We start from the raw sequence: 57,671 nt of genomic DNA, 5'->3' as shown, positions 1-57,671 counted from the left end.
CATTTCGTACTTCAACTAAATCGACTTCAGAAATAATATCAAAAGATGGCATTTGCTCAATCCTAATCCGTAATTGTCATATTCACCGGCGAGTATATCAAAATTTAGTCATCAGTGACGGATTCGCCGATATATCCGGTCACTGCACTTGTTAATTTATAGCTTAGTTGCGCGCTTTGATGGCGTCTGCCAGCATATCAAGCATGGCGACAGTATCCGTCCAGTTTATGCATGGGTCTGTAATTGATTGACCGTATGTCAGTTTATCAAGCTGCTTGATATCGACTGCCTGCGTACCTTCTTCGATAAAACTTTCTGCCATGATGCCGGCGATGAAGTTGCTTCCAGACTTTATTTGTTCACAAATATCAGCAGCAACATCAAGCTGGCGCTTGTGCTGTTTCTGGCAGTTGCCGTGGCTGAAATCAACAACAAGCCGAGTCGGCAGGTCAAAGGAGGCTAGTGTTTCACACGAGGCACTAATATCTTCCTGATGGTAGTTTGGCATTTTACCGCCCCGAAGGATGACGTGGCCGTATGGGTTACCAGAAGTACGATAGATAGTCATCTCGCCATTCTTGGCCGGTGAGCAGAAAACGTGAGGCTCACGGGTGGCACGGATAGCATCAACTGCAATTTTGATATTACCGTCGGTACCATTCTTAAAGCCGACCGGACAAGAAAGGGCAGAGGCCATTTCTCGGTGAATCTGAGACTCGGTAGTACGGGCTCCAATTGCCCCCCACGAAATTAGATCTGCCAGGTATTGTCCTGTGATCATATCCAGAAACTCAGTGGCTGTTGGCATGCCTAGCTTGTTGATATCGACCAACAGTTTACGGGCAGTATGCAAACCTGTTACCAGATCCAGACTACCATCCAGATGCGGATCGGAAACCAGCCCTTTCCATCCAACCACAGTGCGCGGCTTTTCAAAGTAGGTGCGCATTACGATACACAGTTCGTCTTTGTATTTGTCTTGAATACGCATTAGACGCTGTGCATAGTCGAGAGCTGCTTCAGGATCATGTACCGAGCAAGGACCAACGATTACCAGCAGCCTAGAATCTTGTCCCGTTAAAATCGCTTCAACCTGGCGGCGAGAGTTCGCGACATGCTCTGCAATTTCATCTGTAATCGGGTAAGCGGCTTCAACCTCTGCAGGAGTTGGCATTAGCCCTAGGCTAACCGTGCGGAGTTCATCTGTTTTCATTGGCATAATACGTTTGCCTATCTCGGTAACTCAAAAAATAACGACGCGTAAAGATAGCCCAAAAGACAGCAGGAATAAACCAAACTTGTGATATGACTTAAGTTTTTATCTCATTTGACCGCGCTTTTGTAAGCATAGAGGGTGTCATGCTGTGTGATCGTTACTAAGCTGAGATGAATTGGTCGAAAAAATGTGTCTAACCCCTTGAACCGGGATGTAACAGGAGTGAGAAACGCCTTGGTATAACTTATGCAGCTTAAGTAAATATATTTTCACTTTTGTATGTTTCTACTTGCCATGCGGAGAATGAAAAAGTAATGTCGAACATGACACAAGGAAGATTGTTAACAGGCACTTAGTGGTGATTATATTGATTGGTCAGTATTACCTCGCATAATTTGGCAGGGCTGGCTTTTTAGTTATTCATTCACTGTAGGCAACTTTGTTTTAGCCTGCGCGTATTTGATACAACTTCCTGACTTTGGCGTAAATTTGTAGTAGTGGTGCCGTATGACAAACAACAATCAGTCTGGATTTTCTTTCACCGAAATATTATTAGATCCTGCTCAGCTGGAGCAGTCGACTGCTACCATTGGCTTAGTGTCGATGGATGGCCTTATTAATAGCGCGATTGGTATTCACCCCTATGCTGTTGCAGAAACAACCAAGCTTACTGAACAACAGCAGCAAGTCGTGTTAGAAGCGGCAGGCGATTATGAATCACCGACTGAATGGTATGTGACAACACTGACGAATATATTGGTCGAAGCGGCAAAGAACGCAGATAACAAACCACTGCGAGTTAGGTTGTCAGGTGCGGATTCACATTATCGACGAACACTGCCTGGCAGCGAGCTGGAAGCAATAGAAGTGAATCCTTTGATTGGGCTGCGTGGCGTTTCCCGGTTTGCTGATCTGTCGCACCGAAAGAGTTTTAATCTGGAATGCGAAGTGATTAAGCGAGCAAGAAACTCGGAAGGGATGGCCAATATCGAGCTGGTGGTGCCTTTTGTTCGAACGTGCAGTGAGGCTGCAACTGCGATTGACTTGCTGGCAGAGCAGGGGTTGTGCCGAGGAGCAAATGGGCTGAAGGTTCACCTGATGTGTGAGCTGCCAGCCAATGCCTTGATGAGCGAAAAGTTCCTGCCGTATTTTGATGGCCTTGTGATCGATATTGATCAGCTGGGTCAGTTTGCGCTCGGACTCGATCAAGAGCATAAATCTCTTAACTATTTACATGACGATCAGAATGAAGCTGTATTGCAGCTAGTCAAACATGCCCTCAAAACGGCAGAAAGTGCCGGTAAAGTGTGTGAGGTTGTGAGCCATTACATTCATAAGGCACCGAAGTTGCAAAAATGGTTGTTGGAGCATGAAGTGCAATCGGTGATCAGCCAGTAGGGGCATGTCATTGTCGATAGTAAGTCGATATTAATACGTAACATCAAGCCGGCATTTTCTCTGCCGGCTTTTTCGTATGGCTATGCCGTTTTGAGGTTGGTTATGAAGAGCAGCTCACTTCAAGCTCTTTTCCCCACTGTGGTGGCAGTGCTGCGTAGTTCTCATACTCAGGATGTTCAGAATAAGGGCTCCCCAACACCAACAAGAGTTGGTCAACCATACTGAAGTCACCTTTGTCTGCAAGCTCAATGGCTTGCTGGGCAAGGTAGTTTCTCAAGATATATTTAGGGTTCGCTGCTTGCATCTGCTTGAGCCTGGTCTGATCGTCTGCTGACTCAAGTTCCAGGCGCTCTGCATAATGCTGCAACCATTGTGATAAGGCTGCTGTACAAGTAAATAGCTCTTCAAACTGCGGGGTGCTGTCGGTCAATGCATCTTTTGGGATCGTTGAAAGCGTTCTGAAAAACAAGGTGTAATCGACCGCCTGACTGGCCAACAGGCTAAACATTTCACTGTACAATGCAGAGTCCTGCTCTAGCTTTTCTGCCAACCCGAGCTTGCTACGCATTTTTTGACTGTAGTATTGCTGGAGCTGTGGTTGATAGGTATTCAGAGCTTCATCAATCAGAGCCTTGTCGATGAGCGGAGAGAAGGCATAACCTAACGCCGAAAGGTTCCATAGTGCAATGGAGGGCTGCTGGTTGAAGGCGTATCTGCCAGAATAATCAGAGTGGTTACAAATAAAGCCTGGGTTATAGTCGTCGAGAAATCCGTATGGACCGTAATCAAAGGTCAGCCCCAGCACCGACATATTATCGGTATTCATTACTCCGTGAGCAAACCCAACGGACTGCCAGTCAGCAATCATTTCGGCGGTCAGGCTGATAATTCGGTGGAACAGCGCCGCATAGCGGTTTGGTACGTTTTCTTCTTGTTTCAGCAAATCTGGAAAGTGGTGCTTGATCAGATAATCCGCCAGAAGTTTCAGTTCGGCATGTTGGCTGGTATAAAACAGGTATTCAAAGTGACCAAACCTCAGATGGCTCTCGGCTATTCGGATAAGGGTCGAGCCTCGTTCGACTTGTTCTCGATAGACAGGTGTTGCGCTGCTGAGTATGGCAAGGGCATGAGTCGTTCTTATGCCAAGTCCATGCATTGCGGCACTGGCTAGGTACTCGCGTATACTTGAACGCAATACGGCCCGTCCGTCACCTTGGCGAGAGTAGGGGGTAGTACCCGATCCCTTAAGGTGGACATCCCACTTGTTGCCCTGGCTAGTCAGCACTTCCCCCATGAGCAGCCCCCGTCCGTCACCAAGATCCGGGTTGTATTGACCAAACTGGTGGCCGGTATACTTCATGGCGATGGGACAGAAGCCGGGTAGCTCATCGTTACCGGTAAACAGGTCGACGAAGAAATCAGTACTTGCCTCGCTGACATCAAGTTCGAGCAAGTCGCAAATTCCCGGGTTGATACTGACGAGAAACGGATCAGCCAGTGGTTGCGGGTTGATCTGGGTGCCGAAAACTGAAGGCAGTTCACTGTAGGTATTGTTGAACTTAAGTTCGGTAAGAGTTCGCATCGAGCCAGCCTAGATTTGTGATTTATTACTGACAGACTAGCAACTTGCCCGTCGGTAACAAGAGACAAAAAGTAGGGCTATTCGAAATGATGCAGGTAACAACCAAGGCCGTTGTATCAGCTGACCAATGTTAATCGTGCTCTCATCGACTAGCCCTGTATCAGTTTAAGAATAGTCCGGCGAGATATAAGTGGACAGTTAGGTGATTGGTTCAATATCAACCACTTTTGAGCGGTTCATGATGATCTTCCAGCGCTGGATCCTTACGGTTTTATCTTCATCCGTTTCTCGTGTGATCAGGTTGATCAGGTGGCGTTTTTCCACGGATTCTTTCGATACCTGGCCGTCTTTTAGCTGATAGATTTTTTGTGAGCCTCGCTCCATCAGTTTGGTTACCACTCTGAGGTCAAGAATAATCGACTCTCGGCTTTGTTCGTAACCTGTCATAAACTTGGTGGTCGACATACGGGTAGTACTTTTGTAATGCAGGATGGTTTCTTCTCGTTGCGATACCTTGTGTTTTCTGACTTTCTTTATTTCGTCATCAATCTTGCTGTAATTAATATATTCCAGCCACTCGAGCTGGCGTCCAATTAACCGGTTTGAGTTAGCGTCAAAAAACTGCTTACGCCATTTGGGCTTTCCTTTTCGCACCCAGCGCCAGAGCATGACCTTGAGATCGTCCTTAAATACCTCGCGGGCAGCGTAGATAAAGGCCAGTACAAGAATGAACGAAGCTGTAATGTCTCCCAGTACACCACGAGCCTGGATCAACATCAGGGTGACAAATATCATCACAAAGCCTGCTGCAAACCCTGTCACAACCTTTTTGGTGTTTTTACCCAGCTCAATGGTTTTCTCTTTCATCGTTACCGGATATTCAATCAGGCGTCTTAACAAGCGCATCTTATTGGACATTCGGGTTTGGTCTTTGGTTGCTTTGCTGGAATTGTAATTATTGTCGATGCGGTGTTGGGTTTCCTTCTCGCAAATTGCAATCAGCATTGCTTTGATCTCCGAGTAGTCGCTAGTGCGAGGCAGGTGGGAGATCAACGACAGGCAGCGTTGTTCGGTAAACCACGACAGGTAGTTATCAATGTTCTCGTAGTATTTCAGCAGCTTTTTATCGCTAGGTACGTTACGACGTAACCTTTTCAGGATGCGCACTGCAAGCTCGGCAACCTCTTCGACTTCGCCGAGTGTTCGTTCCTGTTTATCTTCCAGTAGCTGGTGGGCAGTTTGCTCAAGAGCCAAAGCATACTGGTAAGCATATAAACTTAGACTAAGGCGGTATTGTTCCGTCGAGAGCTTGCCGCGGCTGGCAAGCCGGCTATGCACCAAAGGGAGGTGGTTCACATCACTGTAATAGGTACGTTTGCCGAGAATGGCATTATGGTAGAACTCATCTTCCGAAATAATATTGGAGTTCAGGCCTAATTCGCCAGGCACAAAAATGTAGAGATCTAGCTGTCGATTGGTTGTTTCTTGAATAACATGGGAAATTTTAACTTTATGCCCGTCTTTCTTTTCAACAGTGATCACTATGTTTTAATACCTCGAGGAGAAAATGATTTTGTGGTTTGAGTCAACTGATCGCTGAGCTTAACTCATGTTTGACAATAATATCAGCGATGAGACTAATTTTAGATGAATTAACAATTTATTAGCAGAGCTAATAACGAATTACCGCGTTGAAAGGATGAAAAGTAGTCAATTTAGTGAAGATAGGTCAGGCGTGATGAACCAACATCACGTATAATGCGCGGCCTAAAGAATATGAAGATAGCGATTACCGTGTATTGGCAACATGTGGGCCAGAGATGCGGATTTGATAATCGAGTTTTATTTACCCAGAGAGTGTCGAAGAAATGATTAAAGTAGGACAATACAACACGTTAGAGGTCGTCAAGCGAGTAGATTTTGGCGTTTTCCTTGATGGTGGTGAAGACTTTGGCAATATCTTGTTGCCGAAATCCTCTGTTCCGGCAGGCACTGAATTGGGAGATAAACTAGAAGTCTTCATTTACTTTGATTCGGAAGATGACATTATCGCGACGACTGAACAGCCATTGGCACAGGTGGGTGATTTTGCATTGTTGCGTGTTGTTGGCATCTGTGGCGTTGGTGCATTTGTTGACTGGGGTCTGAACAAAGATTTGCTGGTACCGTTTAGCGAACAGCGTCGCCGCCTTGAAGTTGGTCAGGACATCATGGTCCGTATTTATACCGACAAGGCATCTGGCCGCATTGTGGGTTCGACAAAGTTCAACCGCTTCCTAGATAAAACGCCGGCAAACTACAAGGTTGGTCAGGAAGTGCAGGTGATGATTGCTGAAGTGACCGATCTTGGCTATAAGGCCGTGATTGAGGAAGCGCACTGGGGCCTGATCTTCAAAACTGAAGCATTCGGAAAACTGTTCCCGGGCAAGAAACTGAAGGCTTACATCAAAGAAATCCGTCCGGATGGCAAAATTAACCTTTCCCTGCAGAAAGCAGGTAAAGGCAAGGTTGATGATTTGGCGGATAAGATCCTGACGACGCTAGAGCGGAAAGGCGGTTTTGTTCCGCTAAGTGACAAGTCTTCACCGGACGCTATTTTCAAAGAATTCCGTACCAGTAAAGCGACTTTCAAGAAAACGATCGGAGGCTTGTACAAGCAAGGTCTGATCGTTATCGAGAAAGAAGGTATCCGATTGAACGACAACTAAAGTTATTTCTAAGCCGGTGATATTCACCGGCTTTTTTGTGACTACTGGCGTATTATACTGCCAATTATGCATGTATGTTTGTAGCAACTAATAGAAGCCTACAAACGAGGGCATAATATGCAAGGAAGTAGATTGTCAAAGCTCGCAGCTTTGATCGCGTTATCGGTTGCAGCGCCGGCGATGGCGGCAGATGTTCCTGCTGGTGTGACCTTAGCAAAAGTACAAGAAATTGTCCGTGGTAACGGTGACGAGGTGCCGACACTCGATCCTGCATACTCTTCAGATAACGCCAGTTCCCGAGTCATTCAGGACATGTTTGAAGGCTTGGTGACACAGGATCTCAATGGCGACATTGTTCCTGCACTGGCAACTCGTTGGCAGGCATCAGACGATCGTAAAGTCTTCACGTTTGAGTTGCGTGACGATGTTAAGTGGTCAAACGGCGAGCCGATTACGGCTCATGACTTTGAGTACAGCTTTAAGCGAGTTATCGATCCGAAAACAGCTGCACCTTATGCCTGGTATTATTCAACCGCGCATATCGCCAATGCGGACGCTATTAGTCGTGGCGAGAAGGCTGTAGACAGCCTAGGTGTCAAAGCTATTGATGACAGAAAGTTACAAATTACCCTCGATAAGCCGGTGCCGCATTTCACGAAAATGCTGGTTCATGAGTCGATGTTTCCGGTAAACCGTAAGGCACTTGAGACTTATGGAGACCGGTGGACCAAGCCAGAGAATATCGTCACCAGCAGCGCCTACAAGCTCTCGAATTGGGTGGTTAACGAAAAGCTTGTTCTGGAGCGAAGCCCGTCATACTGGAATGATACTAAAACGGTCATTAATAAAGTCACTTACCTGCCAATCCAGGATCTCAAATCAGAATACAACCGTTACCTCACTGGTGAAATTGATATTACCTCTTCCTTCCCGTTGGAATTGTACAATACCATCAAGAAACAGCGCCCGGATGAGTTGCTGACGGTACCTTCCTTAGGTACCTATTATTACTTATTCAATATCGGTCAAGCGCCGTTTGATGATGCGCGAGTTCGTAAAGCGCTTGCCTACGCCCTTGATCGTGATGTGATTACGCAAGTTATTCTCGGCCAGGGTCAGCCACCAGCCTATGGTGTGACGCCTGGATCGGTCGCCGGTTTTGATGCTCCTGAATTAGCATGGAGTGAGATGAACCAGAAAGAGCGAATTATTAAAGCTCAGCAGTTAATGGCAGAAGCCGGCTATGACAAGACGAACCCGCTTAAGTTTGAGTTAGCTTATAACACTAACGAGTCACATAAGAAACTGGCAATCGTAATGGCTTCGATGTGGAAGAAGACTTTGGGGGTAGAGGTAGAACTGGCCAATCAGGAGTGGAAGACATTCTTGCAGAAGCTTAGGCAGAAAGACTTTACCGTCGCACGTTATGCCTGGATGGGGGATTACAACGAAGCCTCGACATTCCTGTCTTACTTTGAAACAAGCGGCATGAATTACTCGAAGTGGAGTAATGAGGCCTTTGACAAAGCGATGCAACAGGCATCGACAGCATCAACAGACAATGAGCGTATCAGCTATTATCAGCAGGCCGAAAAAGTCTTCGCTCAGGAGATGCCGGCAATTCCTGTCTATCACTACACACGGACAGTACTTAAGAAGCCTGAGGTTGGTGGTTATTCGTTGAAGAATGCCTCGGAAAGTCGATACACCCGTGATTTGTATATCACGAAGTAACGCTTTTTCTGTTTAACAAGCGATGAAAAGCTGGGCATCATTGCTCAGTTTTTTCTTTGTGCCTGTCTTTCTGTTTTGCTTATAAAAATGTCAGCAGTTGCTTAGTTGGGTACATTATCTATTCTGCTGAAACCTTTGCGATATTAGCGACATATGTTGTGAAGTGTCTCCATGATAACTGTTTCTGAGCACGAAGGATCTTTGCGATTTGATAGAGTTGCCAGTGAATAAGTTGGATAGGGTTAGGTTCATGCATAAAGCGAAAATTGCCATTTTGTTTTTGATGTCGGCACTGCTGGTTGGCTGTGCGTCGAGTGGACAAAATGAAGTATCCCAAAGGAAAGTTGATGCCTTTTTGAATGAGACTCAAGAGCAGCTTGAGCACTTTATTACGGCCGAAGAAGGTATAGTAAATAGAGAAGAACAACAAGTGATTGTAATTCTCAGCGGTGATAAGAGTTTTCGTCATGGAAGTTCAGAGGTAAGGACTAACGGATTGGCCGTACTGGAAAAGATCTCGAACTATTTGTCGGAGAACCAAAAGTCTACCATCTTTGTTGTCGGCCATACCGACAGTACTGGGTCGGCTGAGTTTAACCAACAGTTGTCAGAGGATAGGGCACTTGCAGTGACTGAATTTTTTATTGCGCAGGGAATTGATTCAAAGAGGGTTAACAGTTTTGGCGTAGGTGAGTGGAGTCCAATCGCAAGCAACGAGCAGGCATCGGGACGGCAGGAGAACCGTCGTATCGAAGTGCGAATCACCCCAAAATTTGACTTGTTCAAGTAGTCAAAACACTAACCATATAAAAGAAAAGGAAGCCATCGGCTTCCTTTTCATTATGCGACTATTCACTACATACAGAGCAGTGAGGTTGTCTGCTGAGCTTCATTTCCCGCCAGCTCATACTCATTGCGTCGAGCATCAAAATTTTCCCGCTGAGCGGCTGACCCATGTTCGCGACGACCTTTATTGCTTCCATCGCCTGAACAGCACCGACAATGCCGACAACAGGCGACATGATACCGGCTTCCACACAGCTCAAAGCCTGCTCGCCGAAGAGGGCGCTCAAGCACTGGTAGCAAGGCTCGTCAGTGTGATAGGTGTAGACACTGATCTGGCCTTCCATACGAATCGCTGCACCAGAGACAAGAGGTGTTTTGCTCTGAAAGCACAGACGATTGAGCTGGTTGCGGGTGGAGACGTTGTCGCTGCAGTCGAGAACAATAGAATGTTGCTCAATCAGCGCTAGTAGCTCCTCATCATCGAGACGTTTGGCGATAGTATCAATCTGAGTATTAGGATTGATAGTTGCCAGAGCCTGCTTGGCAGATTCGACCTTTAAGCAACCCACGGTACTGTCGTTATGCAGTACCTGGCGCTGAAGGTTAGATACTTCGACCTTGTCGTCATCGATCAAAGTCAGCTTCCCGACACCGGCGGCGGCCAGGTATTGGGTAGAGGCACAGCCGAGGCCGCCAGCACCAAGGATCAACATCGAGGAAGCTTTTAAAGCTTCCTGACCGTCAAAATCAAACTGCTTGAGAATGATTTGACGGTTGTAACGCAGCATTTCTGCATCGGTTAGTTCTACCACCGTGTTTTCCTGTCCGGTAAAGGTTAATACATAGTGTGGTTGAATAGCTCGATTGTTACCTCTTCGCCAGGCATAACGCGACCGCGTTCCTGCTCGAGAACAACAAAACAGTTAGCCTGATGCATCGAGCTGAAAGCCCCCGAACCTTGGTTACCCGTTGTGGCTACTTCAATCTGGCCCTCAGGGCTGATTTGGTAAATACCACGTTGGAAGTCAGTTCGGCCTGGGCGTTTTTTGAATACTGTTGTCGTTTTGGCTTTAAGGCGTTGAGGTGGCTGATACTGGCTGTGGCCAGCAAGCTTGGCTATCATTGGCTGAACTAGCTGATAGAGCGTCAGCATAGCTGATACAGGGTTACCCGGCAGGCCGCAGAACCAAGTGTCTTTGATGGTACCGAAGGCGAAAGGCTTACCCGGCTTCATGGCAATTTTCCAGAAACCAATTTCACCTTGCTCGTCGAGGATATCTTTGGTGTAGTCAGCTTCACCCACACTTACGCCACCAGAAGTAACCAGTACATCGGCTTTGGTTGCTTTATCAAAGGCTTCGCGCAGTTTTTCCGGGTTATCCGGGATGATGCCAAGATCAATCACATCACAGCCAAACTTTTCTAGTAGTGCACGGATACCATAGCGGTTGCTGTCATAGATCTGACCGGCTTCAAGCGGCTCACCGACAGAACGCAATTCGTCACCGGTTGAAAAGAACGCAACGCTAGGGCGACGGTAAACACTGACAGTGGCAATGCCCAGTGAAGCCAGCAATGGCATTTCGCGAGCAGTTACGCGATTACCCTTGGACACAACCACATCACCTAAACGGACGTCATCACCGATAGGGCGGACGTTATCGTTAGCTGGTGGCTTAATCAGAAATCGAATGGAGTCGCCGTCAACTTCGGTTTCTTCCTGCATGATAACCGTGTCGGCACCTTTAGGCATTTGGGCACCCGTCATGATGCGGATACATTGCCCTTCGCCGCAAACACCCTCAAACGGGATACCGGCAAAAGATTTACCCGCCATCGTCAAAGTGTCAGACTTTTCGAGGCCAGCACTGCGTAGCGCATAGCCGTCCATTGCCGAGTTGGCAAAAGGCGGTACGTTGATTGGAGAGAGAATATCTTCGGCGATCACCTGTCCCATCGCTTCAGACAACGAAACAGTTTGTACTGTTTCCAGTGGCTTAACTTCTGCCAAAATTTTGGTCAGAGCGGTTTCAATAGGCATCAAGCCTGGCGCGTCACAACATCCCATAAGTGGTATCCGTTATAAGTCATTAGCTTATTATGATTTGCATAAGGAATTATTATGACAAAAAAAACGGTTCATCACTAATACCTTAGTAAATTCGTAGTGTATTTTGTGTCATTTACAGGTATCCTGCGGGCTGAATTATCGCTGGCAGTTGATTTCGGGCATTTAAACAGCATTACGCCCAGGCCGGTTGGAGGGAAAGAATGACAGCATTAAGTGAATCTGCATTGAAGGTGCGTCAGGCACTGGTAGAGCGCGGACTTGAAACACCTATGACTGACAAGGTGGTAAGCCGCGAGGAGAAGAAAGAGCGAATTGAGTATCACATGCGTGAGATCCTGGAGCTGCTTTCGTTAGACTTATCAGATGACAGCCTGATGGAAACGCCGCAGCGCATCGCCAAGATGTATGTGGATGAAGTGTTCTCTGGTCTGGATTATGCCAATTTCCCTAAAATCACCGTTATCGAAAACAAGATGAACTGTGATGAGATGGTTCGAGTTAAAGATATTACGCTGACCAGTACCTGCGAGCACCATCTGGTAACTATCGACGGCAAGGCGACAGTGGCCTATATTCCTCGAGGCAAAATTATTGGTCTGTCGAAGATCAATCGTATTGTCCGTTTCTTTGCTCAGCGTCCGCAGGTACAGGAGCGCATGACCCAGCAGATTTTGGTTGCTCTTCAGACATTGCTGGAAAGCGATGATGTGGCGATTACCATGGACGCGACGCACTACTGCGTGAAAGCACGCGGCGTCATGGACGCAACCAGTTCGACCACTACGACTGCGCTGGGTGGTATTTTCAAGCGCAACCCAGCGACCCGAGCAGAATTTCTGAACGGCCTTCGTTAGAGTTAGACATGATCGTCTAGCATGAATTTACTAAATGCCAGTTGGGTTACCAGCTGGCTTTTTTGTCTCCGAGCCTTGTTTATCTATGGATTTGATTAAGCTTTCCCGAATCAGTATGAAACACCTGGTCACGCTGCATGTGATGCTGGATACGCTGAGCGTAACAGCCAGTGCAGAGCGCTTGTGCCTGAGTCCTTCCTCCGTAAGCAAAACCTTGGCACAGCTCCGGGAAAGTCTCAATGACGAGCTCTTTTATCGCCATGGCAATCAGCTTGTGGCCACGCCGCTGGCGCGTCGGTTAGGGCCAACAGTTCATCAGATGATCAACGAGATGAATCAGATGCTGACTCAGGAAGCGTTTGATCCGTCCCGTTACGAAGGGCGCTTTTCTCTTGCGATGCGGGAAAGTACCTTTGAGCTGCTTGCTGCCAAGCTGAGTGCCAGAGTGCTGGCACAGGCACCGGATCTGCGGTTGGAAATCTGGTCGAAGGACAGTATGGGCTTTGAGGGGCTGACAAAAGGGCAGCTTGATTTCATTATGCTGCCGCATGATCGTAGTCAGCCGCCAAGCTCCCAGAATAACTTGGTGTGGGAAACGCTGATCGATGATGAGATGGTGTGCCTGATGAATCCGGCACACCCGTTGGTCGAGAAGTCATTAAGCATTGATGACTACCTCAGCTATGGTCATGTCAGCATCATGGATCAGGACTTGAGTGTCCCTTTTTTTGAAATGCAGTTGGCGCAGCAACACCGTAAGCGTCGGGTTGCAATAAACGTTGCTGATTTTGGCAGTGCGGCATTAATGTGCCATCACAGCGATTTGTTGTTTACCTGCTCAAAGCGGTGGGCGAGTACAGCGATGCAGGCAAAAGGCCTGATCACCAAACCTCTTCCGTTCAATTATGGCGAGGTGTCATACAGTTTGGTGTGGCACCAGCCCAGTATGAATGATCCCGCACATCGTTGGTTATACGAGCAGATTCTGGAGTGCTGCCGGGAGGCAGAGGCAACAGAGGAAATAGAGAATTAGTGATTTTCATTATCTGCCTGGCTTTCTAGGATAACTGCTGGCAAAACCACATTTCTCACGCTTAACTGGGTAAGTTGCTCGGCAAATGCTGTTATCTCTTCTTTGCTACATGTAGGCCAACTCAGTGCTTCGCCCGAAACGCCATGATGCTGGAAGGCATTGAGGCGGATGCGGGTGTTCTCATCAGGCAACATGACGAGATAGTCGGCCAGTGCTGCAATTTCTGTCTCGAAGTCGGTAATAGTCGGAATAACTAATAGACGAAGCTCGTGCAGTTTGTTGTGATGACTGAGTAAGTGGATTGACTCAAATACCCTGTGATTATCACGGCCGGTTATCCAGCGGTGAGTGTCTTCCTGCCAGGCCTTCAAGTCGATCATCGCACCATCAATATATGGGATAACTTTTTTCCAGCCGGTTTCGCTCAGGCTGCCGTTACTGTCAATCATGCAGCTTAGATGCTGAAGATCCGAATTCGATTTTATTGCCTGGAAAAGCTCAATGATGAAATTAAGTTGCAAGGTCGCTTCGCCGCCTGTAACCGTAATGCCGCTAATGAACAGGCAATTCTTGCGAATGACTGCCAGCATGTCATCAACGGTATACTGCCGTGTTTTCGGGCTCGACTGGCGAGGGCAGACAGCAAGGCAGGTATCACAATGGGTGCAAGCATCGTTGTTCCAGCGTATTTGGTCTTTTCCTTTTGCGTCTGTAACCATGCTAAGCGCATTAGATGGGCAATGCTCGATACAGTCACCGCAATGATCACATAGCCCGATGGTATGTGGGTTATGACAGTTCTTGCAATCGAAGTTACAGCCCTGCAGGAAAATGACGAGCCTGTTGCCAGGCCCGTCAACGCAAGAGAAGGGCAGTATTTTACTGACCGTTGCAGTAGCAAGGCGATTGCTCATGCGAAGCGACTCTTGGTTTGCGGTTTAAGATGCCGGTATTGCTGGCTGCTTCTGCGCCAAGACCGGTGGTGTTGGTGCGCGAGCCGTTTTCTTTGAACTTGGCAATATCCGAAAGCTTGATCATATAGCCTGTTACTCGGATCAAATCATTCGAATCAACGTTGGCGGTAAACTCACGCATACCCAGGCTTAGTGCACCTTTACAAAGCTGGTACATCGCCTCGGGGTTGGACTTCACCGTTTCATCGATAGTGATAATATCGCTGATACCAGATGTGTAATATTGGTGGTGTTCGGCAAGAGCCTGAATATGGCTGACAGGATCCGGCTCTGTGCCGTAAGGTATGCGGACTCCCGGTGTGACATCTAGATCGAGGCTGATCCCACCTTGAGCGTGTAGCAGCGCGCGATCATTGTAGCCGTATGTCACTGGCGTTGTTTTGACGATCTTGTTCAGTGCTGATGAAATCTGATAACCAAGCTTGTTGGCTACTTCGTCATGGCCGTAGCTTGCTTGGACCTGGTCTTTTTCGAGTAGAATATTAACGGCCTCGGCCATACCGTATATTCCGAACATAGGGGCGAATCGGGATTCATCGATTAGCTGCTCGTCGACCAGGAAGCTATCAAAGAAGTGAGAGTCTTGGTGCAAGAAGGCCGAACGGGCTTCAATCAGTTCGTACATAAGTGAGGCGTAGTGTGGCAGCGCTTTCGAGAAAAAGTCTTCCTGGCTCTGCGCTTTGAGGGCGACTTCTTTCAAGTTCATTCTAACGAGAGTGTTGGCTCCACCAGCCAGCGGGAGCGAATTGTAGCAACTTACAATACCAAACCCTTTTTCGTCATAGGTATTGGCATGTACCGGATAGTTGGCGATATGTGGCTTGCTGCATTCGCAGATATTCTTTGTTGCGATCCGAAGTAGCTCATCCGGCGTGACTGTCGGGTCGTACATAAAGGTTAAATTTGGCGCTACCTGCTTCAGTTCTGCATCAATGCGAAGGATGGTACGGCAGACAATGTTGTCTGTTGGTCCAATATTAACATGCATGAAGGCATCGGGCAGGGTGCGATCGAGCATGATCCAAAATAGCTTTAGTTTTCGATAAAGGGTGTCTTCATCGACCCCTTCGGCAAAGGGCATCAGTAAGTCGTCGAGTGGTCCGAGGTATACCGGAATGTTGGTGACCGATGGAACATGGTGGTAGATAATCGTCAGGGCGTTAATTGCTTCATCGAGATCTTTAGGTGCCGATAGCTCTAAATATCGAGAACCTTGTTGAAGGTACTTGGCATAGTCAGGCAAAACATAACGAGGTTTGAACGGCGCGTTGCCTTCGAACATATCACAGATGATGCCTTCATCCATTGCGGCCTTAACTGCGTAAGTAACTGGAACATTGGGAAGACTGGCATCGGCCTCCAAAGCCAGATAGGAAGATTTCTGCTTTGGTGTCAGTGTAGGATCGGTGACGATTTGGTGGAGTTTTGCCTGAATGGTCATAACTAATACCCATTTGAAACTTATGGTTACCACACTACCGTTTTTGATTGATTTCCTGAAGTGAAAGTCTGAAAAGCTTGCTTTTGCAAAATGGAAATCCGCATTCAAGGGTCACAAATTCACTTATACCCAAGTTACCTCGTACTGGTTGTTATTTTTCGAAATGAATAGTGTATAAACCTTCATTTAATACTAATGAGTATTTTTGTAATAGAAACGAAAGGGATAAATTAATCAAAAATTACTATTGCCCATGTTATTAATAATAAAAAAGTACTAATTATCGAATTAAGTTAATAATTTTATTGTGTGTTTTAACTTGTTGATATTAAAGTGGAATATTATTATCTGTGAAGGTGGTGGAACTATAAACTTGTCACAATGTGATTTTCTTGACTAAATTTTCACATACAGACTAATTATATAGGATGTCGTAATTAGACTGGTAATTATATGATTAAAGCAATCATGGACTGAGAGCATTAAGCGCATTCTTCCTTAAACTAAGGACTGTATATAATGTTCAAAATGATTCAGACAACTCGACTTGGGTTTAGTTTGTTTTCCCTTATGATGGTAGCCAGCCCGGTAGTGATGGCCGTCCAAAGCCAATCAAGTCAAAGTCAAGCCAGTCAAACTCAGGCAGCTCGCAGTCAGTTAGGTTGGCAGTTGCTTAATCAGCACGAATTAACCAGTCAAAATCAGTTATGCCGGGATTCCATCCAATCTAATCATTATGCTTACAACGTCTGCTTCCCTGCCGCTGTTGCAACAATCTATGCGGAGAATGACTACTTTCCAATTTGGACAGACGACGCATCACGTCAAGAACTTTTGGTTCAGTTGAAGTCATTGGTTTATGCCGAACTGGTTCCGGGATTGGCTAAGCGCCTTTTTGAACTTGAGAGCCTTGCTCAATTCCATGATCTACGAAGCTTTGATCTTCTTGCCACGGATTCTCTGTTGGTCTACCAGGCAATCATTGCCCAGATACAAGCTACCCCTAGTTTGTTGTTTAAGCACCATTATTTAACGGTTCCTTCGGGTATATCTATCGAGCGACATCATTCACTATCTGCTGCATCGATAAGGGATGAGCTCAATCGTCTTCGTCCCCAAACCAAGCGCTTCGAACGCTCGGTTGCACTTGCCGAGCGGCTTCACAGCCAGACTCCTCACCAATTGATTTTCACCGGGAACAAGCGTTTGATCAAAGAGGATCAACCCATCGTTCAAGGTCATTTGCTGCTTGATGTGCTCTATAGCTATGGCGACATTAGCCAAATTGATTATGAGGTACTGAGTGATCATGAGGAGATCAGGAATACAGGCGAGGTCACCTATGCCATTAAAGCGTTCCAGCGCCGGAACGGGCTCGAAGATGACGGTGTTATCGGTCCGGCGACAGCGAGACAGCTTGCCTTGCCTTATTCAGAGGTTGCCCGGGTAATTGCCCTGAATTTGCAGCGAAGTCGTTTCGGAACCAAAGCGGCAGACAGGCCGTTAATTCAAGTTAATATTCCGGACTATATGCTAAGGATGACTCAGCAAGACCAGGTGCTTTTTGAATCGAAGGTGATCGTTGGCAGAACAAGCCGGCCAACATATTTGTTTTCATCTTCGCTCAATACCATGGTCGTTAACCCTTACTGGAATGTGCCCACGACCATTAAGCAGGAAGATGTCATACCGAAGGTGAAAGAATCAGTCAATTACTTGGTTGAGAAGAACTTAAAGATCGTCAAAAGCTGGCGAGATCGCAGCGTTATCTTGCCAGAGCAGATCGAGTGGAGCACGGTGGATCCTGAGACCTTCCCCTACGAGTTTCAGCAAGGGCCAGGACCGGCCAATGCATTGGGAAAGGTGAAATTTCTGATGCCTAATGACTACTCCGTGTTTTTGCATGATACGCCCGCACGAAGCCTGTTTAACAAGAAAAGGCGCAATTTTAGTTCCGGTTGCGTAAGAGTAGAGAAAGCCGATGAACTGGCAGAGTTAATCTTGCAGCATCAACGTCGTGACGGAATTGCGCCTTACCATAAGATGGTCAGCGATGAGCAACAAGACACGGTGAGTCTGGCACGAAGGGTAAATGTTGACTTCATGTATCTGACAGCCTGGGTTGATGAAAATGAGCAGCTCCAGTTGCGTGAGGATATTTATGGCTATGATCGTCCCGGAGAGAAGAGTGTCGAGCCGCAATATATCACCTTGAAAGACTTCAGGTATTAGTTAGCCTGATTTCACCAGGGAAAAGCAAGGAAAAAGCCTGATCCCTTATAGAGTTCAGGCTTTAGTGTATACCCTAGCTAGCTTTTTATTACGAAGCCGTTGCGGTTCGTGTTTTCCATAGCGAGCCAATTATCGCTGTCGATATTGTCAGAATGATGACAAACAACGAAATAGGTGTCGGGATAGCCCAGTTGGTTTCCATCAACAGCATTTTGATACCAATAAAGCTGAGGATGAACGCAAGCGCCGGACGCAGGTAACAAAACCGTGTCAGCATACCTTCTAGAACAAAGTACAATGAACGCAGTCCGAGCAGGGCAAACACGTTTGCAGTTAATACCAGAAATGGTTCCTTGGTTACCGCAAAGATCGCCGGGATCGAATCCAGAGCAAACATCACATCTGTCAGTGCAATAACGGCGATAACAATCATTAGCGGTGTCGCTATCCAGCCTTTGTTATCCCTGATAAGGATTTTCGTACCCTGATAGTTATCACTTACCCGGAAGCATTTCTTAACCAGCCTAACTGGTGCCGAATCCGAGAAGTCTTCTTGCTCGTCGTCATCTTCGCGCCATAATTTATAGCCCGTATATAGCAGGAATGCAGCAAACACATAGAGTACCCAGTGGAACTGGGTCAATAGCTCGGCACCGACTGCAATCATGATCCCGCGAAGGATTAGTGCGCCGACCACGCCAAGCATCAGTACCCGGGGACGAATCGCTTCAGGGACGGCAAACTGACCGAAGATCAGGGCAAATACGAACAGGTTGTCGACACTGAGCGATTTTTCCAATAGATAGCCTGTCAGAAAAGCCGTTGCAGCCTCACTGTTGCTATAACTACTGTTTGGGGCCATTTGCTGCCAATACAGATAGAGCACAACATTAAAGGCCAAAGCGAGTGCAACCCAGAATAGGCTCCAGATAGCGGCCTTTTTGATAGTGACCTTACCGCCACGGGTTTGGTACAAGTCCAGCGCCAGCATGATGACAGTTAGAACAGCGAACCCTTCATAGCTAAAAAGGCTCATGGTTTTCTCCTTCCGAATGCGCGCGGAAGGGACGGGTGACGTAAGAAAAGCCTGACCTTCCGCGCATTACAACACAGCACAAGTGTGCATAAATAATGGCGTTGGTCTCGTCAGAATGGTGCTAAATGTCATGAAATAACAAGCAAATCCATTCTCGACTGCCGGAAGCATGATGCTTCGGGATGACGACAGGCGAACAATTGGTGACTACTCCCCAAACAGGGGGATTTTATGAGAACTTCGGGATGAGCGCTATCATTATTTCTCCTCTCTCTCACGTTTTTTAGCGGCAGAGAGCACAAACCGAATGTACATAGGAAAGCATTCCAATGCATCAGGAAAAGCCGAAAAATAACTGTGATATTATTGTTCGTGATGTCGATCATAATTTCAATAAATAAGCACACATTCTTATTATAATAGCTAACTGGTATTTATGGATTTACTGTTAGTATTCTTTGTAATTGTTAGGGAATTAATAATTACATCTTTTTCAACCTTTTCCTTAACAATTGTGCGCGGCATGCTCCTTAGGTGTTTTTCGGCTATTTTTTGAAGGTGAAGGCTTAGAAATGGCAAGTTTATCTCTTGTTAAGAAAATAATAACGGGTGTTTCGTTATTGGTCTTACTCATTGCATCAATTGGTACCTGGATGGCGGTGAATAAAATTTCAGACTTGACGCAAACCAATATTCGTAATGGATTAGCGACGCAAGTGAGCGAAAAAGCTCAGTTTGCAAAAGGTTATATCCTTAAGTATCAGGCAGTTGTAGATACATTTCTTAATGGTCCTGATTTGCAGGACTTTATCGAGGAAAGAAATAATCACGAAGAGTCATTAGATTCAAAGGAATACAATTCAATATTGAAATACATAAACAGGATGAATGAAATAGACTCTAATTTATTCAGCTTGTTTTTCTCTTTGGATAAAACGGGAGAGTATTTTGATTCCTCTGGGCGATATTTTGATCCAAGTGTTGATTTAAAGAAGCGTCCATGGTGGAAAACAACGCTAAATAATAAAGGTTCCTGGTTGACAACGGCGATCGATGTGCGAAACGGTAATCTAAATGGTGCTATTTATATGCCTATTTATGATAGCTCAGGTGCATTAAAATTCATCGGTGGAGCCGACATAAAAATTACCGCTTTGCAAAAAGCCCTGTTGGATGAAACGCGTTATTTAGGTCAAGGAACGCCTTTTTTATTCAACGGTAATGGCGATGTGATGCTGTTTTCAGGCATGGATACTGAGCAAGTTAAAGAGCTTACACTAGAAAAGCTTGATCGAGAAAATGCAGGGTTCTCACAGTTGCGGCTGGCTGAACACAATACGGCCACCTGGTTCTCGGAAGTCGAGTGGCAGGGACACAAGCAGCTGGTGGCCATTCAGGATATTGCTCTTGACTACCCGAAAATGGACTGGAAACTTGCTCTGATGGTGCCTATGTCTATGGTCGAAGAGCCGGTCAGTGCCGCCAGAACGCAAGCCATTATATTCGCAGTATTAGGTGTAGTGGTGCTGGCGGGTGCGTTGGGCTTGTTCTGCATGAAATCTTTGGCTCCGCTGAATCAAGCGGCGATGGCTATGCGGGATATCGCTCATGGTGACGGTGATTTAACCCAGCGTCTGAGCATGGAGCGTGAAGATGAAATTGGCCGCGTTGCTGTGGCATTTAATGATTTTGCCTGCAAGATCCAAGGTTTGATTAAACATAGCCGTGAATTGGCCGGTCATGTAGAGCAGAACAGTCGCGGGATGGAACAGACTATCAAGGCAACCAATGATGCTGTTCAGGTGCAAAAAGATGAGCTGGACCAGATTGCTACCGCCGCTACTGAAATGGGGCACGCCGTTCGTGAGATTTCCGCAAACGCCGAGCAAACGCGTACCATGACCCAAGATGCTGAAGGGCTGGTCTCTACAAGCCATAGCACAGTGCTGTCGGCTATCAGGAATGTAGAACTGTTGTCGGAAGAGATCTTCAATGCCGAAGAACTCGTACTGAATCTTCGTCATGACGCTGATCAGATTGGTCAGGTTCTCGGTGTTATCAGTGACATTGCTGATCAGACGAACTTGCTGGCTTTGAACGCGGCGATTGAAGCAGCCCGTGCGGGTGAATATGGCCGAGGCTTTGCCGTTGTTGCCGATGAGGTACGCAGCCTTGCCAGCAAGACGCAGCAGTCGACTGTTGATATTCGGAAAATCATCGAGCAATTGCAGTCTAATACTCAAAACGTGGCTTCTGTGATGGGGCGTAATCGAACTCAGGCTGAGCAGACAACCACGGAGTCACGAAACGTCGGTGAGGTACTGGATCAAATTATGAGCGCCATTTCAAACATCCAGGCACAGACAGAGCAGATTGCCTGCGCGACCTCCGAGCAGACTGAAGTGGTTCAGGAGATCGGCCGCAATGTTAATCGTGTTAATGATATGGCTGATGAAACCAGCGCCCAGATGGAGGTGGCGGTGAGTGAAACTCAGCAGCTCAATCATAATAACGGGGAGCTACAAAAGGCGATAAACCAGTTCAAGGTGTAGTTAACTTGTTCCTCTGAGTATTGAAAACCTATAACGGTAAGCCCGTGACTGTCATCGTTGCGGGCTTTTATCTTTCTGGGAAAGCTGTTTTAAACTGGCAAAACTTCAAATTGATACAATACTTAACCGATACTGAATGCTAGTTTTTTAATCAGTGCAAAAAAAGATTCTTGAATAGATAGCCGCGTTTTGATCCATTCAAATTGATATTGTCATAATGAGCCTAATTTCATAGGGAATAGATTATGGAAAGAAAAATGCTGATTCGGAATATTTCTTATATGGAGCGCGAGTTATCTCAAATGAAAAAGGAGCTGGCGTCGCTGGATGCAAGGTGGGAGCAGCAGGAGAAAGGTGACTACCGGCATATTGAAGATGATGTAATGTCGGACGACCGACGATAGAGCTCAGCACAGGTTGAATTAACGTAAAGGGGATGGTCAAAGCCATCCCCTTTGCTTGTGAGGAAAAAGTCAGCAGCCTGGTGAGCGTTGAACGTCCATAAGCCGTATCAACAGTAAAGCGCTTACATACGATTAATGTCTTAGACATACTTCAACATGCTAAATAAATATTCGCCCTCTAAGGCCAAGAACAAAGGCATTGCTTTCGCCTGAAAGCAGCGGGTTATTGATCCACTGTAGATCCGGAGTGAGCTGAAAGTAGTCGCCAAACTGCATGTTGTAGAAGACCTCTACGACGGATTGGCTATCATTCGTTCCCCAAGCCTCTTTGTTTGCCTGACTCCAGTTAATGGCAAGGCCAAGATTATTATTTTGTGCACCTAGTGAAAAGTAGCCAAATCCAGCCGATATCGAGGTTTCATACAGTGCAGCATCGCCCTCAAGTGAGAAACCACCGCGCAAGAACGGCATGATATGCGGCGTGACAAAGTAGCTGAATGAGTAGTTCAATCCTTGGCTTGTAAGGGCACTATGCCTGGCACTTCCGTCATCATTAAATGTCGGGTCAATATGCCAGTAGGTTAGGTGGATGTTATCGGTGTATATCTGTTCTTGTGAGGCGGTCCAGCCAAGTTCTACAGAGGTAAAAAAGTCGTTGTCGTTAAAGAAAGTATCAAAACCTTCAAACACATCTTCAATATCCGAACGCCCATTAGCATCCGCCATCCCCGCAACGACATAGATATTGTTGGTAATCATATGGCCTGCAGAGAGGGACAATAGGCCATCATCTGGTAGGCCGATTGTTCCAGCACCTGTCTGGAAGGCTAAATTAGAGAATGCAGTCCATGGGCTAGCCAGAGCGTAGGTATCAACATAGTCGGTTACATCCTGAAAGCCCACAATGAATGAGGTTTTACCGTTGTTTAGACGTTGCTTCCAATAAAGGTTCGTAAGGCGACCACCTTGGTCATTAAATGCTGGCTGAATAAGGCCTATGTAGCCTAAGCTTTCTTTACCACTGAAGCTAGAAAGGAAGGCATAATCTTTAGGAGGGATATCAGAGTAGGCATGACGGTGCTCAATTTTCCATACTAAGGAACCTATATTTTGAGTATCACGCCCCACGATGTCCCACTGTCCATAGAAACGAGCCACGCCACCACTGGTATTCACACTATTCCCTTCGCTACCATTAGCAGAATTAAAGCCAACCGCATTATAATCGATTCCGAGAGTAACGCCTTCTTTTGCGAGTTCTTCACGCCATGAGCGTTTTTGGGCAGTCTGTTCCTGAATAGTATTGTCTACGGAATCAGGGCCACCAAAATTTGCGGCCGAGACAGCGCTTGGGAGCAACGACGCAAACAGTACCACGCTGACGTTGATCTTAGTGTGTAGCATAATCTACCTTTAACTATCTATAATCAGACACTTTTGAAGCATTCAGACTATAGCCCATAGTGATGTGACTAGCGCCGTCAAGAATATAGACTTCTTCAGACATGATCTTTGAGATGATGGTTCCTTCGACCCATACTGGGTGTTGAACCGTTCTCATTTTATATCCTTCAGGGAAAGAGATGCGGATAATCTGGTTTGGCGGAGGTGGCGGCATATGTATACACGCACCAGCAAACGGTACGAGTAGAAAGTCAGTTGTTACCATAGCGTCAGAAAATTCAATTGGGACAAGAAAGCCAGGGATCCGAACTTTTTTACCATCGAACGCCCTAGTGGTTGTTTCCGCCGCCTTTTTCTGGGTTTGTATGTATACTTCTCGCAACTCAAGCAGTTCATCGGCATCGATACCTTCCGATTTTAATTGCACTTTCATTGATTTCAAACGCTCCAGGTCATGCTGGGAGCTAGAGTTCATCAAGGTGAATATTTGTTGGATTTTCAGCCTGTTTTCGTAACTGAGATCAGGAAGAGTCACCATATTTTGAGCCGTTTCAGGTCTGAGCTTTTGCCAGTCAAGAGTGATCATCTCATTGGCAAAAATACTAAAAGATGCCAATGTAAGTAGAAATGGAATAAGTCTCGTCAACACTATGCTTCCTTACTTCTAATTTCTAAAGCAACAGAGCGAAAGGTAGGTGAAGCTAGAGAGTATTTTTATAGATAACACCATCTTTCATGATTAGCCGAATCGTCTCGGGACTTTCCGGGCGTTTTTCTGCGCCAAACCATTTGTCGCCAGTACCGACCACAGAAAAGTTTTCTAACGGGTTGCCATCTAGCAATAGGATGTCGGCATAAGCACCAGCTTCAATTACCCCCAATTTAGCGCTAGGGTAAGGGTTGGTGAAGTCACCTGTCAGTTTAGAAATCTCCCCGCCGATTGACGTCATCGTTTTTAATGATTCATAAGAGCCGAAGAACTCGTTATTTAAGTGCTTTTCGTAAGCGATTTGAATGTTACATGCATCGACAGAGCCTACACAGTCAGTTTGGAACCCTCGTTTAACCGGGCATTTCTTCATGTTTGGTATGTAGTTTTTAAATGTTTCGGTTGCTGATTTCGCTTTCGCCAGGCTAGAAGGGACATTTTTTACTGCTGGAATATCTAACAGGCCAGGGTCAAATGCTGTCAGGTTCGTGGTTATATATGCGCCTTTTTCATTCATTTTTTCAGCTATTTCACAGTCAAAAGCGAAGCCATGCTCGATAGAAAGGACCCCGGCATCGAGCGCATTCAGGATTGCCTCTTTACGATAAGAGTGAGCCATGACATAGCTGCCATAACTCTCAGCAACAGCTACTGCGGCTTCAATCTCTTCAGGGGAACCAGCCAGAAGCTGCCAGGGATCAAATGCAGATACCACCCCGCCAGATTGCATGTACTTTAGCTGTGTTGCGCCCATACGAAAGTTGTTACGGGCGTACTTTTTAACCTCTGCAATGCTATCGACTTCTTGTGAAAGATTTAAGCGGCCGAAGTTTGTTTCCGTACCAACAGGGGCCGAGTAGTTTGCAAAGTCAGCGTGCCCTCCTCGAGTGCCAAGAAATGCTCCTGATGGATAGTAACGAGGACCAATAATCTCTCCTGCATCAATAGCTCTTCTCAGACCGCCGTTAGCGCCACCAGCATCGCGTACTGTTGTGAAGCCTTGCATGAGATACATTTTAGCCATCCGAGTGCCATGGATAGCAAAATCTTCCCACGTTTTATCGGCCTCCATGGCCGGTAAGTTGGGTCCCATTAGCATCAAGTGGGCGTGGTTTTCAATAAAACCAGGCGTGAGGGTTTTGCCTGTACCATCAATGACAGTCGCATCGCTTCGCGAATCAATCTCCTCGGCAGAAATTGTTTTGATGATATTTCCTTCAACGAGGACATGGTGGTTTTCAAACAGTTTATTTTCGATGCCATTAAAAATAGCGACATTTTTGAAAACAATTTGTTCTACTTGCTTTTCGCTAAGATTTTCTTCTGTAGCATAAACCATAGCGCTCATTACAATTAGCGTAGGAATAAGAACAAAAATCTTCATTTTAACCCCTCGGTAAATAATGATTAATCGCTATTTGAACAATGATTATCTATATGAGAAATAGAGTGGAAAGGCCTCAGAACGAAGTTAAGCCTAGGCTGGTAGCCTTGTCAATATTATGCTGGATATAGGCTATGTTATAAATCAATAATGATTAATTATATCAAAAGTAATAAAATTATCTTTTATAAGAATTATGACTAACACAACAGTATTAAACTGGTAACGTTTATAGGGTTAATTAGAGTAGCATTAGAAAATGTGAGCAAAATTGAAAGTAAAGAATACGGTTAGAACAACAAATTTATCTTTGGCAAGTGAGTTATTAAAGTCAGTAGACTCATATACGGCATTGAATCATTCGCACCACTTAACTGCCATATCGTACGTGGGTCAGCGATTCTAACACAAGCCTTCGGATCAAACTTTTGCAAGGCTTTTTCTTTTATATTCAACTGATGGTGCTCCAACTAAGTGCAATGCACTACTGTCATCCCGGTTATGGTGCAACGGAGCGACGTGTTTGTTCGTCGTACGTCCGCCAAAAGCGGTACTAGAGCAGAAGAGCAACAAGGTTGTGCTGAAGTCGAAGAGGATCCAAATACTGGCTTGATCTTTGCTGTTAATGTTTCAAGTCAAACGAAAAAGGGGTTATCCGATGAAAGATGAGACCATAACAGTCATTCTGGCTGGTGGAGAAGGGAAGCGCTTGTCACCGCTTACAGATAATCGCGCAAAACCAGCGGTACCTTTCGGCGGGAAGTATCGGATTATCGATTTTACCCTGGCGAACTGTCTGCATTCCGGATTAAGGCAGATACTGGTACTGACACAATATAAGTCCCATTCACTTCAGAAGCACCTTCGTGATGGCTGGTCGATCTTTAATCCCGAGCTGGGTGAGTACATCACTGCTGTTCCGCCGCAGATGCGTACCGGTGATAGTTGGTACCAGGGCACAGCTGATGCTATTTACCAGAACTTATATTTGCTTTCTCGTAGTGCAGCCAAGTATGTCGTTGTCCTTTCTGGTGATCATATTTATCGCATGGACTATGCACCAATGCTGAAGCACCATAAAGAGTCAGGTGCTGAGTTGACAGTCGCCTGTATGGAAGTGCCCAGGGATGAAGCACGTTCTTTTGGTGTCATGGCTGTCAATAATCAGTTTCAGGTGACACAGTTTGCCGAAAAGCCTGAAACCCCGTCTGCTATTCCCAATAAGCCGGATTCCAGTTTGGTTTCTATGGGGATTTATATCTTTTCGATTGATGCTCTGATCAGTTCGTTAGAGAGTGATGCTATCAACCCGCATTCTAGTCATGATTTCGGTAAAGATATCATTCCGGGGCTAATCGACAATCAAAGTGTCTTTGCATATCAGTTCGGTGGGGAAGAGGGACGTGTAAGCCAGGACGCCTACTGGCGTGATGTCGGCACAATTGATGCGTATTATCAATCGAACATGGATTTGTTAAAGGTACAACCGCCATTGCAACTGTACCAGCAGGACTGGCCGATCCGTACTTATGAGCCTCAACTACCTCCGGCACGTACCGTTTCATCGGCGGCTGGTAACGAGGGTATTTTTATTAATTCGATTATCTCAAGTGGCGTCGTTATTTCCGGCGGTTCAGCACAAAATTCAATATTATTTCCACAGGTTACAATCGAAAATTCAGCAGTGGTGATAAACAGTATTTTATTTGAAGGCGTCACCATTGGGGCTGACTCACACCTTGAAAATTGTATTATAGATAAAAATGTTAATATTCCTCCAGGTACCATAATTGGTGTAAATAAAAAGCAAGATAAAGAACGATTTCACGTGTCAGAAAATGGTGTGGTTGTTATTTCTGCGCCTCAACAATTTTCCTAGATAACACAGTCATAAGGATGCTTTCAGGGAATAAAATCTTATCAGCATAAAATTATATTAAGCAAAGTAATAATAGATAGAACATTAATTGTTAACCATATGTTTTATCTGTGTTGCTTTGTTTGTGCTTGTTATGCGGTTTCGCGAAAGAAAGTGAAGAAAATTGTAGGTTAGGTCAATATTTCAGCAACGTGAAGCATGTGTTTTGAAAGTTTTGTTGATGTTAATCAATTGTTTGTTAGGTATTTTAATATTGGTTTTTAGGCTATAAAAGTAAGATCAGACGCAAATTTTGAAAAATAAACAATTCCTCAGAAACAAGTTAGTCGTATAGTTGAATACGGTTACAAGTAGATGCCAATCGTCACACTGAGTCGCAACAACAGTGGTTATGTTTCTTTTAAGGATGATTATGGAAACATCAGTTGAAATCTCAAAAAATAGTAACGTCGTGTTTGATTACACATCGTTCTTATCTGCATCTTGTAAACATAGGATGACTTTTAGCGATGCATTAAAGGCGTTAATTCCGGCATTTGAAATTTCATGGACATCTTCATTGCCAAAAGAATTAACCGAGTCAGAAAAATTACAGATGCAGGCATTAAAAGTGCTGTCAACCAATACCAGTGATTCGAATAATTTGATCCGTTTGCTGCGCTTGGCACGAGCTGAACAGATTGACGAATTGTTGATTACTTTGCCGTATGCCCTGGAAAGTGAGCAGCTTGATCAGATTGAAAGCAGAGCCAGTTGTAGGATTACCATGGCGTCTGATAATGGTGAGGAACTGAGAGTTCACATGGTTGAGCCTTAAATGCCGAGTTGTTTGAAATCAAATAAAAAGCCAGCTGTTAAGCTGGCTTTTTTCTTGATTGGTGATAACTCAGATCATTCCCTGCCATAGCATGCCCACTGCAAGGCATGCTGCGACGGTCAGGAGGCTGGCTGCAGCTTTCTCAGAGCCGACAAAGATATCTGTATTTTGCTCTCGCTTAGCCTTGATATAGAAATATAACCCAGGCAAGTACAGCAACGCGGACAGTAGCAGGTAGTTCAGGCCAGACGCGTAGAGTAACCAAATACCGTAAAGGCTTGCACCCAAACCGACCCAGAACAATGAGCCTCGATCCTTTCGCTCGATAGCCAGTTTCAGCGTATAGGCACCAACGAGGAAGTAAGGAACCAGAATCATTTCAGATGCGATTGCCAGCAGCATATCGTAGGTACTACCCGCAAAAACAACAAAAAACAATGAAATCTGAACGCAGCCGTTTGTCAGCAGTAGGGCATTCACCGGGCTGCCGGCTTTGTTTTGCCGGGCTAGGCTTTTCGGGAACATGTTGTCTTTTGCGCCAAGGTAAGGGGCTTCAGAAGCCAATACTGTCCAGCTCAAGAAGGCGCCACAAACAGAAATCAATAGCCCACAGCCAATGATGACTGAACCCCAGGGGCCTAAAATTTCTGTCAGTACTCGCGCCATGGACGGGTTCTGATAGGTAGCCAGCTGTTCGGTACTGATCACGCCCATAGAAAGTAATGTCACCAGCACATAGATAGTAAGGGCGGTCAGTAAGCCTAATATCGTTGCACGGCCAATATCTTTGCGGCTCTTAGCTCGGCCTGAAACAACAACCGCACCCTCGATACCGATAAATACCCACACTGTTATGAGCATGGTGCCTTTAACCTGAGACAGCAAATCATGCTGCTCGTCAAAATGCATGCCGGTGAAGTCAAAAACAAAGGTATCCCATTGGAAGGCAATCAGAGCACAGAAAATGAAAAGAAACAGCGGGATCAGTTTGGCAATGGTTGTGATCATATTGATCACTGCGGCAGTTTGGACACCGCGTTTCACGAGAGCGTGAACTACCCAGAGCAGAATGGATGCTCCTGCGACGGCTAGCCAGGTATTGCCATCACCGAACAATATCATGTCTGGTTGGTCAAACAGCATTCCAAGCGTACTAAAGACAATAACCAGGTAGGAGACATTGGCAAGCATGGCGCTCAACCAGTAGCCCCATGCTGAACAAAAGCCAATGAAGTCTCCAAAACCGGCTTGGGCATAGCCAAATACGCCGCTTTCAATTTCTGGTTTAAGTCTGGATAAATGTTGAAAGGAGAGTGCGAGAAAAATCATTCCGATTCCCGTGATTGTCCATCCAATCATCACGGCAGCAGGGCTGGCCACGTTGGCCATGTTTTGGGGAAGGCTGAAGACTCCGGCTCCAATCATTGAACCGATAACGAGCGCTGTTAATGCACCCAACCCTAGTTTCTTTTCCATTTTATAGATCCGGTTTAAATGACTAACATTTTGTACGTGCTAGGCATTTTATTATGGTTTCACTGCTTATTGCACAAGAAATGCGACGCATATTGCTCAAAAGGCAGTTAATAGCACTGTTTGTTGTACTGGATCAAAAAAGCCACCAATAATAATTATTTAGTGGCTCCTTGCTGGTTGGAATTTGCACAGGTTAACTAATGTATGGTCACTTTTGATTTGCTGTGGCGATTAATGACAAAAGCATAAGATGAACCAGCTTCTGCAGCATGACGAATGCCCGCGCACTCGAAATCCTCAACATCACCCGTTGCAATAACAGCACTGCAATTTCCTGTGTGTAGTGCCTTTTCCATTAATGCCTGATCAGACAATCCTTTTTTATTTTTTAACAACAGCACTTTGTTCAAGTCGACACCAGCGCTTTGAAGCAGGTTTTTGTCAAGCATGGCTTCATCACCGATAAACATGATCCAGCGGCTTTGTTGACTGGCCTGCTTCAAAATACGGAGGAAGTAGGCCAGTTGGGTCTGCTTTTCATCTGAGAAGCAAACCTCAATAGGGCACTTTACCGGTTGGACAAGCGCTGGTGAACTAGTAAGGGTTGCAAAAGAAGATTTATAGACTTGTGATGCAGAAACCGATTGTAGGTTGTCAAATAGTGCTGTCATTGTTCGTCATCCTTACTAGTGGTTATTTATACATGCTGTATGCCTATACAGTAGTTTTATTCAGGCAGGGTTGCAAGCACTTTTTGTCGTTAAAATCGCAATCAATGGATAATGAAGTTTCGCCCTAAGACTGGTTTTTAATATAAGCAACTGTTTATTAATGAATATTAGTACAGACTCAAATTGAGTAGGTATCTAAGTTAAAATGGGCTGGTTATGTATTGAGTTGATAATATTGAGGTATATCACACTAATGACAGTGGTTTATACAGTGGTTTATACAGTGGTTTATACAGTGGTTTATACAGTGGTTTATACAGTGGTTTATACAGTGGTAATTGGTTTTGCATCTGTTACGGGGCGCTTGTTTATGCTTGCAGTAAGCAGAGGGTGTCAAACCTCACAATTGCTGACTGATAATTCGGCTTTTTTTACTGATAAATTAGACTCAAATCAAGTTGCATATTGAGTCTATTGGTATTATTAGCATACTTATTTTTAGCGTGAATGCGTGGCAAGCAGTTGGCAATAGCCGAGTGATGTCATTTGGAGTGCAGGACTCTTGTGAATACCAGAGTGATTTTGATATCGCATTATATTTACGGAACGTCATTATGTATGTACTTCAGCATGTTTGGATTGAGAAAAACACAAGCACTATTAGTTAGTGTTCGCTCAATAATCAATAACAAGGAGTTTTTTAGGTGGAAAAAGCAAGAATGAATGTTGGTATTCCTGAAGGAATGACCATTAATTCGGGCTATGACGGACTAACAATTGAGCGTAGGTGGTATACAAGTAAAACGTTATTTTATGCGGGATTTGCGGTTATTTGGAATGCTTTTCTGTTTAATTGGTACAGAGAGTTTCCGGGATTTGACGCATTGACTGAAGATAATATAATGACTTATCTATTTCCTGTGGGTCATGTGGCAGTTGGCGTTGGCTTAATATATTACGTTGTTGCAGGTTTTTTGAACAAAACAACTGTTACTGTTAGCCACAGTAATGTTGAGTCGAAAATATCACCAATACCTTTTGGTTTAAAAAAAGTTATACCAGCACCTTCAATTGAGCAGGTTTACTGTAAAGAGGTGACGAAAAGCTCTAAGAACGGTGAGAGTGTGACATTTGAGGTCAGAGTAATACAAAAGGACCGCAAGAATACGTGTTTAGTCTCAGGGCTGGAGACAAGTGAACAAGCGCTTTTTTTAGAGCACGAGATAGAGTCATACCTTGGAATAAAAGATGTAAGCGTAAAAGGTGAATTGGGATAATCTCTGTTACCAGAGACTATACTCGTAGTTAGGACTAGGCTCTTATTGAAATTGACTTAAGATACTGTCTCATTCATATGATCAAACAGTATCTTAAGTCGGCTGAGAAGCTAGTTTTTCTGCAGTTTTGAAAACTGCTCTTCGATCTTCAACAGATGGCAAACGATACTCTCGATGAGCTTCTGCACTTCATTCTCGTTGGTCAGAGAAAGGAGTACAGGGTCGGTATCAAAAGCGTCCCCAAATTCTGCGAACTTTACGATAGGCTGCGAAGATTGCTCATCATTGTAGTAACAGGTAATCCAGTCATCTTTCTTGCTGTTAACAGCGTTTCCAGTAGGTAGGAGAGGCGCAATATCGTTTTTGATGTCGCGTCTGCTGACAGCATTTCCATGTTCATCACAAACACGCAGCCCATAATGAACCCAGCTATATAGATTGATATACATGTATACGCTCATATCGGCGTATTGCCCAACAGGGTACTTGAGTCCGATATTTTTGTTACCTTTGCTATTTTGATAGTAGTTCTCCGATATATCTTTTATCGATTTACCACCATAGACTGCTACGATTTTTTCCTGACTCTCCAAAGCTTGTTTGAGTGTTGTCCAGAAACGCTCCTGAAGCATTATCTTACTTTTTACAATTGCATGTTCGATGGCAAGAGCTGCTTGTAAGTCATTAGGGTTTGATGCCAGTTGTTTAGCCAATTCCATCTTAAATTCCTGTCGTTGCCCGGTTAATTTCTCAATGAGAAGTTTGTATTGAACTAATGCTTCCCTAAGAACTGGTTTCATTGCCGCCTCTTTAATACAAGCCGTGAGCCAGTCGACGATGTGGCTGCTAAATGCAATAAGCTCATATTGTTTATCAGTAAGGCTATTGAGGCTGCCTGTACTTGGTTGAGCACCAAAGAGGGTGAGATAATAAAGACGAACTTCTTTATTGGTCGCTCTTTTCTTTAGCTCCAGAAAGTAGTCATACAATTGGTTGTGTTGATCGGCAGCATCAATCTTCATCTCAATGCCAATCATTGAATCTGCTGATTCAATGGTAAAGTCAATTCTGCGGCCTTCATCAGTGCCGTCTTCACGTTTTACCGTGTACTTACCACGCTGATTGTCTAGAGAGAGGACATCAGCGATAAACAATTCCAGAAAAGTTGTCCCCATTCCGTGGCGTCCATGAGGGTTGAGTAACTCATAGATAAATCTCGAATGGGTTTCAACTTCTTTTCGCTCCATTTTTAATATACTGAAGATATTAAAACGCTCTCCTTGTTGATTGGAAAATGCTCGATGTTGTTCAAGTAATAGGTGAGTGCGATGCAGTAGATTGGTTTCGTTAATTGGGCTGTTAGCGTTGTTCTGCAAGTTCGGAAGTTCCTTTTTGTTTACATAACAGGCAGGTGCCAGTTCTTGTGAGCTTTATTGAATGGTTGCCTATGCTGGTAGATTTTATGCCTGAACATTTAATAGAGTCTTTGTCGTGCATCACAAAGTCACAGGTGCGAGCTTTAGAGTATAAGGGTGAGGAATGGACTTGAATGAGAAACAATCAAAATTGCTGAAAGAAGTGAAATGTTTGCTTAAGGATATTGATGGTGAACTACACTTTCGCTTGCCTCATTCCTCCAAGCGAACTGATATTCGGGATATGCTGGAATGGCTGGAGACCGGCGAGCCTGTCGGCAACTTTGAGGTTCTGTACGATCTTGAACAAGAAAGTGAGAACACAGAGGGTGAAGATAATAGAGATGGGTTTTGGAACTCTCCGCTAGAAATTATTTTGGAACAACCTGACATGGTGACTCAGATTATGCTGAAGCTGGATCAGCATCATGGTGAAGAATTGATTTACGAGCCCTTAATCTGCGAAGTGGGCAAGCCTTTTTACTTCACTCTCTCAAAACATCGGTGCCAGGGCGAACTCGAAGCCTTTGTGATTCTGTTCTGCCATTATCTCAGGTATATGGAGGAATTGAACTGGGAGGAGATACGTCCTGAAAATGTAGATAATTTGATTGACGACAAGCTGATCTATTCAGTGGCAATGTGCTGCGAAAGTATCGTTCCGGCAGAAGCTGTAAAGAGTGAAACTCATTGGCATATAAACGTTGCATTAGACGATATTTTAATAAACTCTGGCAACCCAGATGTTGGGATCATACATAATGGAATAAGGCTTGAGATTGATGAAAATTATGAGCCTCCCATTAGTCCCTTAATCCATAATGCTTTTCAGCTCGAGCTGGACAATGATAACCCGTTGTTCTTTTTCGAGACTGAGAATGAATATGTGCTTTTTGGGAGTTAACGGATGAATCGATGCACATTGACCCTGATATCTTTGATGCTAGTTAGCCGAACCATGCCAGTACTAGCTTCAGACAGTCAGATTTTACGGCACATTGAAGCCCTTAGCCGAGATTATTACTACGTGCATATCGAAAAGCCTGCACGGCCGTTTCAGGTTCAGGATATAGTCGGAGGCGAGCATGAGAATAAGTACCATATCCTAGGTTTTAAAGGTGATTCCTTTATTATTTCGCTCGAGTCAGCAGAAGGTGAGGCAGGGTACTCGTTGTATGGCGATGGGTTTGAAAGAGTAAGGGAAAAACACGGTGATAGGGTAACCGTTCAGGGCTCCCAAACCTGGATTAGTATTGGTGTGTCAGCAACGCCTTATGCGGAATATATATTAACGGTACAAAAGCATGAACAATAAAATCGTTAACCAACAACACACATTTCGAGTTCAAACAAAAGCCTTGCTTGATTTATTGCCAACACTTAAGGCTGAACTGTATTTTGCGGGATGTGATGAGAAGTCTCGTCTTCTGCAGCGTATCGATCAGGTATACGGTGAATTAACCCAGTTTCAGGCATTACAGCCAGAGAAACTGGGCTCAGATTCATGTAATGGTGATGATCCCATCCACTTACTGCAGCAATATGAGTTTAGCGAACCGGTTTATCACTCTGATGGGCTAGGGCATGTTCAGGTACAGGAAAGCGACCCGCTATATCCTTTGGAAGCGTTATTACAACAAGTTGAAGAAAGGAAAGAATGGGATATTTGTTTCTTGATGTTCGAATCTCAGTCTAGTGAGTGGTTGTTGGACTTTTCGGAACACCTGGAAAATACAGCGTCTTATCATACCGATTGCAACATTGTAATTAGTCAGGTCTTAACGGATAGAAGTGATCTCATTACTTTGCTGCAAAATGCCGATAGATGGTATTGGGATAATACAAATAGGCACTTAATCCCTGCTTTGACTAAGTCTGTCGATACATTGTTAAGCTACCATGAGCCAGATGTTCTACAACGGGAAATTGATACCAGCATTTTAACTGGATTGAAGAGCCGTTTAGATAGGTTCTACATGAAGGAGAATCCTTAATTATTCCCATAAACACCTTGAGGTTGTTTGGGTATAAAGGATTAGGATAGTGTTATTGTGACCTCTGTTGCTTATCATTTGGATAGTGATGTAGTAGGCTAATTGTTACGATATTGTTTTAACAGGGAAAGGTATTGTGAATGACCTGAGTTTAACAAGTATTGCAGCCAGCCACCTCTTAACCCATCTCACCGATGGGGTGCTTATCATGACAATGAATCGACCAAAGAAACTCAATGGTTGGACATTGGATATGATGGATGCACTTGGTGAAGCCTTTGTAAAGGCGAATACTAACGAGGCCGTCAAAGCCGTTATTCTAACAGGCACCGGCAATTATTATTCTGCCGGGGTTAATCTGGGGGGCTCTCTTAAGCTCATGCACCCCAAAAAATTGCGCGAGTTAATCGTAAAAAATAATAAGGCTTTATTTGAGCTTTTCCTTAACTGTGAAAAGCCACTGTTAATTGCTGTGAATGGCCCGGCAATTGGTGCCAGTGTTACTGCATCCACCTTGGCGAATAGTATTATTGCGTCCGAAAATGCGACTTTCTCAACACCATTTGCGGCACTGGGTATCACGCCGGAAGGGTGCTCAAGTGTTCATTTTCCCCGTCTAATGGGAGAAAAGAATGCGCAGCGTATGCTGGGGAGCGAAGGCTGGAAACCTAAGGCCAAGGAAGCGTTAGAAGCCGGTTTGGTTCAGAAGGTTGTACCCCATGAGCAATTAATGGATGAAGCTGAACGCATTGCACGAGATTGGGTGACTAGCAAAAAACAGCGACAATTTATGGCTGGAAGTCAGTTGGACGATCTGAAAAAGGTTAACGCTCGGGAATCCGAACAACTTGCTGATGCTTTTCTAGGCGCGGACTTTCTAAGAGAGCAATCTCGTTTTTTATGGAGCAAGAAGAAATATGCCCCGTCGGTGATGTTCTTTTCGCTATGGAGCTTAAGACCTTTTTGGGCCCGTTTAATTTAGCTTTCCATCAAGGATTGGCGGCCAGATAGTGCCGCCAATGGCACTATTTGCCCAGTTATTCAAGCTATAGACGCTTTCTGTGTTGGCTTGGTTGTATTGTTGTCAGAGCTTAATTCCGTTATTGAAATCAAATTTTCCCTTTCTATTTCATCAGTTTGTAAGACTTATAAGAGCTTCGTCAAATTAATATTCAACTAGCTTGATATTATGATTGGCCTTCAAGTGTATAAGGTATTAATAGGTTGATAAATAAGGGAGCTGCGTAATGAAATTTGTCGCACGTTTTGTGCATATACTGCTTTGGCTGAAAGTAGCGGTATCGCCAGCCTTATTAGGGGCGTTTATTGGTGGGATGATTTGTTTTGCACTGAATGAAATGGTTCTCCCCGTCATTACGATCTGTACTGGGTTTGGTGTCGTATTGGGTATTATTTGGGCAGAGAAAACACGCCGAACTGTAGGGTTATCTAAGTTCCATGGTCGGTTAATTGGCCACCCCGAAGTTGATGGTTCAAAAAGCAAATAAAACCGCTGTTTGCTAGTTTGGTTGTTACCTTAAATTAACGCTTGAAATAAAGTATTACAATTGTCGTCTATCGTATAGGTTGCGTTCACATTATTGGTTGATGTTAGACTTTTTTATTCGCTAGTATTGCAGTATTGATTTAGTATTTGCACGTGAAAAGTTTCAGATCTTTAATGAACCCCCAATTAAATTCAGTTTTTTATGGCGTGAATTTCTTCTGCGACCGATGATTTGTCGGCTAGAGTGATTTATACCTCTGATTGGGCGAATATTGGGTTTAATCGTATTTAATTTGGCGAGTGTATTCTTCGCATCGCTCATGCTGGCGATAAAAGCTATAGGGTAAACGGTGAGTAAGCGAATAATAGAAGTAGTTGACTATGATCCTAAGTGGGTCGAGTTGTATGAATTAGAAGCAACGGCGATTAAAGGTGTACTAGGAAATGCGGCTGTCAACGTTCACCACATTGGTAGTACGGCGGTAAAGGGGTTAGCGGCTAAACCCATTATCGATATTCTTGTAGAAGTGACTGATTTGAATTCTGTGGATTTACTTACTTCAGAGTTGGTTTCACTTGGCTATGAAGCGATGGGTGAATTTGGGATAGCTGAGCGCCGATTTTTCCAAAAGGGGGGAAATCATCGTACCCATCATATCCATGTGTTTAAGGTCGGGGATAATAACGGAGAGTTGCACATTACATTTAGAGATTACCTGATTGCTCATCCTGAGATAGCAATCGAATATGGTGAACTAAAGAAGAAGGTTGCACTTGAGTGTGATAATAATCCTGATCGCTATAGTGCGGGAAAAAACTATTTCGTGAAGTATCATTTGCTACAGCTGCTTAAACTCCGTAAATAGCGTTAAGGGTAGCAAACTAAAAAGACGAAGCCACCTTCAGCAAAGGTGGCTTATTACGATGAACTATTTTTTATTTACACTTTTTGCCAAGGGCCTGAAGCTCCACTTGTTTCTGGGTTATCACCTTGTGTCCACCATTTGGCCTCGTAGGTCACGCCATTCACAACCACACGATCGCCGGTATTGTAGACTTTATTTGAATCCCAGGCATTGCCTATAGGGTCTGTCGGACCTGTGCCAGGATCTGTTGGCGGCATAGTATCGACGACTCGTACCTGAGGCCAGTTGGCATGGGACTCATAGAAGTTGGTAATACACTTCTCGTAGTCGCCGGGAACCAGCGCCGAGTAGGCCGTTTGATACCCAACCAGTTCACACTCGAAAGAAACGCCTTCAGGGCGATCCGGGTAGTATTTCCAGTTAGCCTCCCAGTTAGTGTAAAGCACATCAGTCGAGCCGTTCAGGTTCAGGCTGCCATAAGGCGTCTGTTGCCAGCAGGTGTTGCTTTCATCCGCTTCGATAGGAATATTGTAGTGTGCAGATAAGCCTTCCCAGTAACGGATCCGGTTTACAGGCTGTCCTTTGTATCTGTTTTGCTCGCCACATTCGATACCGCCGTTGATGATATTGATTGTGGTACCAAACCCGTAGCCAATTCCGGCTTCTTTCTCCGCTTTGGATGGTACCCAAGTACGGTCGATAACGTGCAGCATTGCAGGTTTAGGGGCCTGAGGAGTAAGGAAGAACCAGATAGCAGAAGAGAGGTTGAGCCAGGTATCAGCAACGAGAGCGGGGTTATTCAGCAGCACCGTGGCATCGCCGTCGTACATGACTTCAGAGAAAGGTCCATAGTTGAAGTGGTAGGATAGCTGCTTGGCACCGCGACCAAAGTATCCCTGTCCTGGTGAGCAAGGCCAGCGCTTATTTTGCCAGTCATTCTGGCCGCAGCCTGTGGTATAGCCCGGTTGGCCTTCCTGCCAGCCCATTTCACGAACGTGAACCAGCGCTTGTTGCCATTCCTCAAGTCCAAGTGGGTTGTCCCAATAGTTGTCCTTCGCTATGTGACCACCCGTTTCCTGTGCGAAGTGGGCGAATGCAGTGATAATTGACTTCTTACAGATCGCGTCAGAATCACGGCCATCGGTATACTCACCACAGAATGCCGGGAACTTACCGATAGCGCGCAGGAAGCGGGTATAGGTGTATTCGGGCGCTGCCATATGAGTCAGGAAGTCCCAGTCTGATTGAGGGAAAACGCGTTCAACGCGTTTGACATTTTCAGGATTGCTGGCAAGGCCGGGTTCAATGGCTTCTACTATCGTATTCGGACGAGTCGCAAGCGCCTTAGCCCAGACTTTATACATAGGATCTGCCGTCTTGGCTTGTTCTGCGGCTACGACGTCAGCTTTCGATACAATATAGCCAGTTGGGTTTTGCGGATCGGGTTGGGGGTTCATGGCATAACTGCTTGCCGCTATACTGCAGCCGATTAAGGTAGACAGAAGCTTTAGCTTTAACATGTGAAACTCCTTGTAAGGGACAGATATTGGATGTGTTATTACTACGATTGACAGCAGTACCTATACCTGAGGAGAGGATGAGTTTGTGACACACAGTAAATCAAGGATTAAAAGCACTTCCTTTTATTCATCATGATCGCCTTTGGTAAAGAGACTGAATATCACTCACAGCTTTCAGTCTTAATTACTGTCTAACCACGCAGCGACTTCACTATAGAACTTAAAATTGAACATTCTCAATATTTTGTTCTTCATTAAAATCATCTTCAAAGGACCAAGTTAAAAGGTTTTTTGTCTAAATGTTATAAGTTTGAAAAGAAAGGGTGGTGTGAAATTTAATCCGCTCTGAAAATTCAGATTAATATTCTGATGGGGTGAAGGTGTGCTTGTTTTTGTATCTGCGAGTGAATTCAAATGAATAATTGGGAAGTTGTATTGTTTTTAAAGATGAATGTTATTTGTGTTGATTTTTTGTTCAAAAGAAAGGGTTGAAAATTATCAGTGATCAGCAGTTTGCGGTGAGGTGAACTTATAACGGGTGATAGCTTGTCTCTAATTAGTGGGGAATGAAAAATATTTAACAATCTGGTGGAATGCTTTATTGTTAAAAGGCATTGCAAGAGTACTTAAGCAATGCCTTTCTGGTATATCGCTTAGTTAACTATTTGCAGCTTAAGCTGGATGTATTTATTTAGCTTGTCTTACTCAGGGAAAGTCGTTAGGTTTTCTGATAATTCACCAGATTTTAGCTGAGATAGTGTGTGCAAAATGATGGACCATGAATGAGAGGGACATAAAACGGCTCGTAGTCTACAAGAAAGTAAAGAAAATGGTAAGTTGGTGTTGCTAACTAGCCATGAATTCCATACTTAATTACCTGCAAATGATAAGGAGTGGATTGTATATGCAGAGTGAGAGAATCAAACTAGTGCCACCGTCGATGGATTTGGCCCAGCCTATGCTGGAGGCCATTAGAGCAAGTCAGCACGAACTTAGCGTATATTTGCCTTGGGTACCTCATGCACTCACAGAGGCTGAATCGATTAAAAACATGCAAGAAGCCATCGATAAGTATGAGCGCTTTGACGGTGAGCTTAGGTTATCCATTCTGCGAAATAGTGATGCGAAGTTTCTTGGTGCGATTGGGCTAATTATTCGCGATAAATCCGTGCCATTTTTTGAAATTGGCTACTGGTTAAATACCAAAGAAACAGGGAAGGGATATATTACCGAAGCAGTTTCCCTGATAGAAGACTATGCATTTAACGAGCTGAAAGCGCAGCGTTTGGAAATTCGGGCTGCAGAAACTAACAGGAATAGCCGGGCGGTTGCCGAAAGATGTAGTTATCATCTTGATGCCACCTTGGTGAATGATCGTCGTCTGCCCTCCGGAGAGCTGTCCAGTACGGTCATTTACAGTAAATTGGCTCGGCAAAAAATCTGATTTGGCAGGTAGATAAAACAAGTTCAGCAATTTGACGAAATAATATCTTGAAGCCTGGCTTATTGCTTGATAGATTCGAGCAATGAACTTAAATCATACGCATCTAATCATTTCAATTTCTTGGTGGCGCTCTATTAAATAGAGCGGCGCTGAATCACATCTATTCATTGCCGTCGGAAGACTGACAATGAATACCCTCACTATGTCTCCGGCGGTCTATTTAGGAGACAATTATGCAAAATCAATTTCAATCTAAATTACAGCCTGATGATCCGGTAGAGAAAATACTGACCGGCGATCGTGCAACAGGACAACTTCACATTGGTCATTATATTGGCTCGCTGCAGCAACGGGTCGAGTTACAGCACAAATATCAACAGACTATATTAGTGGCCGATCTTCAGGGGCTCACAGACAACGGCAATAACCCGCGTAAAGTTTCTTCCAATATATTGAATGTCGTGGCGGATTACCTGGCGGTTGGTATAGATCCGTCGAAAACCACTATCTGTTTGCAATCAGCGATCCCGGCACTGGCGGAACTGACCATGTACTATTCAAACCTGGTATCGGTGGCGAGGTTACAAAGAAATCCGACGGTCAAAAATGAAATTGCCAGCAAATCTTTCGGTAGTTCAATTCCGACAGGTTTTTTAATGTACCCCATAAGCCAGGCGGCTGATATAACAGCATTTAAAGCAACATTAATCCCTGTGGGCGATGATCAGTTACCGATGATTGAGCAAACGAATGAGATAGTCAGAAAGCTCAACAGTATTGCCCAGGAAGAAATACTGGTGGAATGTCGCCCGCTATTAAGCAAGGTGCCACGACTTCCTAGTACAGACGGCAAAAGTAAAATGTCTAAGTCTATGGGAAATTGCATCTTGCTGAGCTCAAGCGAAAAGGAGATAACGAAAGCGGTAAAATCCATGTATACCGACCCTAATCACCTCAGAATTGACGATCCCGGCCAGGTAGAAGGAAATGTTGTTTTCACCTATCTAGATGCTTTTCACCCGGATATAAACTATGTCAATGAGTTAAAGGTTAAATACCAGCAGGGTGGTTTGGGCGACGGGACGACGAAAAAAATATTGGAGGAGTGCCTTCAGGAAATTATAAAGCCGATAAGAGAGCGCCGGGAGATGTTTATTGCTGACAAAGCACAGTTAATTGACATTTTGCGACAAGGCAGCGAGAAATCACAGGACGAATCGAATCAGGTACTAAACCGCGTAAAGAAAGCCTTTGGATTAAACCTGTTCGGATAATGATCTTTAGTAATAAACAGAGATCTTAAGTGCTAGTGCTAACCTCCACCAAATAAGAACTCCTGATGGCTATCTGCCCACTGTGGATACTGGGTCATTGCGATAGAATAGATCGGGTTCTGATAGTGGGTGTTTAGCCACCGGTGCAGGTTTGGGTAGGGGGCGTTGATAAACCACTTGCGGTCGACACGTGAAAATTGGCGAAGAAAGGGAAGGAGGGCGTAGTCGGCCAAAGTCGGACGCGCCCCCATTAAGTAGTCGTTTTTGCCGAGGCTTTGCTCTAGCGGGGAAATGAGGTCTTCACATTGCTGGCGATAAGTCTTCTCGGCGCTATCATGATAGCGAGCAGCCGTTTTGTATTTCTCCAGAGCATCGACAAACTCCATGTCGTTGCGCTTTATTATGGCCAGCATTGACGCTAGGGCATCAGGTCGCTTGCTATTTAACAAGTCGTTTGGGTCATTTTGCTGTAAAGCCCAGAGCATAATATCCAGGCTTTCGTCAATGACACGAGAATCCTCAAAGACTAATACCGGCACGGTGCCTTTGGGTGAAGCCGCCAGTAGTTCTGCTGGTATGTTTTTCATTACAACATCACGCAGCTTGACAGTCTGCCTGGCAAGCAGCAACGCTATTCTTGCGCGCATGGCATAAGGGCACCGCCGTAAAGAGTAGAGTATTGGCTGAGACATGTGTGTCATCCTGAACTTAACCAGCTAAATTTATAGTAGATTGAATTTGATGAAGTTCCTACTGTAAGTACAGACAATGAAGAGTGCCGACATTCTTGAATGGTCGGATGAGTTGAACCATACTGGTTTAATTGAGCGATTTATTTTCAAGGATGAAAACACTGCCCATATGAAATTACATAAACTGGAAGGCTATATTCAGTCGATATATTTAGTTGAGTATCAAGACAAGTTGTTGTTACTTGATGGATGTAGCCGTGCTGATATACACCTGATAAAACATTTTATTGTCGGAAAACTGCATCGGCCACTTAGTGATTTGAAACTGGTTGTTGTTACGCATATGCATCCGGATCATGCTGGAGCAGCCAATACGCTGCGTGATTTAACGGGCTGTAAAATTGCTGCCGCGAATGTTTCGGGTCAGTGGTATGCTGGCATTGACGGGAAGCTAATGCACTTTACCGATATGTTACTGGCAAAGTGGGTAGCGAAGCGAATGAGGAAGCCACGCCGTAATATATGGTATTCGTGTTGGTTAGAACCTGATTACAGGTTGGATGATGGCGAGCCGTTGCCTGGTTTCCCGGAATGGGTGGCGCTTTTTACTCAGGGCCATACCGATCGGGATTTGTCATTGCATCATTTGCCCACGAATTGTATCTATGTCGCCGATCTGATGGTTAAAGTGAAAGGCCGTTTTATTCCCCCGTTTCCTGTCTTCTATCCCAATCGATACCGAAACTCAATAAAGAAGGTTATCGATTTAGCGCCTTCATCCATTATTCTTGCTCATGGTGGCGAAGTTTATCCCACCGAGCAAGAGTTTCATTATTTGCTCGAACGGGCACCGACAGTGCCAATGACGCATTGGCGCTCAGTCAAATCTAAGTTTAAAAAAGCACTGAGAAAAGCAGCGTGAATGGATGCATACAATAGATAAAATTCTATGTTATGCGGCTTTTGTGACAATCGACTCCTTAACCTCAATTTCGTATCCAGATCTCAATTACAAATGAAAGCGCATTAGTGATGTGCTATTTGTTTAATATTGAGATCTGATCATGAAATTATGTTTTACATTGTGTTAGCTTTTGTGGTGCATAATGTTGAAGGAGTATTATATGCAAGATGCAAACGCTAGGTTTCCTCTCACGGCCAGGATATTAATCCTAAGGCAATTCCTCTGGGGAGCCGCTTTCTATGGTACGTATGTCTTATTAACGAAATTCTTTCTGGTTGAGCTAAATTATAGTGAAGCCGACACGATTATGATGCTGGGGGCATTTGGTGCGGTTGGCCCTGTATTCTCAGCTGTCGGCGGTTTTGTCGCCGACCGATATATCGGTGCATTCCGGGCGGTGTATATCGGTTATACCGCTTATACAATCGGCTTCTTTACGCTTGGCCTTGGCGCTTCCCAACTCAATATTCCGATGAGTATCTTCGCCATTGCTTTAATTGGCTATGCCCGAGGGCTGTCAGCAACTTGTCCTACAGTGCTGTTCGGTAACTCTTATTCGGCGACGAATCGAGAGTCGTTCCAGCAGGGTTTAACTATTAATTACTCGATAAACAACCTGGGCTCATTTTTATCGCAATATTTATTCCCGTTCATGGTTGCGTATCTTGCCTATCAGGGCAACTTCTTTATTTCATCATTTCTGATGATGTTAACGCTGGTTTTATTTTTCACTTTCAGAAAACGATTTGTTGATGCCGGTAACGATTTAGATAAAAGTCCCGTTAGCATTAAGGTGTGGGCTGGTTTCATTATCGGCTCGGCGGTCATGCTTCGCTTGGTGTACTTTATCTTCGATAACCTGGAAGTTGGAAAATACTTGCTGTATTCGCTAGGTGTCGTGGTTATTTTGTATTTCATCTATGAGATAACACGCGCTACTGTCGCCTACCGCTATAAAATGTGCTGCGTACTCATCATGATTTTTGTTTTCATGGTGTTCTACTTTTACTATGGCCAAATGCTGACGTCGATGAATATCTACGCCATTAACCTAATGGGTGATCAGCTGTTAGGCTTTATTCCAATTAGACCTGAATCAAATGTCGCCTTTAACCCGCTATGGTGTTTTGTATTGGGCGGACCGGTTATTTTTCTTTATGACTGGCTGGAGAGAAAAGGATTTTCACCAACAATTCCGACCAAATTTGTGGCTGCATTTGGTCTAACTGCAATTGCATTTGCGCTATTGGGTCTATCGACCAGCTTTGTCGGTGAAGACGGAAAAATCTCTGCCGACTGGATTTTATGGGTGAATTTCTTCCAGTCGTTTGCCGAGTTGATTGTGGGCGCGCTGGGTGCCGGTTTCATTTTTGAAATGGTACCGCGCTACTTGTCTGCGTTCTCGATGGGGCTTCGTGCTGTGGCGTTGTCATTGAGTGGCATCGTCGCGGCGGTGATTTCGACCAAGATTGCCTTGCCAAAGGATCAGGTGTTGACGCCTGAAATTATCGAGGGTGTCTACGCTAGCTATTTCTATAACCTGGCTATTCTTGCGGTTGTAATGGCCGTTGTAACCTTGGGCTTGTCTAAAGTGATCGCCAAACTGATCCGTAAAGGTGAAGAATTGGAACAACAGGAAGCAGGGCAGGATATTGCAACTGATCATTAATAACAACGTTTAATCATGTCGAGCGCCGGCCAGTGGGCTGGCGCTTTCTATTGGCATTATCCAGCCTTGCCTGTTGTCAGATTCCCTTTATACCCAAGCTACCTCAAGATGCTCGTTTCAGCGAGAATTACTTGGCCACTAGGCTAGGCACCGATTAGAAGATCTAGTGGTTCTAAATTAATAATCGGAAACAACGCATAGTGGCCAAGTAAACTCGCCCTTTGGGAGTGAGCCAGCGAACCCATTTCTGTGTCAAATGACGTTGAAAGGGACTACCATTCCTACCGTCATTTTCCTTGAACTGAGCTCGCTGGTCTCACTCTGAATCCTGCATCTTGAGGTAGCTTGGGTATAAGTATCCCTTCTTTGCAATATGTGTCATTTATTTCCAAAGCCTTTCATTCGCTATTGACACTTTTCATATCAAGATCTCATAAATGCAAAAAAGTGCATATCCGATATGCCATTAATCTAATAACAAGGTTTCGATCATGAAACGATATCTTGCATTATGCTACTTTTCGCAGCGTATAATATTGAAGGAGAATGGCATGCAAGATGCAAACGCTAGATTTCCGTTTATGGCCAGAATTTTAATCCTACGTCAGTTCTTGTGGGGTGCGGCTTTTTACGGAACTTATGTACTACTAACAAAGTTTTTTCTTGAAGAGTTAAATTACAGCGAAGCAGATACCATCATGATGATGGGTGCTTTTGGTGCTGTGGGACCGGTCTTTTCCGCTGTCGGCGGCTTTGTTGCTGACAGATATATTGGTTCGTTCAGAGCGGTCTACATTGGTTATACGACTTACACCATTGGTTTCTTCCTCCTGGGGCTAGGGGCCAGCGATCTTAATGTTCCTCTGAGTATTTTCTCCATTGCCTTAATAGGTTACGCCCGAGGTCTTTCGGCAACCAGCCCAACCGTCTTGCTCGGGAACTCTTACTCGGAAACTAACCGTGAAGCATTCCAGCAGGGCTTAACGGTTAACTATTCAATCAACAACCTGGGGTCGTTTTCTTCCAAGTATCTGTTCCCGTTTTTGGTTGCCTTCCTTGCCTATCAAGGTAACTTCTACATTGCATCCGGCTTAATGTCGCTGACACTGGTGCTGTTCGTTATCTTCCGTAAGCAATTTGCGGCGGTGGGCAACGATATTGACCGTCGTCCGGTTGATCTTAAAACATGGGTTTGTTTCGTAGTAGGTTCGGCGGCAATGCTAGGCTTGGTGTTCTGGGTGTTCTCAAATCTGGACGCTGGTAAATACCTGCTATACGCCCTGGGGGCGTGTGCGATCATGTATTTCATTTATGAAATTACCCGTGCAACCGCAGCTTACAAATATAAGATGTGTGGCGTTCTGATCACTATCTTTATTCTGATTGTTTTCTATTTCTATTATGGCCAGATGCTCACTTCAATGAACATCTACGCGATAAATCTGATGGGTGATCAGCTACTGGGCTTCATTCCAATCCGTCCTGAATCTAATGCGGCGTTCAACCCGCTATGGTGCTTCATTCTTGGTGCGCCTGTGATTTACATTTATGCTTGGCTGGAGAGAAAAGGATTTTCACCAACAATTCCAACCAAGTTCGCGGCTGCCTTTGTATTTAGTGCCATGGCTTTTGCTTTGTTGGGCCTTTCTACCCACTTTGTCGGTGATGATGGCAAGATCTCAGCAGACTGGATCCTTTGGGTCCACTTCTTCCAGTCATTGGCTGAGTTGATTGTTGGTGCGCTAGGCGTCGGTTTTATCTTTGAGATGGTGCCACGTTACCTGTCGGCGTTTGCTATCGGTCTACGCTCTGTTGCGCTATCCCTCAGCGGCATTTTGGCCGCTGTGATCTCGACAAGGATTGCACTGCCGAAAGATCAGGTGTTGACTCAAGAGATCATTGAAGGCGTGTATACCAGCTACTTCTATAATCTAGCGATTCTCGCTGTAGTGATGGCATTTGTAACCTTGCTGTTGTCTAAAGTGATTGCGAAACTGATCCGTAAGGGTGAGGAGTTGGAGCAACAGACATCAGGCAAGGATGTTGCGACTGATCACTAATACCCGGTAATAAGCTTCAAACGCCAGCCATTAGGCTGGCGTTTGTGTTTTCAGCCCATATTCAGTTACTGCTTCATTGCTACTGCACTGCTAGGGTCCTTGGCCTTTACCGATATGGTGGCTTTGGTTGATGTCATGTCGACGATATCGACTTTCAGTTTTCCCTTGCCCAGTAACTCATCGACCAGTTTTTGCGGGAATGGCCAGTACTTCAGGTTGGCACTAAGGGTGATATCGCCTGTTACTTTTTCCGGAACAAGGAAGGTGTAGTCAACGACCGAGTATCCGTTAGGTAGAATTCGAGTGTCCGACAGTATTCTGTCCACTTCCCAGACATTGAGATCAACCACATTGCCGTTGGCATCGCCTAGAGTGACTTTAAAGTTTTGTGTTCCTGCTTCGGTGTGTCCGTCTACGATGGCCCCAGAACGATAGATTGAAACCTGGTTTTCGGTTTTGACATCGAAATCTACCCACACTTCTCGTCCTTCAGGAAAGCCGGTTGGCAGTTTGTGCCCGGCACCGACATTGGCCACTTTGACCTTGATGGTTGCCAGCTGGCCGGGAGTGAGTGACTCAGGTAGTTCGATAAATTCGATGGTCGCGGCTGAGCGAAGCATTCCGCGAGCAAGCTCGGCGCTGTCGGGATTTCCAAAATACTGATGCAGGGTAGAGTTACCGCCGGTAAATTCATGAGAATAAATGTGTTTGCGTTCTTTGCCCATAATGGCAGAGCGGCCCGGATTGTCTTTAATGCCAGGCCCAGGTGTCATGTGACAGTCCTGACAATGAATACCTTGCTCGTTGTATGCACTTTCTTGCCATTCGTCGTAGGTGCGCTCGATGGGCGTACTGTTGAAAGGGTGGGAGACGTTATGGCAGACCGAACAAAACTCTGATTTAGTGTGAAGATCGGAGAACTCGGTTTTGTGGTAAGGTGATACCGCATCAGTGCGCGGCCCTAACTTCACGTGCTTCTCTTTGTTGGGAGAGAGTATATAGGCGCCGTTATCATTACCGCTGATGCCTACAATGTTATGGCAAACTTCACAGTTGACGCCGGGAAGATGCTCGTCGCTATCAAGCATTTCTGCCGTTGCCTGCATGCTGGTCATTCCTATTGGGCTATGACAGGCAATACAGAAATTATCAACTTGCCCTTCTGTGGCTTTGCTGGCTCGCCTGAATAACGCTTTGTAGATAGGATCCTCCCACGAGTTTGCCATCACAGAACGTTCCCACTGCTGGTAAATCTCATTGTGACAGCCTTTACAGATTTCAGGGTTTTCGAACATATCTGGGGTGAGTTGCTTGCCATTCGTTGTTGCTCGTGATGGATAGAATGGCATTTGTTGTTCAATTTGTTGTTGAGTTTCTGGTTTGTGAGGTTTTAGCCACTTTTGCATATCTGATGTGGCATGGGACTTAAACGAACTAAAAATGAACAGGCAACAGATAATTATAGCGCCCGTCATTAGGTAGGGGGATACCAGCTTGTTTCGCTGTTTTTTTTGATAATAATTAGTAAGCCAACTAATTGTTGTTTGGATATTGCCCATAGGATTACCCGTTAAATGTTTCTATATAATGCCTAATAAAACAGACTTAGTTTAGGTCGGGTAAAAAGGAGAAAATGTCCCGAAACTGCAATAACCTCACTGATGAAATGGTTTATTAATTGAGAGTGACTTGAAGTCCGTTGTAGCGTAGTTGAGCAAAAATTATTTAGAATGAAGCACATAAAAACGCGATATGATTGGGGTATGTGAGTCATTTTTCCCTTATATCAGGAGATGAAAGTGAAGAGAGCTTTTGCAATTGGTATGCACATGTCTGGTTTTATGTTGTCTGCCTTGGCACTGACGGGGTGTGGCGAGGATTTGAAGCTAACGGTTACTCCCGTTAAGAATGTCGAGAGTGTGCAGGTTACCGATCTTAATCAGCTTGATGTGTATTGCCAAACCGGGATCTGTCAGTTCGATGTCACGGCCAACCAGCGGGCTAACATCACCGTCAATATGCACTACAGTGGTTCGCGAGCTTTCGAGAAAATTGAGGGTGTCAGTGTAACTGGTAAGCTGGGCTCATCTGTAGTGATGGTCGATGAGAATACATTTACGTTGGATATTTCCGGAGAGCCCGAGCCATCAAAACTGCTGGTTGTTGATTATTATCGTTAATGCTTATCTGCTTTTTCTGCTTGCTTACGTTTGTGGCGATTGGACGCATTGGCTGCCGGTTTGTCGGGAATCGGTCGTTTTTCCGCGACAAGGTGACGTATGGCCAACACAGGATGCTTCAATAACATTCTCGGCCCTGAATAGCGCATGATTTCCCGTGACAGTTGTCTGTAGTCGGTTTTGTAACAATGGATAGGGCAAAGACGGCATGTTGGCTTTTCTTCGCCATACGGACATCGATCCAGTCGTGTATGGGCATACTGGAGAAAATCCTCACATTTATCACAAATCCCGGCGGTGTTGTGGTGATCTTTACAGTAGATTTTAACCATTGCCTCGATGGTTTTATATTCGGTTTGAAGGCTTCCGAATAGAATAATTGTTTGGTCTGCTTGGGTCATAATGGTTTCTCTACAGCATAAATCTTACTGAGATAAACTAAACATATATTTATAATATACCTACAAGTATACGCCGAAAACATGATCTAAATCGTGATTTATATGACAAGAATGCTGAATGTTGTTATGAACATGAAAAAATTATGGCTTTTATCGCACTAAATCGCCATGCATGGGTTGATTTCATTGGGTTTGAGCAGTAGTATCCGCTCCTCTTTTTTTGTGGTGGTGTATATGAGCAGATTTGAGTGCCTTGAAAGAATTGTCGACGAATACCGAAAGAAAGTTCGTGACGCGGAGTTTAATAAACAGAATGACAGTGAAGTCGCTAAAGTCCTAGTTCTGCTTGTCGGAAACTCTATGTTCAACTTGGCAGATGAATTTGCAGATTGGGTAAACCGTGGTGGCGATCGCAGCTACGGTGGTAAGTTCTTTGTCTCTAAGCAGCTGATGACGTTGCTTGAGCCTGTGACTTTCCGCGGTGTAACTGTACGCCGTGATTCGATCAAGCTGTTCAGAATTTCTTAATTGTCCGGTTTGTATCGTTTGTTCAATGACTCTCATAAAAGAAAAATTGAAGAACATATTTATAATCTCGCCTAGCGCAGTCTAAGCCAGATTAGTAGAAAAGGATGCTTCGGCATCCTTTTTTGCATCTGAACGCTGAGAATCGGTCATTTTCCGTAATACTTATTGATAATAGCTCCATTAGCGGCTGTGATTGATTCTAGAGCGATTTGGTGGTGTTTTGTGCGCATTGTTGTTTGTGATTCGTTTGAGGCGCTCAGAAGGCCACTGAGGCGCATATTTTACGGTTAGTATTTCTGGCTAGCCGGGTATGTACCGAAAGCTGGATCAGAGCAACAAACTATGGTCAGATAGCGGCCATAGAGATAAATACAAACGTAAATAAAGTCAGTTAAGAGATTCTAATAAGATGGATGCAGAATTTTGGCATAGCCGCTGGGCGGAGAATCGTATCGGTTTTCATTTAAGTGATATCAACCCTGTACTAACGAAGTTTTGGCCAACGCTAAACACGACACGCTCGGACACAGTGTTGGTGCCTATGTGCGGCAAATCAGTTGATTTGGCGTGGCTGGCAGAAAAGCATGATAATGTTGTCGGCATTGAGCTCAGTGATATTGCGGTACGAGCGTTTTTCTCCGAGCACTTTTATACACCGATGGTGACATCGATAGGCAATGGTCAGACGCTCTATGAGTTCGATGAAATTACCATTCATTGCGGTGATTTTTTTGCAACCCGCGTTGAGCCTGTCGATGTGGTTTATGACCGTGCGGCATTGATTGCGATGCCTGAGAACATGCGCAAAATGTATACAGAGCACTTGCTTTCGATGGTGAAGGCTGGTGGACGTATTTTGCTGGTAACTCTGGACTATCCGCAGCCAGAAATGGATGGCCCTCCGTTCAGTGTGACCAAAAATGAGGTCGAACAGCTGTTCGCAGGCTGTAAGATCACCCATCTTGATCGGGATGATGCCGATGAATCACACCCGCGTCGTCAGCGTGGACTGTCACGCTTTGCTGAAGAAGTGTGGCTAATCGAACTCTAATCGTTCGGGCTGCTTTCAGTTGAACTAATAAGAAAAAGGAGCCTGTGGCTCCTTTTTTCATGCTTGACGTATTTGTATTTTCGTTAGAAAACGACTTTGATATCCGAAGCTGTTTCAACCGCGTCGCTGATTGCCTGATCTGTAGTGTCTCGGCGAGTCAGGGCAACGCCTAAACGACGGCGACCGTTAATTTCTGGCTTGGCAAACAGGCGAACCTGCGTTTGCGGACGGGCCAGTGCAGTTGCCAGGTTATCAAACCGGATGTTGTCGGAAACACCTTCAGACAACACAACAGCCGATGCTGACGGGCCGTAGTGGGTGATAGCGTGAATTGGCAAGCCAAGGAAAGCGCGAACATGCAGGGCGAACTCAGATTGATCTTGAGAGATCAGGGTGACCATGCCGGTGTCATGCGGGCGAGGGGAGACTTCGCTGAACAGAACCTCATCTCCTTTGACGAATAGCTCAACACCAAATAAACCATAGCCACCTAGTGCGTTCACTACTTTTTCGGCAACTTCCTGAGCGGCCTTAAGAGCGGTAGCTGACATTTGCTGTGGCTGCCAAGACTCGCGGTAGTCGCCGTCTTCCTGACGGTGACCGATAGGATCGCAGAAATGCACGCCATCAATGGCACGAACGGTCAGCAGGGTAATTTCGTAGTCAAATTCGACAAAGCCTTCGACGATGACCCGACCGGCTCCAGCACGTCCGCCTTCCTGTGCATAGTGCCAGGCTGACTCGATGTCTGCCGGTGTTTTGATCACGCTCTGCCCCTTGCCGGAAGAGCTCATGATTGGCTTGACGACACACGGTGTACCGATGCGCTCAACTGATGCGGCGAAATCATCATACTGATCTGAAAACTCATAAGGAGAGGTTGGGATAGCCAGTGTTTCTGCAGCAAGGCGGCGGATGCCTTCGCGGTTCATGGTGAGCTTGGTCGCATTGGCAGTTGGTACAACATTCAGGCCATCGGCCTCAAGCTCAACCAGCGTATCGGTGGCAATTGCTTCGATTTCCGGCACCACATAGTGAGGCTGTTCCTTGGCAATAACTTGTTTGAGCGCTTCGCTATCGAGCATATCGATAACATGGCTGCGATGGGCAACCTGCATCGCCGGGGCATGGGCGTAGCGATCAACAGCGATAACTTCAAGACCTAAACGCTGACATTCAATTGCAACTTCTTTTCCTAGTTCGCCGGATCCTAGCAGTAGAACACGGGTTGCATCTGTGCGAGTCGCTGAACCTAACATCGAATTTCCTTACGATAAGTATTGATACTGAGCGCGATCATACAGGAATTTAATCATCACGCAAACGTTTGCGTTGTTTGTTTTTACTTGGTTTTTGTATTGTGGTTTGAGTCTGTATTTAGACGTTTCTTTGTAAAAGTTTTGTCATGATTGAATTGGGGCTATCGAGTCTTGAGAGGTTTTTAGTTAACGTAAGCCCATTATTCGTTACGGCAGTATGATTACGATGAAAAAAGTTTTACTAGGCTTGGCACTTACTCTTTCCGTTTCTGCACACGCTTCACAAAGCGTCGGGGTGTTTTTTGGTAGCCCGATGAGTGGTATCCAGTACAAGACAAACGATCTTCGATTTTCTCTTGGCCTGGATGATTTTGGTGTAGCGGTAGACAAGACGTTTAACTTAGGTTCACTCGTCAATGATCCTGATCTAAATAGCATGTACACCTTCGTTGGTGCACAGTATGTTGATAACAAGCATGACAAACTGGGTGTGCGTTCAGGAGTAGGGTTCCAGGTGCCGGTAAGCCAGTTTGAACTCTACGGTGAAGTTGGCCCGACACTGTATTTTGTTGAAGATGTTGACCTGGAGCTAGAAGGCGCACTGGGCGTTCGCTATCGCTTCTAAGTGGATTTGATTTGGCTGAAAATTAAAAAGGCTGGAGTATCCAGCCTTTTGTCGTTTTTAATGCTTGTTCCGTGAATGCTGGTACCGTGTGTAAGTTGCATTATGTCACGCCGTCACAAGCGTTGTTCTATTGCTAACCCTGTTAACTCTATTTTATGAGTTTTGCTTCCTGGTAGTACTGCTTAGCACCATCATGAAGTGGCGCAGACAAGCCATCTTTGACCATTTCTTCTTTCTTCAGGTTGGCAAAGGCCGGGTGAAGCTTGCGGAAGGTATCGAAATTGGTAAACACGGATTTGACGACCTGATAGATCAACGCTTTGTCTGTTTGGGCCGATGAAACAAACGTGGCCCCGACACCAAAGGTTTTCACATCATTGGCTGACCCTTTGTACATCCCACCGGGTACTGTTGCTACACGATAAAAGTCATTCTCGGCAATCAGTTTGTCGACCACAGGCCCTGCCACCTCGACAATCACGCTGTCACAGGATGTAGTGGCTTCCTTGATCGCACCGCTAGGGTGGCCAACGGTATAGATCATCGCATCGATTTTGTTGTCACAAAGGGCTTTAGATTGCTCGGATGCCTTCAACTCGGAAACTAGCGCGAAGTCTTTATTCGTCCAGCCAAGGGCTTTCATCAGTACTTCCATTGTTCCTCGTTGGCCGGAGCCCGGATTGCCGATGTTAACGCGTTTGCCCTTTAAGTCTGTGAACTTTTTAATGCCGGAGTCGGCTCTGGCGACAACGGTAAATGGTTCAGGGTGAATAGAGAAAACCGCACGAAGTGATTTGAAAGGGCCGTTGTCGGTAAATTTGCTGGTTCCGTTATAGGCGTGGTATTGCCAGTCTGACTGGGCAATCCCCAGATCAAGCTCACCGGCCCGAATTGTATTGATGTTATAAATTGACCCGCCGGTACTTTCTACCGAACAACGGATGCCGTGAGCGTCACGGTCTTTGTTGACCAGACGGCAAATCGCGCCGCCAGTGGGATAATACACACCTGTAACGCCACCAGTACCAATGGTGATGAATGATTCTGCGCGTACCGTGATTGAGAAGAGCAAAGAAAAAAGGCTAATGAAAAGAGACGCTAAACCAAGTTGCTTCATATCAGGTTCCTCTGAGTAACAAATTTCTCCGTACGATTGAAAAGTATAGAAGAGATACCGTAACTCACTCAGATTCTTCGTAATAATCAGCAGTTGTTCTAATTGGCTAGCAAGAAAAAGAAAATCCCCGACGGAGCGGGGATTTTAGCAGGAATGATTACGCCGCTTCACTGTTGACGACGGCTTTTTTATTCTCCCACTGGGTAATAAAAGCAACGGAAGCGATGATGATAGCCGCACCAAGCCATAGACGGCCCGGCGGTACCCAGCCGAAGACAACCCAGCCAGCCAGTACGTTCAAAGGAAGCTTGGCATGGTCAAACGGCTGAACGAATGAGGCATCGGCAACCGCGTAGGCTTTGGCAATCGACCATTGTGCCAATGCTGTCAGCAATCCGGCTCCGGCAAGCAGTACCCATGTCAGGCCGCTTGCAGGCATAGTGAAGTCCGGTACCGCAAGAAACAGGTTGAATGGCGTGATCAGAATCAGCAGGTAGACAACCATCGTCGTTGGCGAATCATCGACAGACATCTTTTTCACCATCAGTGAATAGCAAGCCCAGAAGAATGCAGCACCAACAGGCAGTAACGCTGCCCAACTGAACGAGTCGGCCCATGGCTCAAGAATGATCATCGCACCAACAAAGCCTGCTAATGTTGCCGCCCAGCGTGCAATACCGACTTTTTCCTTCAGGAATAACCCAGAACCGATAGTGGCAAACAATGGCGAGGTCATAAGCAGCGCAATACCCTGCCAGATAGGCACCGGATAGGCGAGTGCCCACAGCCAGAGCTGAATACCAATGACTGAAAGGAACACACGTAAACAGTGCATCCCAAAGTGTTTGGTTTGCAGTGCCTGCCTTAGACCCAGGCTTCTTAACCAAGGGAAGATAGCGATAAGGGCAATGAAATATTGAATAAGTGCAACAGTGGTTGAGGGCAGGTGAAGCATGACACTCAGGTACTGAGCCAGGCTGTTGACGATAGCAAATGCAAGCCCTGCGGTTAGCATCCAGCTGGCGCCCTGGAGCGGATTGTGGTGATGAGACATGGGTAATATTATCAGTACAGGTAATAAAATCTTACGGCATCATACCCCTGCATAAGAGAGGATGAAACTGATTTAAAAAGAAAAACCGCCATTCGGCGGTTTTTGGATAGTCAGATTATGCTGGGTTACTGTTAAGCCGCTACATAAGTAAGAGGGACATCTGGGTTCAGCGCTTCCAGGGTGTTTTGGGTATCTGCCAGGTGGCTGATAGTGCTGTCTGATTTTTCAACCAGTGCAGCTTCTTCAATGTCTGAAAGCGGGTAGCCAGCCATGTTCATGTTAACCAGTGCAACCTGAAGTGGTGGCAGGCTTGGGTTGAACGCTGCGTTCTCGGCATACTTACCAATGAAGGTTTTACCGTCTTTGGCTTTTAGAGCAACACCACTGAAGTTGTTGGTGTATGGCGCGTGAGAGCCGTTGGCCGCCGCACATGCTTCTTTAATCAGTGCTTCGGTTGCATCGGTTTTCAAGCCGTGGTCAACGTTCGCCAACAGGGCATCGGTAATGTTCAGATCAGCTGGACCGAATGACTCAGGCAAGTATTCCTGAAGCTTTTTCGCTGCGCGTTCAGGTAGCTGGACAACCAGGCTCTGTGCTGTGGTCAGCTCATTCATAAACTGGCGGCAGTGGCCGCAAGGGCTGTAGTTAATGGTGATATCAGAAATTCCTCTTTCACCCTTCACCCAGGCATGGCTGATTGCAGACTGTTCGGCGTGAATGGTTTGCGACAGAGAAGCACCGACGAATTCCATGTTAGCGCCAAAGTAAAGGCGACCAGACTCACCGCGCACAATAGCACCGACGAAGAAGTTGGAAATCGGAGCAACGGAATAGGCAGCAGCAAGAGGAAGCAGAGCAACACGCAGTTCACTGTCCGTCATCTGTGTCTTAGCGAGCAGCTGTTCGAATACTTCTGGGCTCAAAGTTGCATCAAAGTTTGCATCTTCTAAAACAGGCTTAATTGCAGTCGCCAGATCAGAGGGTAAAGTGCCTAAAGCATCCATCACTTTAGTATGCATGAGTGTTACTCCGTATTGTGTATGGAGAAACATTGTAGGCGCAGTGATTAATTTCATGTGTGATCTTTGTCACAGATACCTAATCACCGTTACACGCATTACATAAATGAGAGTGGTGTCACACAGATTTTAATTTTCGCGCCTTTATTTATCAACAAGTTAACTATGTATTCGATTACCTGCATATATTGTGAATACTAATGTCCTAGCTGAATAACTTTAAGATTAGTGGAAAAATAGCCGGTGCAAGGATAGATGTCATTACCCCGCAGATCACAAGCGCCAGTGAACTGAATGCGCCATCCTGATAGTTTTCTTCCGCAGCTTTTGCCGTGCCAAGGGCATGGGATACTGTCCCCATCGTTAGTCCTTTGGCGATAGGGGCTTCAATGCCCACTAACCGAAATAGCGGGTAACCTAATACCGCACCGAACAAACCCGCAATAATCACCATGATGGCCGCAATCGCCGGAACACCGCCAATCTGCTCAGAAACCGCCATTGCGATAGGTGTTGTAACAGATTTAGGCAAAATGCTTGCCGTTAGCTGAGGGTCGGCACCAAGCGACAGAGCAATGCCAGCTCCGGTTAGCATCGACAGCACACTGCCAGCCAGACACGCGGTGAAGATGACTTTCCATTTTTGTCTGATTTGAGACAGCTGTTCATAGAGGGGAAACGCCAGTGCGACGACAGCAGGCTCGAGCAGCGCGTTCAGCCATTTGTTTTGTTCAAAATAGGTCTCATATGGCACGTTCAACCATACCAGCAGAGGAATAATGATAAGCAGGCAGATCAACAGTGGGTTAACGATAGGGTGTTGAATGTACTTTGAAATATACCGGGCAAGATAGAAAACAATTAATGTTGTAGCCAACCAGATCATTATTTTTCCTTGTAGTGAGTCGCCACGCCAATAACCAGAAAAACAATCAGGCTGCTGCCAATGGTGCTGAGTAAAATCGGTAAGGTATTCGCAGTGAGTAAATCAAGGTAGTTCATCAGGCCGACACCAACGGGAACGAAGAGCAGGGCCATATGACGAATGAGCAGATGGCAGCCTTCTTTCGCCCAGCTTGAAGGGATGAGACCCATAGAGAGCACGATGAAAAGAAGCAACATGCCGATGATGCTACCGGGAATGGCCAGCTGGGTAAGGTGCTGTATCGCCTTGCCGATAAACAGACAAATGAGAATGACAGAAAAGGAACGTAGATATGCCATGAGCCTTGATTCCTAACGAAGAGACTCATTTATCATACAAAACAAATGTGATCTAAGCCACAAAAAAATTGAGCGTAAAACTACCAGTTGCTAGGGCGTGTTGATCTTTGCTGTACATTTCGCGTTCAACAATACATCGGTAGCCACATTAACATGAATGCCAGCGATAA

General features: G+C 45.3%; 51 protein-coding genes and 1 pseudogene (1 of these 52 running past the window's edge). 27 read left to right on the top strand and 25 right to left on the bottom strand.

Annotated elements, in window-relative coordinates:
- Together BIT28_RS23340 and BIT28_RS23335 are read right to left on the bottom strand one after the other, a co-directional pair.
- Window positions 1–52, bottom strand: partial view of a YajQ family cyclic di-GMP-binding protein gene (locus tag BIT28_RS23340; protein ID WP_075767353.1) — the beginning only. It extends 431 nt beyond the left edge of the window; only the first 52 of its 483 coding nucleotides appear in the window; it begins with the start codon at window positions 50–52; its stop codon lies off the left edge, out of view.
- A gap of 111 nt (window positions 53–163) precedes the next feature.
- Window positions 164–1,219 (bottom strand): 3-deoxy-7-phosphoheptulonate synthase, encoded by a 1,056-nt coding sequence (locus tag BIT28_RS23335; RefSeq protein ID WP_075767352.1) that lies wholly within the window; start codon window positions 1,217–1,219, stop codon window positions 164–166.
- Window positions 1,220–1,723: 504 nt separating this feature from the next.
- Here BIT28_RS23335 and BIT28_RS23330 point away from each other — a divergent pair.
- Window positions 1,724–2,614, top strand: coding sequence for a putative PEP-binding protein (locus BIT28_RS23330; protein ID WP_075767351.1), 891 nt, complete (start codon window positions 1,724–1,726; stop codon window positions 2,612–2,614).
- A gap of 100 nt (window positions 2,615–2,714) precedes the next feature.
- Here BIT28_RS23330 and BIT28_RS23325 read toward each other — a convergent pair whose 3' ends face one another.
- Together BIT28_RS23325 and BIT28_RS23320 are read right to left on the bottom strand one after the other, a co-directional pair.
- Window positions 2,715–4,196, bottom strand: a complete 1,482-nt coding sequence (locus BIT28_RS23325; protein WP_075767350.1) for a protein adenylyltransferase SelO — start codon at window positions 4,194–4,196, stop codon at window positions 2,715–2,717.
- Between the two features lie 198 nt (window positions 4,197–4,394).
- Complete coding sequence (locus BIT28_RS23320; protein ID WP_075767349.1) at window positions 4,395–5,738, bottom strand: hypothetical protein; 1,344 nt, start codon at window positions 5,736–5,738, stop codon at window positions 4,395–4,397.
- Between the two features lie 326 nt (window positions 5,739–6,064).
- Between BIT28_RS23320 and BIT28_RS23315 the strand changes: the two genes are divergently transcribed.
- The 3 genes from BIT28_RS23315 (at window position 6,065) to BIT28_RS23305 (ending at window position 9,428) form a co-directional block, all read left to right on the top strand.
- Window positions 6,065–6,904, top strand: a complete 840-nt coding sequence (locus BIT28_RS23315; RefSeq protein ID WP_075767348.1) for a CvfB family protein — start codon at window positions 6,065–6,067, stop codon at window positions 6,902–6,904.
- 117 nt (window positions 6,905–7,021) lie between these two features.
- Window positions 7,022–8,638, top strand: coding sequence for a peptide ABC transporter substrate-binding protein (locus BIT28_RS23310; RefSeq protein WP_075767347.1), 1,617 nt, complete (start codon window positions 7,022–7,024; stop codon window positions 8,636–8,638).
- A gap of 250 nt (window positions 8,639–8,888) precedes the next feature.
- On the top strand, window positions 8,889–9,428 hold the full coding sequence (locus BIT28_RS23305) for an OmpA family protein (RefSeq protein ID WP_075767346.1): 540 nt from the start codon (window positions 8,889–8,891) through the stop codon (window positions 9,426–9,428).
- Window positions 9,429–9,486: 58 nt separating this feature from the next.
- Here the strand turns inward: BIT28_RS23305 and moeB are convergent, their stop codons facing one another.
- Together moeB and moeA are read right to left on the bottom strand one after the other, a co-directional pair.
- Complete coding sequence (gene moeB, locus BIT28_RS23300) at window positions 9,487–10,236, bottom strand: molybdopterin-synthase adenylyltransferase MoeB (RefSeq protein WP_075767345.1); 750 nt, start codon at window positions 10,234–10,236, stop codon at window positions 9,487–9,489.
- Between the two features lie 23 nt (window positions 10,237–10,259).
- Entirely contained in the window at window positions 10,260–11,492 is a 1,233-nt protein-coding gene (gene moeA, locus BIT28_RS23295; RefSeq protein ID WP_075767344.1) for a molybdopterin molybdotransferase MoeA, read from the bottom strand.
- A 203-nt stretch (window positions 11,493–11,695) separates the two neighbouring features.
- On the opposite strand from moeA, the gene folE reads away from it, so the two are divergent.
- Complete coding sequence (gene folE / locus BIT28_RS23290; RefSeq protein WP_075767343.1) at window positions 11,696–12,349, top strand: GTP cyclohydrolase I FolE; 654 nt, start codon at window positions 11,696–11,698, stop codon at window positions 12,347–12,349.
- A gap of 85 nt (window positions 12,350–12,434) precedes the next feature.
- A complete protein-coding gene (locus BIT28_RS23285) occupies window positions 12,435–13,382 on the top strand; it encodes a LysR family transcriptional regulator (protein ID WP_075767342.1) in 948 nt (315 codons plus the stop codon).
- Here the strand turns inward: BIT28_RS23285 and BIT28_RS23280 are convergent.
- Window positions 13,379–14,296, bottom strand: a complete 918-nt coding sequence (locus tag BIT28_RS23280) for a YjjW family glycine radical enzyme activase (protein WP_075767341.1) — start codon at window positions 14,294–14,296, stop codon at window positions 13,379–13,381. The two genes, BIT28_RS23285 and BIT28_RS23280, sit on opposite strands and share 4 nt — an antisense overlap.
- Window positions 14,262–15,797: a YjjI family glycine radical enzyme gene (locus tag BIT28_RS23275; RefSeq protein ID WP_075767340.1), complete on the bottom strand. Its 1,536-nt coding sequence runs from the start codon at window positions 15,795–15,797 to the stop codon at window positions 14,262–14,264. The genes BIT28_RS23280 and BIT28_RS23275 overlap by 35 nt, the downstream gene beginning before the upstream one ends.
- Window positions 15,798–16,316: 519 nt before the next feature.
- On the opposite strand from BIT28_RS23275, the gene BIT28_RS23270 reads away from it, so the two are divergent.
- Complete coding sequence (locus BIT28_RS23270) at window positions 16,317–18,029, top strand: L,D-transpeptidase family protein (protein WP_075767339.1); 1,713 nt, start codon at window positions 16,317–16,319, stop codon at window positions 18,027–18,029.
- A gap of 88 nt (window positions 18,030–18,117) precedes the next feature.
- Here BIT28_RS23270 and BIT28_RS23265 read toward each other — a convergent pair whose 3' ends face one another.
- Window positions 18,118–19,065 (bottom strand): TerC family protein, encoded by a 948-nt coding sequence (locus BIT28_RS23265; protein ID WP_075767338.1) that lies wholly within the window; start codon window positions 19,063–19,065, stop codon window positions 18,118–18,120.
- Between the two features lie 572 nt (window positions 19,066–19,637).
- Here BIT28_RS23265 and BIT28_RS23260 point away from each other — a divergent pair.
- Together BIT28_RS23260 and BIT28_RS29705 are read left to right on the top strand one after the other, a co-directional pair.
- Window positions 19,638–21,617: a methyl-accepting chemotaxis protein gene (locus BIT28_RS23260; protein ID WP_075767337.1), complete on the top strand. Its 1,980-nt coding sequence runs from the start codon at window positions 19,638–19,640 to the stop codon at window positions 21,615–21,617.
- Between the two features lie 257 nt (window positions 21,618–21,874).
- Window positions 21,875–22,021, top strand: a complete 147-nt coding sequence (locus tag BIT28_RS29705) for a hypothetical protein (protein ID WP_175577594.1) — start codon at window positions 21,875–21,877, stop codon at window positions 22,019–22,021.
- Between the two features lie 159 nt (window positions 22,022–22,180).
- Here BIT28_RS29705 and BIT28_RS23255 read toward each other — a convergent pair whose 3' ends face one another.
- Genes BIT28_RS23255 through BIT28_RS23245 form a run of 3 tightly spaced genes read right to left on the bottom strand, consistent with a single transcriptional unit; the run spans window position 22,181 to window position 25,518 of the window.
- Window positions 22,181–23,425, bottom strand: coding sequence for a carbohydrate porin (locus BIT28_RS23255; protein WP_075767336.1), 1,245 nt, complete (start codon window positions 23,423–23,425; stop codon window positions 22,181–22,183).
- Between the two features lie 13 nt (window positions 23,426–23,438).
- On the bottom strand, window positions 23,439–24,074 hold the full coding sequence (locus BIT28_RS23250; RefSeq protein WP_245823852.1) for a DUF3299 domain-containing protein: 636 nt from the start codon (window positions 24,072–24,074) through the stop codon (window positions 23,439–23,441).
- Window positions 24,075–24,126: 52 nt separating this feature from the next.
- Window positions 24,127–25,518 (bottom strand): metal-dependent hydrolase family protein, encoded by a 1,392-nt coding sequence (locus tag BIT28_RS23245; RefSeq protein WP_075767335.1) that lies wholly within the window; start codon window positions 25,516–25,518, stop codon window positions 24,127–24,129.
- Between the two features lie 658 nt (window positions 25,519–26,176).
- Between BIT28_RS23245 and glgC the strand changes: the two genes are divergently transcribed.
- Window positions 26,177–27,397: a glucose-1-phosphate adenylyltransferase gene (glgC, locus tag BIT28_RS23240; protein WP_075767334.1), complete on the top strand. Its 1,221-nt coding sequence runs from the start codon at window positions 26,177–26,179 to the stop codon at window positions 27,395–27,397.
- A gap of 412 nt (window positions 27,398–27,809) precedes the next feature.
- Window positions 27,810–28,214 carry a hypothetical protein gene (locus tag BIT28_RS23235; protein ID WP_075767333.1) on the top strand — a complete coding sequence of 135 codons (405 nt, stop codon included), beginning with the start codon at window positions 27,810–27,812 and terminating at the stop codon, window positions 28,212–28,214.
- A gap of 69 nt (window positions 28,215–28,283) precedes the next feature.
- Here BIT28_RS23235 and BIT28_RS23230 read toward each other — a convergent pair whose 3' ends face one another.
- Window positions 28,284–29,690 (bottom strand): basic amino acid/polyamine antiporter, encoded by a 1,407-nt coding sequence (locus BIT28_RS23230; RefSeq protein ID WP_075767332.1) that lies wholly within the window; start codon window positions 29,688–29,690, stop codon window positions 28,284–28,286.
- Window positions 29,691–29,887: 197 nt separating this feature from the next.
- Window positions 29,888–30,361, bottom strand: coding sequence for a cell division inhibitor SulA (locus BIT28_RS23225; protein WP_075767331.1), 474 nt, complete (start codon window positions 30,359–30,361; stop codon window positions 29,888–29,890).
- 704 nt (window positions 30,362–31,065) lie between these two features.
- On the opposite strand from BIT28_RS23225, the gene BIT28_RS23220 reads away from it, so the two are divergent.
- The gene (locus BIT28_RS23220) at window positions 31,066–31,638 is read left to right on the top strand and encodes a hypothetical protein (RefSeq protein ID WP_075767330.1); all 573 of its coding nucleotides are present in this window, start codon (window positions 31,066–31,068) and stop codon (window positions 31,636–31,638) included.
- Between the two features lie 110 nt (window positions 31,639–31,748).
- On the opposite strand, the gene BIT28_RS23215 is transcribed toward BIT28_RS23220, so the two are convergent.
- Window positions 31,749–33,014 (bottom strand): PDDEXK-like family protein, encoded by a 1,266-nt coding sequence (locus BIT28_RS23215; protein ID WP_139310514.1) that lies wholly within the window; start codon window positions 33,012–33,014, stop codon window positions 31,749–31,751.
- 169 nt (window positions 33,015–33,183) lie between these two features.
- On the opposite strand from BIT28_RS23215, the gene BIT28_RS23210 reads away from it, so the two are divergent.
- From BIT28_RS23210 to BIT28_RS23185, 6 genes are all read left to right on the top strand, one after another.
- Entirely contained in the window at window positions 33,184–33,957 is a 774-nt protein-coding gene (locus tag BIT28_RS23210) for a hypothetical protein (protein WP_139310513.1), read from the top strand.
- A 3-nt stretch (window positions 33,958–33,960) separates the two neighbouring features.
- On the top strand, window positions 33,961–34,368 hold the full coding sequence (locus BIT28_RS23205; RefSeq protein ID WP_075767327.1) for a hypothetical protein: 408 nt from the start codon (window positions 33,961–33,963) through the stop codon (window positions 34,366–34,368).
- Window positions 34,358–35,047, top strand: coding sequence for a hypothetical protein (locus tag BIT28_RS23200; RefSeq protein ID WP_075767326.1), 690 nt, complete (start codon window positions 34,358–34,360; stop codon window positions 35,045–35,047). The genes BIT28_RS23205 and BIT28_RS23200 overlap by 11 nt, the downstream gene beginning before the upstream one ends.
- A 136-nt stretch (window positions 35,048–35,183) precedes the next feature.
- Window positions 35,184–36,029, top strand: coding sequence for an enoyl-CoA hydratase/isomerase family protein (locus tag BIT28_RS23195; RefSeq protein ID WP_075767325.1), 846 nt, complete (start codon window positions 35,184–35,186; stop codon window positions 36,027–36,029).
- A 265-nt stretch (window positions 36,030–36,294) separates the two neighbouring features.
- Window positions 36,295–36,555 (top strand): hypothetical protein, encoded by a 261-nt coding sequence (locus BIT28_RS23190; RefSeq protein ID WP_075767324.1) that lies wholly within the window; start codon window positions 36,295–36,297, stop codon window positions 36,553–36,555.
- A 349-nt stretch (window positions 36,556–36,904) separates the two neighbouring features.
- Entirely contained in the window at window positions 36,905–37,420 is a 516-nt protein-coding gene (locus tag BIT28_RS23185; protein ID WP_075767323.1) for a GrpB family protein, read from the top strand.
- Window positions 37,421–37,497: 77 nt separating this feature from the next.
- Here the strand turns inward: BIT28_RS23185 and BIT28_RS23180 are convergent.
- Window positions 37,498–38,940 (bottom strand): annotated as a pseudogene (locus BIT28_RS23180) (chitinase); the annotation flags it as partial.
- A 904-nt stretch (window positions 38,941–39,844) separates the two neighbouring features.
- Between BIT28_RS23180 and BIT28_RS23175 the strand changes: the two are divergent.
- Complete coding sequence (locus tag BIT28_RS23175; RefSeq protein WP_075767321.1) at window positions 39,845–40,384, top strand: GNAT family N-acetyltransferase; 540 nt, start codon at window positions 39,845–39,847, stop codon at window positions 40,382–40,384.
- A 233-nt stretch (window positions 40,385–40,617) separates the two neighbouring features.
- The gene (trpS, locus tag BIT28_RS23170) at window positions 40,618–41,658 is read left to right on the top strand and encodes a tryptophan--tRNA ligase (RefSeq protein ID WP_075767320.1); all 1,041 of its coding nucleotides are present in this window, start codon (window positions 40,618–40,620) and stop codon (window positions 41,656–41,658) included.
- A 38-nt stretch (window positions 41,659–41,696) separates the two neighbouring features.
- On the opposite strand, the gene BIT28_RS23165 is transcribed toward trpS, so the two are convergent.
- Window positions 41,697–42,350, bottom strand: a complete 654-nt coding sequence (locus BIT28_RS23165) for a glutathione S-transferase (RefSeq protein ID WP_075767319.1) — start codon at window positions 42,348–42,350, stop codon at window positions 41,697–41,699.
- A gap of 169 nt (window positions 42,351–42,519) precedes the next feature.
- Between BIT28_RS23165 and BIT28_RS23160 the strand changes: the two genes are divergently transcribed.
- From BIT28_RS23160 to BIT28_RS23150, 3 genes are all read left to right on the top strand, one after another.
- A complete protein-coding gene (locus tag BIT28_RS23160) occupies window positions 42,520–43,272 on the top strand; it encodes an MBL fold metallo-hydrolase (RefSeq protein ID WP_075767361.1) in 753 nt (250 codons plus the stop codon).
- Between the two features lie 202 nt (window positions 43,273–43,474).
- A complete protein-coding gene (locus tag BIT28_RS23155; protein WP_075767318.1) occupies window positions 43,475–44,983 on the top strand; it encodes a peptide MFS transporter in 1,509 nt (502 codons plus the stop codon).
- A 551-nt stretch (window positions 44,984–45,534) separates the two neighbouring features.
- Window positions 45,535–47,043, top strand: a complete 1,509-nt coding sequence (locus tag BIT28_RS23150) for a peptide MFS transporter (RefSeq protein WP_075767317.1) — start codon at window positions 45,535–45,537, stop codon at window positions 47,041–47,043.
- Between the two features lie 65 nt (window positions 47,044–47,108).
- Here the strand turns inward: BIT28_RS23150 and BIT28_RS23145 are convergent, their stop codons facing one another.
- On the bottom strand, window positions 47,109–48,392 hold the full coding sequence (locus BIT28_RS23145) for a multiheme c-type cytochrome (protein WP_245823850.1): 1,284 nt from the start codon (window positions 48,390–48,392) through the stop codon (window positions 47,109–47,111).
- 450 nt (window positions 48,393–48,842) lie between these two features.
- Here BIT28_RS23145 and BIT28_RS23140 point away from each other — a divergent pair, with 450 nt between their 5' ends.
- Entirely contained in the window at window positions 48,843–49,223 is a 381-nt protein-coding gene (locus BIT28_RS23140; protein WP_245823848.1) for a spore gernimation protein, read from the top strand.
- Here BIT28_RS23140 and BIT28_RS23135 read toward each other — a convergent pair.
- On the bottom strand, window positions 49,220–49,624 hold the full coding sequence (locus BIT28_RS23135) for a nitrous oxide-stimulated promoter family protein (protein ID WP_075767316.1): 405 nt from the start codon (window positions 49,622–49,624) through the stop codon (window positions 49,220–49,222). The genes BIT28_RS23140 and BIT28_RS23135 overlap by 4 nt on opposite strands.
- 234 nt (window positions 49,625–49,858) lie before the next feature.
- Between BIT28_RS23135 and BIT28_RS23130 the strand changes: the two genes are divergently transcribed.
- Both BIT28_RS23130 and BIT28_RS23125 read left to right on the top strand, forming a co-directional pair.
- Window positions 49,859–50,152, top strand: coding sequence for a hypothetical protein (locus BIT28_RS23130; protein ID WP_036826689.1), 294 nt, complete (start codon window positions 49,859–49,861; stop codon window positions 50,150–50,152).
- 409 nt (window positions 50,153–50,561) lie between these two features.
- Window positions 50,562–51,203 (top strand): thiopurine S-methyltransferase, encoded by a 642-nt coding sequence (locus BIT28_RS23125; RefSeq protein WP_075767315.1) that lies wholly within the window; start codon window positions 50,562–50,564, stop codon window positions 51,201–51,203.
- Window positions 51,204–51,286: 83 nt separating this feature from the next.
- Here the strand turns inward: BIT28_RS23125 and purT are convergent, their stop codons facing one another.
- A complete protein-coding gene (purT, locus tag BIT28_RS23120) occupies window positions 51,287–52,462 on the bottom strand; it encodes a formate-dependent phosphoribosylglycinamide formyltransferase (RefSeq protein ID WP_075767314.1) in 1,176 nt (391 codons plus the stop codon).
- Window positions 52,463–52,688: 226 nt separating this feature from the next.
- Between purT and BIT28_RS23115 the strand changes: the two genes are divergently transcribed.
- Complete coding sequence (locus tag BIT28_RS23115) at window positions 52,689–53,087, top strand: hypothetical protein (protein ID WP_075767358.1); 399 nt, start codon at window positions 52,689–52,691, stop codon at window positions 53,085–53,087.
- 148 nt (window positions 53,088–53,235) lie between these two features.
- Here BIT28_RS23115 and BIT28_RS23110 read toward each other — a convergent pair whose 3' ends face one another.
- The 5 genes from BIT28_RS23110 to BIT28_RS23090 form a co-directional block, all read right to left on the bottom strand.
- A complete protein-coding gene (locus tag BIT28_RS23110; RefSeq protein WP_075767313.1) occupies window positions 53,236–54,204 on the bottom strand; it encodes a TAXI family TRAP transporter solute-binding subunit in 969 nt (322 codons plus the stop codon).
- Between the two features lie 157 nt (window positions 54,205–54,361).
- A complete protein-coding gene (locus BIT28_RS23105) occupies window positions 54,362–55,258 on the bottom strand; it encodes a DMT family transporter (protein ID WP_075767312.1) in 897 nt (298 codons plus the stop codon).
- Between the two features lie 131 nt (window positions 55,259–55,389).
- Entirely contained in the window at window positions 55,390–56,277 is an 888-nt protein-coding gene (gene cdd / locus BIT28_RS23100) for a cytidine deaminase (RefSeq protein ID WP_075767311.1), read from the bottom strand.
- 205 nt (window positions 56,278–56,482) lie between these two features.
- Window positions 56,483–57,160 carry a CidB/LrgB family autolysis modulator gene (locus tag BIT28_RS23095; RefSeq protein ID WP_175577595.1) on the bottom strand — a complete coding sequence of 226 codons (678 nt, stop codon included), beginning with the start codon at window positions 57,158–57,160 and terminating at the stop codon, window positions 56,483–56,485.
- 2 nt (window positions 57,161–57,162) lie between these two features.
- Window positions 57,163–57,501: a CidA/LrgA family protein gene (locus tag BIT28_RS23090; protein ID WP_075767309.1), complete on the bottom strand. Its 339-nt coding sequence runs from the start codon at window positions 57,499–57,501 to the stop codon at window positions 57,163–57,165.
- Window positions 57,502–57,671 lie beyond the last annotated feature (170 nt).

This window comes from Photobacterium proteolyticum, assembly GCF_001939735.1.
GTDB classification, from domain to species: Bacteria; Pseudomonadota; Gammaproteobacteria; order Enterobacterales; family Vibrionaceae; genus Photobacterium; species Photobacterium proteolyticum.
This window is presented reverse-complemented; position numbering and strand designations above follow the sequence as displayed.

Excerpts from the sequence above, each read along its gene's own strand:
- BIT28_RS23335 (WP_075767352.1), bottom strand. The coding sequence starts at position 1,219 with ATGCCAATGAAAACAGATGAACTCCGCACGGTTAGCCTAGGGCTAATG.
- BIT28_RS23330 (WP_075767351.1), top strand. The coding sequence starts at position 1,724 with ATGACAAACAACAATCAGTCTGGATTTTCTTTCACCGAAATATTATTA.
- BIT28_RS23325 (WP_075767350.1), bottom strand. The coding sequence starts at position 4,196 with ATGCGAACTCTTACCGAACTTAAGTTCAACAATACCTACAGTGAACTG.
- BIT28_RS23315 (WP_075767348.1), top strand. The coding sequence starts at position 6,065 with ATGATTAAAGTAGGACAATACAACACGTTAGAGGTCGTCAAGCGAGTA.
- BIT28_RS23310 (WP_075767347.1), top strand. The coding sequence starts at position 7,022 with ATGCAAGGAAGTAGATTGTCAAAGCTCGCAGCTTTGATCGCGTTATCG.
- BIT28_RS23305 (WP_075767346.1), top strand. The coding sequence starts at position 8,889 with ATGCATAAAGCGAAAATTGCCATTTTGTTTTTGATGTCGGCACTGCTG.
- moeA (WP_075767344.1), bottom strand. The coding sequence starts at position 11,492 with ATGGGATGTTGTGACGCGCCAGGCTTGATGCCTATTGAAACCGCTCTG.
- folE (WP_075767343.1), top strand. The coding sequence starts at position 11,696 with ATGACAGCATTAAGTGAATCTGCATTGAAGGTGCGTCAGGCACTGGTA.
- BIT28_RS23285 (WP_075767342.1), top strand. The coding sequence starts at position 12,435 with ATGGATTTGATTAAGCTTTCCCGAATCAGTATGAAACACCTGGTCACG.
- BIT28_RS23280 (WP_075767341.1), bottom strand. The coding sequence starts at position 14,296 with ATGAGCAATCGCCTTGCTACTGCAACGGTCAGTAAAATACTGCCCTTC.
- BIT28_RS23275 (WP_075767340.1), bottom strand. The coding sequence starts at position 15,797 with ATGACCATTCAGGCAAAACTCCACCAAATCGTCACCGATCCTACACTG.
- BIT28_RS23270 (WP_075767339.1), top strand. The coding sequence starts at position 16,317 with ATGTTCAAAATGATTCAGACAACTCGACTTGGGTTTAGTTTGTTTTCC.
- BIT28_RS23265 (WP_075767338.1), bottom strand. The coding sequence starts at position 19,065 with ATGAGCCTTTTTAGCTATGAAGGGTTCGCTGTTCTAACTGTCATCATG.
- BIT28_RS23260 (WP_075767337.1), top strand. The coding sequence starts at position 19,638 with ATGGCAAGTTTATCTCTTGTTAAGAAAATAATAACGGGTGTTTCGTTA.
- BIT28_RS29705 (WP_175577594.1), top strand. The coding sequence starts at position 21,875 with ATGCTGATTCGGAATATTTCTTATATGGAGCGCGAGTTATCTCAAATG.
- BIT28_RS23255 (WP_075767336.1), bottom strand. The coding sequence starts at position 23,425 with ATGCTACACACTAAGATCAACGTCAGCGTGGTACTGTTTGCGTCGTTG.
- BIT28_RS23245 (WP_075767335.1), bottom strand. The coding sequence starts at position 25,518 with ATGAAGATTTTTGTTCTTATTCCTACGCTAATTGTAATGAGCGCTATG.
- glgC (WP_075767334.1), top strand. The coding sequence starts at position 26,177 with ATGAAAGATGAGACCATAACAGTCATTCTGGCTGGTGGAGAAGGGAAG.
- BIT28_RS23235 (WP_075767333.1), top strand. The coding sequence starts at position 27,810 with ATGGAAACATCAGTTGAAATCTCAAAAAATAGTAACGTCGTGTTTGAT.
- BIT28_RS23230 (WP_075767332.1), bottom strand. The coding sequence starts at position 29,690 with ATGGAAAAGAAACTAGGGTTGGGTGCATTAACAGCGCTCGTTATCGGT.
- BIT28_RS23225 (WP_075767331.1), bottom strand. The coding sequence starts at position 30,361 with ATGACAGCACTATTTGACAACCTACAATCGGTTTCTGCATCACAAGTC.
- BIT28_RS23205 (WP_075767327.1), top strand. The coding sequence starts at position 33,961 with ATGAATCGATGCACATTGACCCTGATATCTTTGATGCTAGTTAGCCGA.
- BIT28_RS23200 (WP_075767326.1), top strand. The coding sequence starts at position 34,358 with ATGAACAATAAAATCGTTAACCAACAACACACATTTCGAGTTCAAACA.
- BIT28_RS23190 (WP_075767324.1), top strand. The coding sequence starts at position 36,295 with ATGAAATTTGTCGCACGTTTTGTGCATATACTGCTTTGGCTGAAAGTA.
- BIT28_RS23175 (WP_075767321.1), top strand. The coding sequence starts at position 39,845 with ATGCAGAGTGAGAGAATCAAACTAGTGCCACCGTCGATGGATTTGGCC.
- trpS (WP_075767320.1), top strand. The coding sequence starts at position 40,618 with ATGCAAAATCAATTTCAATCTAAATTACAGCCTGATGATCCGGTAGAG.
- BIT28_RS23165 (WP_075767319.1), bottom strand. The coding sequence starts at position 42,350 with ATGTCTCAGCCAATACTCTACTCTTTACGGCGGTGCCCTTATGCCATG.
- BIT28_RS23160 (WP_075767361.1), top strand. The coding sequence starts at position 42,520 with ATGAAATTACATAAACTGGAAGGCTATATTCAGTCGATATATTTAGTT.
- BIT28_RS23155 (WP_075767318.1), top strand. The coding sequence starts at position 43,475 with ATGCAAGATGCAAACGCTAGGTTTCCTCTCACGGCCAGGATATTAATC.
- BIT28_RS23150 (WP_075767317.1), top strand. The coding sequence starts at position 45,535 with ATGCAAGATGCAAACGCTAGATTTCCGTTTATGGCCAGAATTTTAATC.
- BIT28_RS23145 (WP_245823850.1), bottom strand. The coding sequence starts at position 48,392 with ATGCCATTCTATCCATCACGAGCAACAACGAATGGCAAGCAACTCACC.
- BIT28_RS23135 (WP_075767316.1), bottom strand. The coding sequence starts at position 49,624 with ATGACCCAAGCAGACCAAACAATTATTCTATTCGGAAGCCTTCAAACC.
- BIT28_RS23130 (WP_036826689.1), top strand. The coding sequence starts at position 49,859 with ATGAGCAGATTTGAGTGCCTTGAAAGAATTGTCGACGAATACCGAAAG.
- BIT28_RS23125 (WP_075767315.1), top strand. The coding sequence starts at position 50,562 with ATGGATGCAGAATTTTGGCATAGCCGCTGGGCGGAGAATCGTATCGGT.
- purT (WP_075767314.1), bottom strand. The coding sequence starts at position 52,462 with ATGTTAGGTTCAGCGACTCGCACAGATGCAACCCGTGTTCTACTGCTA.
- BIT28_RS23115 (WP_075767358.1), top strand. The coding sequence starts at position 52,689 with ATGAAAAAAGTTTTACTAGGCTTGGCACTTACTCTTTCCGTTTCTGCA.
- BIT28_RS23110 (WP_075767313.1), bottom strand. The coding sequence starts at position 54,204 with ATGAAGCAACTTGGTTTAGCGTCTCTTTTCATTAGCCTTTTTTCTTTG.
- BIT28_RS23105 (WP_075767312.1), bottom strand. The coding sequence starts at position 55,258 with ATGTCTCATCACCACAATCCGCTCCAGGGCGCCAGCTGGATGCTAACC.
- cdd (WP_075767311.1), bottom strand. The coding sequence starts at position 56,277 with ATGCATACTAAAGTGATGGATGCTTTAGGCACTTTACCCTCTGATCTG.
- BIT28_RS23090 (WP_075767309.1), bottom strand. The coding sequence starts at position 57,501 with ATGGCATATCTACGTTCCTTTTCTGTCATTCTCATTTGTCTGTTTATC.